General features: G+C 44.4%; 50 protein-coding genes and 1 other RNA gene (2 of these 51 cut by a window edge). 44 read left to right on the top strand and 7 right to left on the bottom strand.

Features of this window, described 5'->3' with window-relative positions; genetic code table 11:
• The 13 genes from DMI82_RS08085 to DMI82_RS08030 all read left to right on the top strand — a co-directional run.
• Nucleotides 1-519, top strand: partial view of a helix-turn-helix domain-containing protein gene (locus DMI82_RS08085; protein ID WP_227573734.1) — the 3' portion only. 417 nt of this gene lie to the left of the window's left edge; the window shows 519 of its 936 coding nt (coding positions 418-936); its start codon lies beyond the left edge, outside the window; it ends in the stop codon at nucleotides 517-519.
• An 87-nt stretch (nucleotides 520-606) separates the two neighbouring features.
• On the top strand, nucleotides 607-1119 hold the full coding sequence (locus DMI82_RS08080; RefSeq protein WP_021651763.1) for a hypothetical protein: 513 nt from the start codon (nucleotides 607-609) through the stop codon (nucleotides 1117-1119).
• Nucleotides 1120-1438: 319 nt separating this feature from the next.
• Nucleotides 1439-2728, top strand: a complete 1290-nt coding sequence (locus tag DMI82_RS08075) for an ABC transporter substrate-binding protein (RefSeq protein ID WP_015524390.1) — start codon at nucleotides 1439-1441, stop codon at nucleotides 2726-2728.
• A gap of 90 nt (nucleotides 2729-2818) precedes the next feature.
• On the top strand, nucleotides 2819-3718 hold the full coding sequence (locus DMI82_RS08070) for a carbohydrate ABC transporter permease (RefSeq protein WP_022426329.1): 900 nt from the start codon (nucleotides 2819-2821) through the stop codon (nucleotides 3716-3718).
• A complete protein-coding gene (locus DMI82_RS08065; RefSeq protein ID WP_021651760.1) occupies nucleotides 3711-4541 on the top strand; it encodes a carbohydrate ABC transporter permease in 831 nt (276 codons plus the stop codon). Before DMI82_RS08070 ends, DMI82_RS08065 begins: the two co-directional genes overlap by 8 nt.
• Before the next feature lie 181 nt (nucleotides 4542-4722).
• The gene (locus DMI82_RS08060; protein WP_110103023.1) at nucleotides 4723-6747 is read left to right on the top strand and encodes a beta-galactosidase; all 2025 of its coding nucleotides are present in this window, start codon (nucleotides 4723-4725) and stop codon (nucleotides 6745-6747) included.
• Between the two features lie 89 nt (nucleotides 6748-6836).
• On the top strand, nucleotides 6837-7952 hold the full coding sequence (locus DMI82_RS08055) for a phosphotransferase enzyme family protein (RefSeq protein ID WP_015524392.1): 1116 nt from the start codon (nucleotides 6837-6839) through the stop codon (nucleotides 7950-7952).
• 33 nt (nucleotides 7953-7985) lie between these two features.
• Nucleotides 7986-10148, top strand: a complete 2163-nt coding sequence (gene gnpA / locus DMI82_RS08050; protein WP_110103022.1) for a 1,3-beta-galactosyl-N-acetylhexosamine phosphorylase — start codon at nucleotides 7986-7988, stop codon at nucleotides 10146-10148.
• Between the two features lie 193 nt (nucleotides 10149-10341).
• Nucleotides 10342-10830 carry a YitT family protein gene (locus DMI82_RS20450; protein ID WP_255620649.1) on the top strand — a complete coding sequence of 163 codons (489 nt, stop codon included), beginning with the start codon at nucleotides 10342-10344 and terminating at the stop codon, nucleotides 10828-10830.
• Nucleotides 10817-11179, top strand: coding sequence for a YitT family protein (locus DMI82_RS20445; RefSeq protein WP_021651754.1), 363 nt, complete (start codon nucleotides 10817-10819; stop codon nucleotides 11177-11179). Before DMI82_RS20450 ends, DMI82_RS20445 begins: the two co-directional genes overlap by 14 nt.
• Before the next feature lie 157 nt (nucleotides 11180-11336).
• Nucleotides 11337-12197 (top strand): alpha/beta hydrolase, encoded by an 861-nt coding sequence (locus tag DMI82_RS08040; RefSeq protein ID WP_110103021.1) that lies wholly within the window; start codon nucleotides 11337-11339, stop codon nucleotides 12195-12197.
• Nucleotides 12198-12280: 83 nt separating this feature from the next.
• Entirely contained in the window at nucleotides 12281-13270 is a 990-nt protein-coding gene (locus DMI82_RS08035) for a Guanosine polyphosphate pyrophosphohydrolases/synthetase (protein WP_015524396.1), read from the top strand.
• 11 nt (nucleotides 13271-13281) lie between these two features.
• Nucleotides 13282-14613: an MATE family efflux transporter gene (locus tag DMI82_RS08030; protein ID WP_110103020.1), complete on the top strand. Its 1332-nt coding sequence runs from the start codon at nucleotides 13282-13284 to the stop codon at nucleotides 14611-14613.
• 125 nt (nucleotides 14614-14738) lie between these two features.
• Here DMI82_RS08030 and DMI82_RS08025 read toward each other — a convergent pair whose 3' ends face one another.
• Nucleotides 14739-15230: a DUF2798 domain-containing protein gene (locus tag DMI82_RS08025; protein ID WP_110103019.1), complete on the bottom strand. Its 492-nt coding sequence runs from the start codon at nucleotides 15228-15230 to the stop codon at nucleotides 14739-14741.
• Between the two features lie 488 nt (nucleotides 15231-15718).
• Between DMI82_RS08025 and eno the strand changes: the two genes are divergently transcribed.
• From eno to rlmD, 19 genes are all read left to right on the top strand, one after another.
• Complete coding sequence (gene eno, locus DMI82_RS08020; protein ID WP_044961624.1) at nucleotides 15719-17014, top strand: phosphopyruvate hydratase; 1296 nt, start codon at nucleotides 15719-15721, stop codon at nucleotides 17012-17014.
• A 139-nt stretch (nucleotides 17015-17153) separates the two neighbouring features.
• Entirely contained in the window at nucleotides 17154-17930 is a 777-nt protein-coding gene (locus DMI82_RS08015) for an ABC transporter permease (RefSeq protein WP_044961662.1), read from the top strand.
• 12 nt (nucleotides 17931-17942) lie between these two features.
• Nucleotides 17943-18680 carry an ABC transporter ATP-binding protein gene (locus DMI82_RS08010; protein WP_021651749.1) on the top strand — a complete coding sequence of 246 codons (738 nt, stop codon included), beginning with the start codon at nucleotides 17943-17945 and terminating at the stop codon, nucleotides 18678-18680.
• A 149-nt stretch (nucleotides 18681-18829) separates the two neighbouring features.
• A complete protein-coding gene (larB, locus tag DMI82_RS08005; RefSeq protein WP_022426321.1) occupies nucleotides 18830-19573 on the top strand; it encodes a nickel pincer cofactor biosynthesis protein LarB in 744 nt (247 codons plus the stop codon).
• Nucleotides 19574-20959, top strand: a complete 1386-nt coding sequence (gene larC, locus DMI82_RS08000) for a nickel pincer cofactor biosynthesis protein LarC (RefSeq protein WP_110103018.1) — start codon at nucleotides 19574-19576, stop codon at nucleotides 20957-20959. It begins immediately after the preceding gene.
• 138 nt (nucleotides 20960-21097) lie between these two features.
• Complete coding sequence (locus DMI82_RS07995) at nucleotides 21098-22126, top strand: LacI family DNA-binding transcriptional regulator (RefSeq protein WP_110103017.1); 1029 nt, start codon at nucleotides 21098-21100, stop codon at nucleotides 22124-22126.
• A 408-nt stretch (nucleotides 22127-22534) separates the two neighbouring features.
• On the top strand, nucleotides 22535-23569 hold the full coding sequence (gene iolC / locus DMI82_RS07990; protein WP_015524405.1) for a 5-dehydro-2-deoxygluconokinase: 1035 nt from the start codon (nucleotides 22535-22537) through the stop codon (nucleotides 23567-23569).
• Nucleotides 23570-23587: 18 nt separating this feature from the next.
• On the top strand, nucleotides 23588-25519 hold the full coding sequence (gene iolD / locus DMI82_RS07985) for a 3D-(3,5/4)-trihydroxycyclohexane-1,2-dione acylhydrolase (decyclizing) (protein WP_110103016.1): 1932 nt from the start codon (nucleotides 23588-23590) through the stop codon (nucleotides 25517-25519).
• 16 nt (nucleotides 25520-25535) lie between these two features.
• Nucleotides 25536-26321, top strand: coding sequence for a 5-deoxy-glucuronate isomerase (locus tag DMI82_RS07980; protein ID WP_110103015.1), 786 nt, complete (start codon nucleotides 25536-25538; stop codon nucleotides 26319-26321).
• A gap of 138 nt (nucleotides 26322-26459) precedes the next feature.
• Nucleotides 26460-27611, top strand: a complete 1152-nt coding sequence (locus DMI82_RS07975; protein WP_015524408.1) for an iron-containing alcohol dehydrogenase — start codon at nucleotides 26460-26462, stop codon at nucleotides 27609-27611.
• Between the two features lie 119 nt (nucleotides 27612-27730).
• A complete protein-coding gene (locus tag DMI82_RS07970) occupies nucleotides 27731-28678 on the top strand; it encodes a substrate-binding domain-containing protein (RefSeq protein ID WP_110103014.1) in 948 nt (315 codons plus the stop codon).
• A gap of 304 nt (nucleotides 28679-28982) precedes the next feature.
• Nucleotides 28983-30350, top strand: a complete 1368-nt coding sequence (locus DMI82_RS07965; RefSeq protein WP_015524410.1) for an MFS transporter — start codon at nucleotides 28983-28985, stop codon at nucleotides 30348-30350.
• 134 nt (nucleotides 30351-30484) lie between these two features.
• Complete coding sequence (locus DMI82_RS07960; RefSeq protein WP_110103013.1) at nucleotides 30485-32224, top strand: cache domain-containing sensor histidine kinase; 1740 nt, start codon at nucleotides 30485-30487, stop codon at nucleotides 32222-32224.
• On the top strand, nucleotides 32224-33810 hold the full coding sequence (locus tag DMI82_RS07955) for a response regulator transcription factor (RefSeq protein ID WP_110103012.1): 1587 nt from the start codon (nucleotides 32224-32226) through the stop codon (nucleotides 33808-33810). Before DMI82_RS07960 ends, DMI82_RS07955 begins: the two co-directional genes overlap by 1 nt.
• A 15-nt stretch (nucleotides 33811-33825) precedes the next feature.
• Nucleotides 33826-34869 carry a LacI family DNA-binding transcriptional regulator gene (locus DMI82_RS07950; protein WP_015524413.1) on the top strand — a complete coding sequence of 348 codons (1044 nt, stop codon included), beginning with the start codon at nucleotides 33826-33828 and terminating at the stop codon, nucleotides 34867-34869.
• A 748-nt stretch (nucleotides 34870-35617) separates the two neighbouring features.
• Nucleotides 35618-36631 (top strand): inositol 2-dehydrogenase, encoded by a 1014-nt coding sequence (gene iolG, locus DMI82_RS07945; protein WP_015524414.1) that lies wholly within the window; start codon nucleotides 35618-35620, stop codon nucleotides 36629-36631.
• Nucleotides 36632-36656: 25 nt separating this feature from the next.
• Nucleotides 36657-37556: a myo-inosose-2 dehydratase gene (gene iolE / locus DMI82_RS07940; RefSeq protein ID WP_110103011.1), complete on the top strand. Its 900-nt coding sequence runs from the start codon at nucleotides 36657-36659 to the stop codon at nucleotides 37554-37556.
• A 157-nt stretch (nucleotides 37557-37713) separates the two neighbouring features.
• The gene (locus DMI82_RS07935; protein ID WP_110103010.1) at nucleotides 37714-38559 is read left to right on the top strand and encodes a class II fructose-bisphosphate aldolase; all 846 of its coding nucleotides are present in this window, start codon (nucleotides 37714-37716) and stop codon (nucleotides 38557-38559) included.
• Nucleotides 38560-38661: 102 nt separating this feature from the next.
• Nucleotides 38662-39834, top strand: a complete 1173-nt coding sequence (rlmD, locus tag DMI82_RS07930; RefSeq protein WP_059085471.1) for a 23S rRNA (uracil(1939)-C(5))-methyltransferase RlmD — start codon at nucleotides 38662-38664, stop codon at nucleotides 39832-39834.
• On the opposite strand, the gene eutJ is transcribed toward rlmD, so the two are convergent.
• Together eutJ and DMI82_RS07920 are read right to left on the bottom strand one after the other, a co-directional pair.
• Nucleotides 39831-40655 (bottom strand): ethanolamine utilization protein EutJ, encoded by an 825-nt coding sequence (eutJ, locus tag DMI82_RS07925; protein ID WP_015524418.1) that lies wholly within the window; start codon nucleotides 40653-40655, stop codon nucleotides 39831-39833. The genes rlmD and eutJ overlap by 4 nt on opposite strands.
• A 59-nt stretch (nucleotides 40656-40714) precedes the next feature.
• On the bottom strand, nucleotides 40715-42847 hold the full coding sequence (locus tag DMI82_RS07920) for a glycogen debranching protein (protein WP_110103009.1): 2133 nt from the start codon (nucleotides 42845-42847) through the stop codon (nucleotides 40715-40717).
• A 214-nt stretch (nucleotides 42848-43061) separates the two neighbouring features.
• Between DMI82_RS07920 and DMI82_RS07915 the strand changes: the two genes are divergently transcribed.
• On the top strand, nucleotides 43062-44243 hold the full coding sequence (locus tag DMI82_RS07915; protein ID WP_110103008.1) for an ATP-binding protein: 1182 nt from the start codon (nucleotides 43062-43064) through the stop codon (nucleotides 44241-44243).
• 20 nt (nucleotides 44244-44263) lie between these two features.
• Here the strand turns inward: DMI82_RS07915 and DMI82_RS07910 are convergent, their stop codons facing one another.
• The gene (locus tag DMI82_RS07910; RefSeq protein ID WP_015524421.1) at nucleotides 44264-44632 is read right to left on the bottom strand and encodes a hypothetical protein; all 369 of its coding nucleotides are present in this window, start codon (nucleotides 44630-44632) and stop codon (nucleotides 44264-44266) included.
• 269 nt (nucleotides 44633-44901) lie between these two features.
• Between DMI82_RS07910 and pap the strand changes: the two genes are divergently transcribed.
• The gene (gene pap / locus DMI82_RS07905) at nucleotides 44902-46374 is read left to right on the top strand and encodes a polyphosphate:AMP phosphotransferase (RefSeq protein WP_110103030.1); all 1473 of its coding nucleotides are present in this window, start codon (nucleotides 44902-44904) and stop codon (nucleotides 46372-46374) included.
• 64 nt (nucleotides 46375-46438) lie between these two features.
• Here the strand turns inward: pap and sigG are convergent, their stop codons facing one another.
• Together sigG and DMI82_RS07895 are read right to left on the bottom strand one after the other, a co-directional pair.
• The gene (gene sigG / locus DMI82_RS07900; RefSeq protein ID WP_015524423.1) at nucleotides 46439-47218 is read right to left on the bottom strand and encodes an RNA polymerase sporulation sigma factor SigG; all 780 of its coding nucleotides are present in this window, start codon (nucleotides 47216-47218) and stop codon (nucleotides 46439-46441) included.
• A 113-nt stretch (nucleotides 47219-47331) separates the two neighbouring features.
• Nucleotides 47332-47586 carry a YlmC/YmxH family sporulation protein gene (locus DMI82_RS07895; RefSeq protein WP_015524424.1) on the bottom strand — a complete coding sequence of 85 codons (255 nt, stop codon included), beginning with the start codon at nucleotides 47584-47586 and terminating at the stop codon, nucleotides 47332-47334.
• Nucleotides 47587-47724: 138 nt separating this feature from the next.
• Here DMI82_RS07895 and nrdR point away from each other — a divergent pair, with 138 nt between their 5' ends.
• Nucleotides 47725-48174 (top strand): transcriptional regulator NrdR, encoded by a 450-nt coding sequence (gene nrdR, locus DMI82_RS07890; RefSeq protein WP_021976805.1) that lies wholly within the window; start codon nucleotides 47725-47727, stop codon nucleotides 48172-48174.
• Nucleotides 48175-48365: 191 nt separating this feature from the next.
• On the opposite strand, the gene gdhA is transcribed toward nrdR, so the two are convergent.
• Nucleotides 48366-49700 carry an NADP-specific glutamate dehydrogenase gene (gene gdhA, locus DMI82_RS07885; RefSeq protein WP_015524425.1) on the bottom strand — a complete coding sequence of 445 codons (1335 nt, stop codon included), beginning with the start codon at nucleotides 49698-49700 and terminating at the stop codon, nucleotides 48366-48368.
• A 220-nt stretch (nucleotides 49701-49920) separates the two neighbouring features.
• Here gdhA and DMI82_RS07880 point away from each other — a divergent pair, with 220 nt between their 5' ends.
• From DMI82_RS07880 to gltX, 9 genes are all read left to right on the top strand, one after another.
• Complete coding sequence (locus DMI82_RS07880) at nucleotides 49921-51138, top strand: aminotransferase class I/II-fold pyridoxal phosphate-dependent enzyme (protein ID WP_015524426.1); 1218 nt, start codon at nucleotides 49921-49923, stop codon at nucleotides 51136-51138.
• Nucleotides 51139-51385: 247 nt separating this feature from the next.
• Nucleotides 51386-52747, top strand: a complete 1362-nt coding sequence (locus DMI82_RS07875; protein WP_015524427.1) for a citrate/2-methylcitrate synthase — start codon at nucleotides 51386-51388, stop codon at nucleotides 52745-52747.
• Nucleotides 52748-52768: 21 nt separating this feature from the next.
• Nucleotides 52769-53275, top strand: coding sequence for a YqeG family HAD IIIA-type phosphatase (locus DMI82_RS07870; RefSeq protein WP_110103007.1), 507 nt, complete (start codon nucleotides 52769-52771; stop codon nucleotides 53273-53275).
• Nucleotides 53272-53781, top strand: coding sequence for a shikimate kinase (locus DMI82_RS07865; protein WP_015524429.1), 510 nt, complete (start codon nucleotides 53272-53274; stop codon nucleotides 53779-53781). Before DMI82_RS07870 ends, DMI82_RS07865 begins: the two co-directional genes overlap by 4 nt.
• An 86-nt stretch (nucleotides 53782-53867) precedes the next feature.
• Nucleotides 53868-54425: an elongation factor P gene (gene efp, locus DMI82_RS07860; protein ID WP_015524430.1), complete on the top strand. Its 558-nt coding sequence runs from the start codon at nucleotides 53868-53870 to the stop codon at nucleotides 54423-54425.
• Between the two features lie 261 nt (nucleotides 54426-54686).
• Nucleotides 54687-55032, top strand: a transfer-messenger RNA (tmRNA) gene (ssrA, locus tag DMI82_RS07855).
• A 116-nt stretch (nucleotides 55033-55148) separates the two neighbouring features.
• Nucleotides 55149-56309, top strand: a complete 1161-nt coding sequence (locus tag DMI82_RS07850) for an FtsW/RodA/SpoVE family cell cycle protein (RefSeq protein ID WP_110103029.1) — start codon at nucleotides 55149-55151, stop codon at nucleotides 56307-56309.
• A 141-nt stretch (nucleotides 56310-56450) separates the two neighbouring features.
• Nucleotides 56451-56684, top strand: coding sequence for an acyl carrier protein (gene acpP, locus DMI82_RS07845; protein WP_015524431.1), 234 nt, complete (start codon nucleotides 56451-56453; stop codon nucleotides 56682-56684).
• Nucleotides 56685-56858: 174 nt separating this feature from the next.
• Nucleotides 56859-57671, top strand: partial view of a glutamate--tRNA ligase gene (gene gltX / locus DMI82_RS07840; protein ID WP_015524432.1) — the 5' portion only. It continues 642 nt past the right edge of the window; only the first 813 of its 1455 coding nucleotides appear in the window; the start codon lies at nucleotides 56859-56861; its stop codon lies off the right edge, out of view.

The following is a 57671-nucleotide window of genomic DNA, read 5'->3' as shown; positions in this document are numbered from 1 at the left end:
AAGATCCTTAAGATTCTGGATATCATGCGGGATGGAGAGGAATTTTATCTGGAAGAAGCTAAGGGAGTTTTGGCATCGCTTCTTGTGGAAATCGCAAGGATAAACCGAGATTTAGGCGAAGAACGTTACAGCGAAGGCAGAGGAAAAGTCATGGATATGATCTCCAGGTTCCAGGATTATATTTCTGATCATTACATGGAGGATCTTCGTATTGACGAACTGGCAGAATACTGTCATATCAGTGAAACTCATTTGCGCCGGATATTTACGACTTACATGAAGATGAGCCCGCTGGAATACATCAATACGATCCGTATCCAGGCGGCCTGTGATTATCTGAAAAAAACAGATCAGCCAATTGCAGATATAGCACATAAGTGTGGTTTTACCACCAATTCCACATTTAACCGGAATTTTCGTCAGGTTACGGGAATGACACCTCTGGAGTGGAGAAAACGTCCGGAGAACTATGAACAGCAGCTTCTTAAGTTTGACATCCATTCAGAGGAAGGCTGGTAAAACAACAAAACCAGATCTATGGATCTATCACGACAGAATAGAAATATCAGACTGTATGCGGATCAGGCAGATGGAAAGAGGTAAGAAATGTACGATTACAGGATTGTGGAGCAGGTCTCCAGAAAAAAGAAACATATGTCAGGAGCTCTCAGAAAAGTAATGGTGATCTTTGCGGCAATTTTTGTACTGATGGGTATCACGATCTCTCAGGCATTCATGCTTCCGGGATTTCTTCTGGCGCTGCTTTACTTTGCTTATGACATATTCAGCCAGAGAGACTATGAATATACCATGGAAAACGGACAACTGACCATAGATGTGATCTATGGTAAAAAATATCGTAAAACAGCTCACGTGCTGAAGCTTGAGGAGATGGAAGTGACAGCACCTCACTATCATGAAAAAGTGGCAAAATATAAAAAGAATACCGGAACGGAGAAACTGAAAAAATACGATTATACCTCTTATGAAGATGATGTGCCTTACTATACCATGATCATTCAGGAAGATGGACGTAAAATAAAACTTCTTCTGGATCTGACAGAGGAAATGCTGCATACGATGAAAACGCAGTTTCCTGAAAGGGTTTATTTTGCATAATATGCAGAAATGTTTGTGAAATATGTATGAAAAACAACATAAAATTTTATGAAATAGAAACAAAAACCTTCTTTTTTGACAAAAAATGTTCGCACAATGTCAAAAAAGAAGGTTTTTTTGGGCATCCTGACGAATGTAAAAAGAAAAAATCCTCAAAGTGCATATTTTTTGTAAAAATATAGCGTGACAATAGTGCACAATCAATAAAATGGTTGAAATTGCACATTATATGAACAATTCTGCAAACTATAGAGGAAATACGGATGCTATAATCTATTCATAAGCAAACGGGAAATGCTTAATAAAGGAGGAAAAGTAAATGAAGAAAAAATTACTCGCAGTATTAATGACAGGTATCATGGCAATGTCTTTTGCTGCAACTACTACAGCAGTATATGCAAAAGGTGATGACGATAACACCCTGACTGTATGGGCATGGGATCAGAACTTCAACATCAAGGCTATGAATATTGCAGGTGAGCAGTATGCAAAGGATCACGAAGGATTCAAGGTTGATGTAGTTGAGACATCTTCTGATGACTGCCAGACCAAACTTACAACAGCAGCAAACGCCGGAGATTACAGCACACTTCCGGACATCGTTCTGATGCAGGACAACAGCTATCAGAAATATCTGAAGAGTTATCCGGATGCTTTTACAGATCTGAAGGATATGGATATCAACTGGGATGATTTCGGAAAACTGAAACAGTCCTACTCCATGGTAGATGACACACATTACGGAGTTCCGTTTGATAACGGTGCAACAATTGCCTGCTATCGTACAGATATCCTGGAAGAAGCAGGATATACCATTGATGATCTTACAGATATCACATGGAGCAAATTCATGGAGATCGGAAAAGACGTTCACGAAAAAACAGGTAAATATCTCCTTACAAGTGAAGCAACAGGTGGCGATACTCTGATGATGATGATCCAGTCCTGTGGAGCAAACTTCGTAAATGATGACGGAGAGGCTTATATCGTTGGCAACGATGTAGCAGAGAAATGCGTAGATCTTTATGTGGATCTTGTAAAGAACAATGTTGTTAAATTAGTAAATAACTGGGATGAGTACATCTCCACAATCACAGGCGGAGAGGCTGCCGGTATCGTTAACGGTAACTGGATCACAGCTACACTGATGGGAACAGAGGATCAGAAGGGTCTGTGGCAGATCACAACAATGCCGAAAGTTGACGGCGTTGATACAGCTACAAACTATGCAAACAATGGCGGATCTTCCTGGTACATTACATCCAACTGCAAGAATGTAGAGCTTGCTGAGGACTTCCTTGCAAGCACATTTGGTTCCAGCACAGACTTCTATGATGCAATCCTTCCGGAAACAGGTGCAATTTCCTGCTACCTGCCGGCTGGTGAGTCTGAGGTTTACAATGAGCCAAGCGAGTTCTTCAATAACCAGCCGATCTTCTCAACAATTGTAGAGTACTCTTCACACATTCCGGAATTTACAAAAACTCCGTACCACTATGAGGCAAGAGAGTGCATCAACACAGCTGTTGTTAATATTGTAAACGGCGCAGATAAAGAATCTGCACTTCAGGAAGCACAGGATACACTGGCATTCAAGATGACAGAGTAAAGCTGAAATATTAATGAAATACAGGGCAGGGGACTGCATGCAGTCCCTTGTCTTATGTAAAGGTTTAGATGTTTGAAAGGAGGAGTTCCTGTGAATTCCAAAAAAAGTGGCATGTCTCTGGTAGCGAAACAAAGAGCGGCCGGCTGGATCTTTCTGGCACCGGCAACCATTATGATCGCTGTCATGAGTTTTTATCCGATGATCCGCGCATTTATCATTTCTTTACAGACAGGTGCCGGAGCAAACATGAGGTTTGCGGATCCGATCTTCAGTAACTATAAACGTATCATGATGGATAAGGTATTCCAGCAGTCCATCGTCAATACTTTCCTGTATCTTATTATTCAGGTACCGATCATGCTGGTCCTTGCGATCCTGCTTGCACAGCTTCTGAATAACAAGGATCTGAAATTTAAAGGCTTTTTCCGTACATGTGTATTTCTTCCATGTGCAACATCTCTTGTATCTTATTCTCTGATCTTCCGTTCTATGTTTGCAACAGACGGTCTGATCAACAGCATCCTGATCAAACTTGGAATTTTAACAACTGGCTATAACTTCCTGGGTAACTCCACAAGTGCAAAGATCGTGATCATCATCGCACTGATCTGGAGATGGACAGGATATAACATGGTGTTCTATCTGGCAGGTCTTCAGAATATTGAATATTCTGTATACGAGGCAGCAAAGATCGATGGTGCCAATGGCTGGAAGACCTTCTGGAAAATTACCGTACCACTTCTGAAACCGACAATTATCATGACATTTATTATGTCGATCAATGGTACACTGCAGTTGTTTGATGAGTCTGTCAACCTGACAAAAGGTGGCCCGGCGAACTCAACCATCACAATGTCCCATTATGTTTATAATACATGCTTCATCAACGTGCCAAACTTCGGATATGCGGCAGCAATGTCATTTATCATATTTATCATGGTAGCGATCCTGGCCTTTATCAATTTGAAAGTAGGTGATACACGTGACTGAGAAAAAGAATAAATCCGCAATTCAGAGAAGATTGATCCCTACATATATTTTTCTGATCATCGTATCATTTATCTCTGTATTTCCACTGTATTGGATGATCTCTGCGGCAACCAATACATCCACAGATGTATCCAGAGGCCGTATCCTTCCGGGTACATATTTTATGCAGAACTTTAAAAACCTGACTGCACAGCAGCCGCTGTGGAGAGCTCTTGGAAACTCTCTGTTTTATGCAGTTCTTACTACAGTGATCTGCCTTCTGATCTGTTCTATCGCAGGTTATGGCTTTGAGGTATATCATGACAGATGGAAAGACAGACTGTTTTCCACCCTGCTTCTTGCAATGATGGTTCCGCAGGTTGCAACGATGGTTCCTTTATTTAAGATGTTTTCAAAAGCCGGACTCTTAAATACAGCGGTAGGTTTTATCCTTCCGATCATTTCCACACCATTTATGATCATGATGTTCCGTCAGAATGCCAGAGCATTTCCTATCGATATCATTGAGGCAGCACGGATTGACGGATTAAGCGAGGTAAGGATCTTTTTCCAGATGTTTATCCCGACTATGAAATCTACTTATGCGGCGGCAGCAGTTATCACATTTATGAATGCATGGAATTCCTATCTGTGGCCGAAGGTAATCATGACAGATAATAAGGCGATGACCATGCCGATGTTGATCGCCAATCTGATCACAGGATATGTAACGGATTACGGCATGCTGATGTGCGGCGTATTATTCTGTTCCATTCCGACCATGATCGTATTCTTCGTATTACAGAAACAGTTCGCAGAGGGTATTACCGGAGCTGTAAAATAATTTTAAAACAAAAAGGATGCTGCCGAAATCTGTAGGTATATTGTATAATATGCTTTAACTGGATCACGCAGCATTCTTTTTATACCAGATCAACTGTGGATCAGTTGTCTGGTATAAATTTTCTCAGAGAAGAGGATGCTTTTGTCCGCTTGATGTGAATCAAATCATAAGGAGATAAAAAATGGCAGAGCAGATTAGATACAGCCATTATCTGCACGGCGGCGATTACAACCCTGAGCAGTGGCTGGACAGACCGGATATTCTGAAAAAAGATATCGAATATTTCAAAAAAGCCCATATCAATACCGTTTCCATGGGAATGTTTTCCTGGGCAGTGCTGGAGCCAGAAGAGGGAAGATATAACTTTGACTGGCTGGAAGAAGTGATCGATAATCTGTATAAAGAAGGAATTTATACGATACTTTCCACACCATCCGGAGCAAGACCGAAATGGATGGCAGATAAATATGAAGAAGTTCTTCGCATGGATCCGGATCGCACAAGAAGATTTTTCGGTGGAAGACATAATCACTGTTATACTTCTCCAGTATACAGGGAAAAAGTCTACAATATTAATAAGAAGCTTTCTGAACGTTTCGGAAAACATCCCGCAGTGCTTTTGTGGCATATTTCCAATGAATATGGCGGAGAATGCCACTGTCCTCTGTGCCGGGAAAAATTCCGGGAATGGCTGAAAGAAAAATACGGGACCATTGAAAATTTAAATTCCAGCTGGTGCACAACGTTTTGGAGCCATACCTATAACAGCTTTGATCAGATCGAAAGTCCTTCGCCAAAGGGGGAAAATGCTCTTCATGCACTTACCTTGGACTGGAAACGTTTTGTTACAGACAGGACTGTGGATTTTATGAAGCATGAGATTTCTGCGATCCGTGCAGGTGGTTCCGAGCTTCCGGCAACTGCCAATCTGATGTATGACTACAACGGACTGGACTATAAAAAATTTAAGGATGTTATGGATATTGCATCCTGGGATAATTATCCAAGCTGGCATAAAAAAGACAATTATACCACAGCGTTGGACGGAGCCATGCAGCATGATCTTATGCGAAGCATCAAGAAAGCACCGTTTCTTCTGATGGAATCCTGTCCCTCTGCGACCAACTGGAAGCCTATCAACAAGCTGAAAAAACCAGGAATACATCTGGCTGCCTCTCTGCAGGCAGTTGCTCATGGTTCAGACAGTGTTCTGTATTTCCAGCTTCGTCAGAGCCAGGGAGCCTCTGAGAAATTCCATGGTGCGGTGATCGATCACTACGGTGGGGATGATACTCGTATTTTCCGCGAAGTGACAGAGGTAGGAGAAGCGTTGGAGCAGATCCGGGAAACTGCTGGAAGCGTGACGAAGTCTCCAGTGGCTGTTCTCTATGACCGGGAAAATGACTGGGCGCTGAAGGATGCGCAGGGACCTCGAAACGAGGATATGCATTATCAGGAAAATGTACTGAAACAGTATCGTGCTCTCCGAAGAAAAGGCTATAATACAGATATCATCAATATGGAACATGAGCTGTCCCGGTACCGTTTGGTAACGGCACCGATGGCCTACATGTTTTATCATGGATATGCCGAAAAGCTTCGCGCTTTTGCAAAAAACGGTGGTACTTTGGTAATTTCCTACTGGTCCGGACTTGTAGATGAAACAGATAAATGCTATCTGGAGGGAACCCCTCACGGGCTGATGGAAGCAGCCGGTATCCGTACGGAAGAGATCGATGCACTTTATGACTGGGAAGAAAACGTAGGTATCCCGGAAACAGGAAATCATCTCAGAATTACAGAAAGCTATACCTGCAAAAATCTCTGTGAGCTTGCAAAGGTTTCCGATGCGGAAGTACTGCTGCGTTATGGAAGGGATTTCTATCAGGGGTATCCGGTACTGACTCACAAGAAATACGGAAAGGGCCATGTTTATTATGTGGCGGCAGATATGGAAGCAGCCTTTTATGAGGATTTTCTGGGAAGGGCAGCAGAGGAAGCAGGCGTGAAGATGCCGCTTACATTTATACCGGAAGGTATTTCTGTGACAACCAGAGAAAATAAGGATACGGAATATCTATTTATCCAGAACTTCGGAGAAAAGACAGAAACGGTTTCTGTCCCGGGGGATTACGAAGTTCTCTACGGATCAACGGATGAAAATATGGCTCCGCTTGCCACCAGGATCTTAAAGCGGAAAAAATAATCAAAGTAAAAAAATCACAGCAAAAGTATAAAGTATATTTGTTTTCGGACGGTATGCTTTTTACTGCTGTCTGGGAAAGAGAAGGTAAAATGGCAGGTACACCAAAAGAAGAGATAAAAAGAATAGCGGATCAGTTTGCATTTACCGGAGAACTGGTTTCCTGCGGCCCCTGCGGAAGCGGGCATATCAACGAAACCTATATGCTTAGATATCGGATCGGAGAGATGGGGTCCATTAAGGTGATCCTTCAGAAGATCAATCGGGAGATCTTTCAGAAACCGGAAGAACTGATGGAGAATATTGCCGGAGTCACCGGGCATCTGAAAAAGAAAGTTCTTCAGAAGGGAGGAGATCCGGAACGGGAGGTTCTGAACCTGATTCCGACAAAGGACGGGAAGGCATTCCTGACAGATGAAAACGGAGAATGCTGGAGAGCTTATATTTTTATTACCGATGCAGTAAGTTATGATCTGGCGGAAAAACCGGAGGATTTTTATGAAAGTGCAGTTGCATTTGGAAAATTCCAGGAAATGCTGGCAGATTACCCGGCAGAGACTCTGCATGAAACGATAAAGGATTTCCATGATACAAAGAAACGTTTTCAGACTTTGAAAAATGCCATAGAGAAGGACAGCCGCCATCGTGCCGCATCCGTAAAAGAAGAGATCGCATTTGCGTTTCAGCATGAGTATCTGGCAAATGTATTCGGTGAGCTTCTGGCAAAAGGTGAGGTGCCCCTTCGGGTAACGCACAACGATACGAAGCTGAATAACGTTATGATCGACTTGGAAACAGGAAGGGGAATCTGTGTAGTGGACCTGGACACGGTTATGCCGGGACTTGCCATGAATGATTTTGGAGATTCCATTCGTTTCGGGGCCAGCACTGCATTGGAGGATGAGAAAGATTTAAGCAAAGTTTCCTGTGATATGGAGCTCTATGAAATCTATGTAAAAGGCTTTCTGGAAAGCTGTGGAGATAAGCTTAGTGCAAAAGAGATCGAGATGCTTCCCATGGGAGCTAAGGTGATGACTTATGAATGTGGCATTCGCTTTCTTACCGATTATCTGGAAGGAGATCATTATTTTAAGATCGACCGGGAAGAACACAATCTGGACCGCTGCCGCACACAGTTTAAGCTGGTGGCTGATATGGAACAGAAATGGGATACTATGCAGACGATCGTGAAAAAATATCAGAAATAAAAAAACAGGAATTTTTACAATGGAGGTAAAGTGATGAGCGAAACAAAAGGAAGAGTGACCATTCCGACAGATCTGGATGTGATCCCGGAGACACTGAAAATGCTGGATGAGTGGGGTGCAGATGCCATCCGTGACTGTGACGGAACGGAATTTCCGGCAGAGCTGAAGAAAACCGGCGCAAAGATTTATGCAACTTATTATACCACCAGAAAGGATAATGCCTGGGCAAAGGCCCATCCGGAAGAAATCCAGCAGATGTATATCATGACATCTTTTCACACGGCAGTGTCGGATACTCTGGAGATCCATCTGATGGATCATTTGTATCCGGATATGCTGGCGGTGAATACAAGAGATGATATCAGAAGATGGTGGGAAGTCATTGACCGGACTACAGGGGAAGCTGTCAGTACAGAGGAATGGTCATACGATGAAGAAAACGGAAATGTTGTGATCAGGCCGGCGAAAGAGTTTCATGAGTATACGGTAAGCTTTCTTGCATATATCATGTGGGATCCGGTACATATGTACAATGCAGTTGTCAATGACTGGAAAGATGTAGAACCTCAGATCACTTTTGATGTGCGTCAGCCGGCAACACGTGCACATTCCATGAATCGCCTCCGCAGATTTCTGGATTCCCATGATTATGTGAATGTAGTACGATTTACTACATTTTTTCACCAGTTCACACTGATCTTTGATGAGATGGCACGGGAAAAATATGTAGACTGGTTTGGATATTCCGCTTCGGTGAGCCCCTATATCCTGAAACAGTTTGAGCAGGAAGTGGGATATAAGTTCCGTCCGGAGTTTATCATTGATCAGGGATATATGAACAACACCTACCGTATCCCATCAAAAGAATTTAAAGATTTCCAAGCTTTCCAGAGACGGGAAGTGGCGAAGCTTGCAAAGGAAATGGTAGACATTGTCCATGAATACGGAAAAGAGGCCATGATGTTCATGGGTGATCACTGGATCGGTATGGAGCCCTTTATGGATGAGTTTGCTTCCATCGGGCTGGATGCGGTAGTGGGAAGCGTCGGAAACGGAGCGACCCTACGTTTGTTCAGTGATATTAAACATGTAAAATATACAGAGGGAAGATTTCTGCCGTACTTTTTCCCGGACACCTTCCATGAGGGCGGGGATCCTGTAAAAGAGGCAAAAGTAAACTGGGTGACTGCAAGAAGAGCTATCCTTCGAAGTCCGATCCAGAGAATTGGATACGGCGGTTATCTGAAACTGGCTCTGGAATTTCCGGATTTTGTACAGTATATCAAGGAAGTCTGCCAGGAATTCCGTGTGCTCTACGACAATATCCAGGGAACCACACCATACTGTGTAAAACGTGTGGCTGTTTTAAATTGCTGGGGAAAAATGCGCTCCTGGGGCAACCATATGGTACATCATGCCATCTATTACAAGCAGAATTATTCCTATTTCGGAATTATCGAGGCATTAAGCGGTGCGCCTTTTGATGTGTCCTTTATCAGCTTTGATGATATCCGTCAGGATAAAGATCTGCTGAATGATTTTGATGTGATCATCAATGTAGGTGATGCGGATACTGCACAGTCCGGTGGTGAGAACTGGGCAGATCCGAAGATTCTTACAGCTGTGCGGAAATTTGTCTATAATGGCGGCGGATTTATTGGCGTCGGTGAACCGGCAGCTCATCAGTGGCAGGGAAAATTCTTCCAGCTGGATGACATCCTTGGTGTAGAGGAAGAAAGAGGATTTAATCTTAATACCGATAAATACAACTGGGAAGAGCATAAAGATCATTTTATCCTGAAGGATACAGACGGAACCGTAGATTTCGGTGAGGGGAAAAAGAATATCTTCGCACTTCCGGATACGAAGATCCTTATCCAGAAGGACCAGGAAGTCCAGATGGCAGTAAAAACCTTCGGAAAAGGCAGAGGTGTTTACATCAGCGGACTTCCGTACAGCTTCTGCAACAGCCGTATCCTTTATCGTGCTGTGCTCTGGTCAGCAGCGGCAGAAAATGAGCTTTTCTGCTGGTTTTCTTCCAATTATAATGTGGAAGTACATGCTTATGTGAAAAATAAAAAGTATTGTGTGGTAAACAACACCTATGAGCCACAGGACACTACGGTTTACACAGGGGATGGAAAGAGCTTTGACCTTCATCTGGAAGCTAATGAGATCCGCTGGTATCAGATCTGAGAAAGCAGGATACAGGTTTACTGATAAAGAAAAGCTGTGAAATTGTCTGAGGGCGTTGACAGAGAAAAAAACTTATAATATAATAAATCCATTCCAAAAGTAGGAAAACAAAGCTGTTGTAATAGAGAAAATCTATTATAACAGCTTTTTGTTATTGTTGACAAACAATTTTGCTTACAAAGAGGAGGCCTTTATGAACAAAAAGATTAAGACAGTGTTTTCATATCTGATGATCATTGTGGGAGCAATCCTGGCCAGTTTTTCTGTTGCCTGTATTTTGCTTCCCAATGATGCCATCGATTACGGAACTGCCGGAATCGCCATTATTATAAGCAAGCTGACAGGGTATAATCTGTCGTTATGTGTGCTGCTTGTGTTTCTGCCGTTTCTCATAGCTGGGGTCATTCTTATCGGTAAGTATTTCTTTGTAAAAACGTTCGTGGGTTTTGTTGTCTACACAATAGGTCTTTCCTACTTTGAAAAAATCCCTTTTGAGCTGAATACAGAGCATTTTATTGCAGTAGCCTTTGGAGGTGCGATCCTTGGTGTGGGACTGTCTCTGATCCTTCGAAACGGTGGCTGTATTGACGGTTCTGAGATCTTTGCCAATATCATTGTAAAAAAAGATCTACAATCATTCCGGAAAGGACTACAGTATTTCCTACATATTGATCGCATTTAATGCCTGTGTATATGGAGCTGTGTTTGTACTTCTTGACAGAGATTCCGCACTTTTAAGTCTTCTGGTATACATTGTGGCGACTTCCATCATTGATCATTTCACAGATCATTTTGAGGCACTGAAACAGGTGACGATCATCACAAAGGATCCTGATGCGATCATCTGTGATATTAAGGAGGAACTGAATAAAACCTGTACCATCATCAACTCTTCCGGCGTGATCGCAGGAGAGAACAAGACTTTGATCTGCTATGTAAATTATTTTGAACTGCAGGAAGTAAAAGAGATCATTTCAAGGAATAAAGGATCTTTCAGTACCGTTTCCACCATTGACGAGATCCTGCGGTAAGGCATGTCTGTAAATGAGAATGCAGATATTTCTTTTGCAGAAAAAGAGTGCTTTTTCTCCGAAAAATAAAAGCAGAAAAAGCAGTATTGTGATAAAATAGAAGAAAAATATTTCAAAGACAAACTAAAATGATCAGAAGAAAAGAGGTAGATAGATTATGATAAAAGCAGAAAAAAAGACACTGAAGCTTTCAGTAGAGAAGCCTCAGTATATTACAGTAAATGATGTTACTTACGCACAGGTGGATTCCTGGTTTGGACATTGCAGGCGGGATCTGAAACTGGATATAATCTATCCAGAAACAAAAGATGGAAAAATCTATCCCTGCATCCTCTGGATCTGCGGAGGCGCATGGCTGATGATGGATAAATCCGCACATAATCTTTATCTGAGCAGACTGGCATCCAGTGGTTTTGTAGTGGCAAGTGTGGAGTATCGTACTTCCAATCAGGGCCCGTATCCCATGCCGCTGCAGGATGTAAAGGCAGCTATCCGTTATCTGAAAGCCCATGCAGACCGGTTCCGCATCAACAAAGAGCAGATAGGAGTTATGGGAGAGTCTGCCGGAGGATATCTTACCTGTATGGCTGCGCTGGACAATGATCCGGCTCTGGATGTGGGAGAGTATCTGGAAGAATCCAGTAAGGTACAGGCTGCCTGCCCATGGTATCCGCCTACGGATCTTTCCGCATTTCCGTGTGAATCTGCAGAAAAATGTGCTTCTTCCGCAGAATCCCTTCTGCTTGGATTTAATTCCATGTTAAATAAAGAAAAGGCATACCAGAGCAGTCCGGTTTCCAAAGTTACGAAGGATGCACCGCCATTTCTGATCATCCATGGCAACTGCGATCAGGTCGTTCCTTATGTTCAGTCGGAAACTTTATACGGACTTCTGGAGAAAAAAGACTGTGATGTTACTTTGCTGACACTGGATGGTGCAGACCATGCAGATATCCAGTTTTTCCAGGATGAGGTATGGAACCGGATCGCAGATTTTTTCCATGAAAAACTGAAATAAATAAAAGACAGGAGCACAGATCATCCAGCAGTTGTTGTAAATATGTGATCTTGAAAAGACTAAAATAGAAAAGAGAAACACAAATGATAACATTAAACGATTATCTGTATTCCGGAGATACTCTTCTCCGGATACTGAAGAAATACATTCGGGATCTTAGGATAGAGGCGAAGGAAAAACACAATGAGATCGATCTGGTACACTGTAATTTTTTGATCCAGATCCAGGAGCTTCTGGAGCATAATGATTTCCTCACTGCCCAGTCTCAGAAGATTCGGGAATTTTATAAATATATGGCAGGGGAATATCCGTTTCTGGCGTTTACCTTCAAGGGAAGAATCAAATCCCTGATCCGTGCGGAGGAAAAATTTAACGGATATGTAGTAGAATTTATTTATGACTACTATAAAGAATATGGGGAATATCCTTCTGTATCCCAGATCAAGGAACGGTTAAGCTGTTTCCGCGATTTTATTGCCTACAGGATCGTTATCGCCATGCCCAGATGTCATCTGAAAAATGGTGAGAATGTCAGAGAAGAAGAGCTTCGTTATCTTTATGAGATCGCCAATATACTTCCGGGATTTCTGGAAGAAAGAGGATTTACCGCAGAGCCGGCCAGAGGAGTGCAGGAAAGTACATCGCCACTGCTCAGCAGAGAAGCAAAGCCTTACTATAGGGATTACATCTGTAATAACAGTGAGGATGATTATCAGTCTCTGCATATCACGTTTTATGATAACAGTTCCCGAAGCTATATGGAAGTACAGCTGCGGACCAAAGAAATGGATGATGTTGCGGAGATTGGTTCCGCCAACCATTTAAGCTATGAGAAAAAACAGGAAAGTGAACGCAGGAGAAGGGACGCGGTTCCCCAGGGGGAATGTATCTATTTTGACGAGGCCTATGAGCGGGGTATGCGGCTTCTTGGACTGGATCTTGCTGCGCTGGACGTTAATATGTTTGGTGCGGTAAACAACAGCCTGATCAATGATGGCTGCGGACTGTTCCGCGGAAGGATGATCCTTCCTTATGAGCATCTTTCCCGTTTTCAGAATGATATCGTTGACTGAGGGAGGATGACATGAAAGACTTGACAAAAGGGAAGCCTTCCACATTGATCCTGTCCTTTGCGCTTCCTGTATTTCTGGGAAATCTCTTGCAGCTGACGTACAGCCTGGCAGATACCCGGATCGTGGGAAGCTTTCTTAAAGAAGATGCGCTGGCGGCAGTAGGGGCCACCAGTCCTTTAAGCGGTCTGATCATCGGTTTTCTGATGGGCCTTGCAAATGGATTTGCCATTGTCACCGCACAGAAATTCGGTGCCGGAAACCGGGAAGAAGTACGAAAATCTTTTGCGCTGTCTCTTGTAATGGGCAGCGTGATTTCTCTGATCCTGACTGTTTTGGGACTTTTGTTTCTGCATCCGATCCTGAGGTTCCTGAATGTTCCGGATCATTTGACGGGAACTGCCAGGCAGTATATCTTTATTATTATCGCAGGTATGCTGGCAACGTTTCTTTATGATACCTGCGCGGCATCTCTGCGCGCACTTGGGGATACGGTGACGCCTCTTGTGATCCTGGCAGTGTCTGTAACTTTAAATATCGCAGGAGATCTGTTTTTTATTCTGGTAGTAAAAGCAGGAGTTCAGGGAGCTGCCGTTGCCACGGTACTTTCACAGACGCTGGCATTTCTTATATGCTGGTTTTACATGATCCGCAGGTATGAGATCCTACGGCTGAAAAAAGAGGATTTTTTCGGTCTCGAAAGAAATATGATGAAAAATATGCTGAGTGCCGGACTTTCTATGGGACTTGTAAGCTCTCTTGTAAATCTTGGTACACTGGCACTTCAGACCTCCATCAATCGGCTGGGAAGAGATATCATTGTGGCACATACAGCAGCTCGTAAGATCACAGAGATGTTTATGATCATGTTTGGCGTGTTCGGCCAGACCATGGCGATCTTCTGTGGCCAGAACGCAGGTGCAGGGAGAATGGACCGGGTACGCTATGGAATTGGTCTTGCAGTTCTGTATACCTGTATCTGGTCCGTGATGACTGTGATCTTCAGTTTTACCATTGGAAAACAGCTGATCTATCTGGTCACAGGAAGCCATAATGAAACGGTGATCCGCAATGCCGCCAATTATCTTAAATTTGATACGATCTTTTATTTCGTAACGGCTGTGATCAGTGTCCTCAGAAATGCTATGCAGGGCCTTGGAGAAACGGTGATCCCTCTGGTTTCCAGTGCGCTGGAGATGATCGGAAAAGTAGTGATCGCGGTGACTCTGGTGCCACTTCTCGGATATACCGGCGTGATCGTAGCAGAACCGATAGTCTGGGTCATTATGGTGATCCCGCTGATCGTGAAGATACTTAAGATGCCGGAATTAAAGAAAACAGTCTGAGAGATTCGAAGATCCGATGAGAAAGATTCGCGTGAAAAATAAAAAGCACATTGTATGGAATGAGCCGCCACCGGAAAGTATGACTTTTGGGGTGGTTCAACCATAGCAATGTGCTTTCTTTAATTTTACATAGTTTCTGTCGCTTCTTTTACGTTTTCCTTTTCAGGAAAGATATGTCTGAAAATAAAACGTACGATCGGACCTGCATAGATTAGCTGCCAGAAGAATGCCATCGGGAAGTTGAATGCGGTTGTCTGAAGCCATACAGCTACAAACTGATTTCCTGCATCCTTAAAGAGAATGGTTGCCGCGAGGCTCATTAACGGGCACATGAAAGCAACGGAAGGAACGGAGATCGCAAGGATCCTGCTGAACGGATGGCAGCTTTTGAAATCTACCATGCGCATTGCACAACCAAAAGCAAGCTTGGATACAAGGAAGAAGTCAAGGATAAATGCGATCGGTCCCATGATCACCAGTTCATGAAAAGCGTCAAGGAACACACGGTTTGTCATACTCCCTGTGTTCAGGGAAATGTTGTAGCAAATCATGGCGTAAACCATGAAAAATACCATGATAAGGGTAAAGATAACTTCCTGAAATTTGTTTTTTGGCATAAAAAATCCTCCTTTAAAATGATTAAGTGATAATGTAAAACCTCAGAGCATGTGTTGTTCGTTAATCATTCAGGAGAATGTGCGTTTCCAATATATGACAGGATTTTGTCATAAACCATATTCGGTTTTTTGACCAAATCAAACTGCGAAGCAGTTATTTGGCTGTAAGCAGGCAGCAGAGCGGTTTACGAATATCCGCTTGATACCGGCGGTTATGATATCATAAGTAGTAAAGCCTTGTCAATAAGTAAAATTCGCAACATCCTGCGGAATGTTCTGAAAAAACATGGAAATATCAGAAGAGTAATTGAGAAAAAAATGGCAATAACTCCTCTTGACCGTTAAAGTTAGATATAGTAAACTTGTAAACAGTTAGCGGATTCTAACTAATGCGTAAAATTTGTGGCGGGCCGTATCCCCTGACAAAATGCGGCCTGAACAGGAGTTACGGACAGGGCGAAAAGACCAGACAGGAGGATAAATATCAAATGGATTATTTAGAGATTGAGAAGGTCATTGGAAGAGAGATCATTGATTCAAGAGGAAATCCGACCGTAGAGGCAGAGGTTTATCTGGCAGATGGAACGGTCGGAAGAGGAGCAGCACCAAGCGGAGCGTCCACAGGAGAATTCGAAGCACTTGAGCTGAGAGATCAGGATAAAAGCCGTTTTGGAGGAAAAGGTGTTTCGAAGGCCATTGAAAATATCAATACAGTAATTAATGATGCGCTGGCAGGAATGGATGCATCTGATATTTATGCAGTGGATGCTGCCATGCTCAAAGCAGATGGAACAAAGGACAAATCAAAACTGGGCGCAAATGCCATTCTTGCGGTTTCTATTGCGTGCGCACGTGCGGCTGCGATTTCTCTTGACATCCCCCTTTACAGATTTCTTGGTGGGGTGAACGGAAACAGACTTCCGGTTCCGATGATGAATATCCTAAACGGTGGTGCACATGCTGCGAATACCGTTGATGTTCAGGAATTCATGATCATGCCGGCAGGAGCACCAAGCTTTAAAGAGGGACTTCGCTGGTGTACGGAGGTATTCCACGCTCTTGCTGCACTTCTGAAAGAAAAAGGCCTTGCAACAAGCGTTGGAGATGAAGGTGGTTTTGCACCAGACCTTGGAAGCGATGAGGAAGCCATTGAGTACATCCTTGAAGCAGTGAAAAAAGCAGGATATGAGCCTGGAAAGGATTTTGTACTTGCCATGGATGCTGCATCCAGTGAGTGGAAAGGAAACAAAAAGGGGGAGTATGTTCTTCCGAAATGCGGAAAGAAATTTACATCTGCGGAGCTTGTTGATCACTGGAAAAATCTGATCGAAAAATATCCGATCTACTCTATTGAGGATGGCCTTGATGAGGAAGACTGGGAAGGCTGGCAGATCATGACAAAAGAACTTGGAGGAAAAGTACAGCTTGTAGGTGATGACCTGTTTGTTACAAATACAGAGCGTCTTGAGAAAGGTATCAGCCTTGGCTGCGGAAATTCTATTCTGATCAAACTGAATCAGATCGGTTCTGTATCTGAGACTCTGGAAGCCATCAAAATGGCACATAAAGCTGGCTATACAGCGATTTCTTCCCATCGTTCCGGAGAGACAGAGGATACAACCATTGCAGATCTTGCAGTGGCACTGAATACCTGCCAGATCAAGACAGGAGCTCCTTCCAGAAGCGAACGTGTGGCAAAATATAATCAGCTTCTCCGTATTGAGGAAGAGCTTGGTGATGCAGCAGTATATCCGGGATTCCGGGCATTCAATATCAAGAGATAAGATCATAACTAACACATTTCTCAAAAAGGTACGCTTTGGCGTGCCTTTTTTTGGCGAAAATAAGGTTGCCAGATTTCTCAAAATAGTATATTATGATTTACAGCCGTGTGAAAAAATAAAATTGAATATTGGAGATGCTATGAAAGAATACGTAAATACTTTTATGCGTTACAGGTTTCTTCTGGGAGAGCTTGTAAAAAAAGGAATCAAACTGAAGTACAGACGTTCCTATCTTGGTATCATCTGGTCTCTTCTTGAGCCGTTGCTTACCATGATCGTACTGACGATCGTATTCGGTACCCTGTTTGGAAACAAGGATCGGACATTTCCTGTATATATCCTGACAGGACGTCTTTTGTACACATTCTATTCCAGTGCCACAAAAGCGGCATTGAAATCAGTAAGAGCGAATTCGGCAATGATCAAGAAAGTTTATGTGCCAAAATATCTCTATCCGCTGTCAAGTGTACTTTTTAACTATGTGATCTTCCTGATCTCACTGATCGTGCTGGTTCCGGTAGGAGCAGTACTTGGTGTGGAGCCGACACTTTATATGCTCCAGATCCCGATCGCGCTGATCCTGGTATTTCTGTTGTCTTATGGTTGTGGAATGATCCTTGCTACGATTGGCGTTTTTTTCAGAGATATGGAATATCTGTGGTCAGTAGCGCTGATGCTGATCATGTATACCTGTGCGATCTTTTATTATCCGTCCAGACTGCTGAAAAGTGGTTTTTCATGGATCCTGAAATATAATCCGCTGTACTGTACCATCGATGTTTTTCGTTCAGGAATGTTCGGGGAGCCGATGAACCTGCATTATGCGGCATACGCACTGGTATTCAGCCTTGTGACGATTGCCATCGGAATGTTCTGTTTCAAGAAGAAACAGGATGAGTTTATCCTTTATATTTAACAGGAGAAAAATATGGAAAAACCTGCAGTAGTTGTAGATAACGTAAGTATGAAGTTTAATCTCAGTAAAGAAAAGGTAGACAGCCTGAAGGATTACGTGATTAAATTCTTAAAAAAAGAAATTAAATATAATGAATTCTGGGCTCTTCAGAATGTTGATTTTGAGGTGAAAAAAGGTGACCGTGTAGGAATCCTGGGACTTAATGGAGCGGGAAAAAGTACTCTGCTCAAAGTAATTGCCGGTGTATTCAAGCCTACCGAAGGCAAGGTGGTCCGAAACGGACGTCTGGTCCCTCTTCTGGAACTGGGAGCCGGTTTTGATTCGCAGTATACAGGACGTGAGAATATTTTTCTGTATGGTGCGATGCTCGGATATTCCAAGAAGTTTCTGGAATCGAAATTTGATGAGATCGTTGAGTTTTCTGAACTGAAGGAATTTATCGATGTCCCTATTAAGAATTATTCTTCCGGTATGAAGGCAAGACTTGGATTTTCCATTGCCACACTGGTATCACCGGATATCCTGATCCTGGATGAAGTCCTTTCTGTAGGAGATGCCAAATTCCGGAAAAAGAGTGAAAAGAAAGTCTTAAGTATGTTTGATAAGGGCGTTACGGTACTGTTTGTATCCCATTCTCTGGAACAGGTACAGCGCTTGTGCAATAAAGCAATGATACTTGAAAAAGGAAAACTGATCGCATATGGAGATATTGATGAGATCTCGGCCAAATATACGGAGATGATCAGATAAAGAACAGAAGGCGGCCTAGGCAGTCGCATAAATAAAAAGAACCGGACAGTGAACGGTTTGAATAGCAGATAGCCAGACGATTTGCGGAAATGATGCAAATGTCTGGCTATTGTGTTATTATATTACGAAGAAAACAGGGAGGCAAAAAGATGACTTTACAGCAGATCCTTGAAAAGGTAAAAAAAGGCCAGCTCTCTGTGGAGCATGCAGAGGACCTTCTGAAAAAAGAGGGATATGAAGAAATGGATTATGCGAAGCTGGATACTACCCGAAAAGCGAGGACCGGTTTTGCGGAGGTAGTTTACTGTGCGAGAAAAGCAGACGAACATCTTTTGAATATCTATCAGAAACTTTATGAGGAAGATGGAGAAGTCTTTGGAACAAGGGCGTCAGAACATCAGTATGAACTGGTAAAAAAGGTTCTTCCTGATGTGGTTTATGATCCGGTTTCCGGAATTTTGAAGATTGAAAAAGAGAAGGAGCATATCGGAAAGGTGGCAGTGTGTACAGCCGGAACAGCAGATATTTCTGTTGCGGAGGAAGCTGCCCAGACAGCAGAGTATTTCGGCACACATGTGGAGAGGATCTATGATGTGGGAGTCAGTGGTATGCACAGACTCTTTTCCAGGCTGGATACCATCCAGGAGGCTAACTGTGTGGTTGCGGTAGCAGGAATGGAGGGTGCGCTGGCAAGTGTTATGGGTGGTCTTGTGAAACGTCCGGTGATCGCGGTACCTACTTCTGTGGGATATGGCGCCAGCTTTCATGGATTGTCAGCGCTTCTGACAATGATCAATTCCTGTGCCAACGGAATTGCAGTAGTAAATATTGACAACGGATTTGGGGCAGGATATCTGGCAACCCAGATCAATCGGCTTGCGGAGGGAAAATAAATGAGAAACAAATTATATCTGGAGTGTACCTCCGGGATCAGCGGGGATATGACAGTTGCGGCTCTTCTGGATCTGGGTGCAGATCAGAAAAAACTGGTGAGAACTCTTAAAAGTCTGCCGGTAAAAGGTTTCGACATAAAGATCAGCCGTGTGATGAAATCAGGGATCGATGCCTGTGATTTTGATGTACTACTGGATCATGAGAATCATGATCATGATATGAAATATCTGTATGGGCATGATGGAGATTCTCACAGCCAGGATCATGAGGAACATCATTATAAACATAGTCAAGAAGCCCTGGAATCCCATGAGCATCCCAATTCTCATGAACATCATGTACAGGAAACCCATGGAAACAGTCATACATATACAGAAACGATGCATTCCCACCACGGACACCATCACCATGAACACCGTGGCCTTAACGAGATCATGGAGATTATCGACCATGCAGATATGACAGATCGTGCAAAATCCTATGGAAAAAGGATTTTTAAGATTCTTGCCGAGGCAGAAGCAAAAGCCCATAATGTACCGGTGGATCAGGTCCATTTCCATGAAGTGGGTGCAGTGGATTCCATTGTGGATATTCTTTCTGTTGCAATCTGTATGGATGATCTGGATGTGGAGGAAGTGATCGTTCCAAGACTTTGTGAGGGTAGCGGAACGATTCGCTGTCAGCACGGAATCCTTCCGGTGCCGGTACCGGCGGTAAGTAATATTGTAAGTGCTCATCAGCTGAAGCTGCATATCACATCGGTGCAGGGTGAACTGATAACGCCTACAGGAGCAGCCATTGTGGCGGCATTCCTTACATCAGAAAAACTGCCTGAAGATTTTACGGTGGAGAAGATCGGTATCGGAGCAGGCAAGCGCCAGTATGAGTGCCCGGGAATTCTCCGTGCCATGCTGATCCGGGAATCCGGGGAGGAGGCTTCAGGCAATGATGCTTGTACGGAAATAGACACCATTATAAAGCTGGAATCCAACATTGATGACTGTACAGGAGAAACGCTTGGCTATGTTATGGAGCTTCTGTATGAGGCAGGAGCCAGAGAGGCCAATTACATGCCTGTATTTATGAAGAAAAACCGTCCGGCATGGCTGCTTACCGTTCTATGTAAAAAAGAACAGGTTTCAGCGATGGAGCAGATCATTTTCAGAGAAACGACAACCATTGGGATCCGTCGCCAGGAGATGGAGAGAACCATTCTGAAAAGAGAGAAAAGAACGGTTACAACCCCGCTGGGAAATGTAGAAGTGAAGGTCTGCACTTTTGACGGACAGGAATATTATTATCCGGAATACGAAAGCGTAAAAAAACTTTGTGAAAAAACAGGGATTTCTTATAAAGAAGTATATCATATGGCTGTGCGGGGATAAGATCGGGTTGGTTGCCTTGTATAATGCACTTACATATTGACACCTTTTCGAAAAAACTATATAAATGTATATAGAAAGATTATTGCCGGACGGAACAGTTGGCAACGACACAGTAAGGCAGAGGCAGGAGAAGGATTTATGGCGGTAACAATACAGCAGATTGCAGAACAGGCAGGGGTTTCCAGGGGAACCGTGGACAGAGCATTGAACCACAGAGGACGGATCAATCCGGAGGTGGCAGAGAGAATCTGCCGTCTGGCGGACGAGATGGGATATGTACAGAAAGAACGGAAACATTCCAGAACAGCTAAAGATGAAAGACTGAAGATCGGAGTGGTGACACAGCTTGCCAGATCTTCTTTTATGCAGGAAGTAAATCGTGGTATTGAGAAGGCAGCCGTGGAACTGAAAGAAAAAGGGATCCAGCTGATCCTGAAAGAGGGTCTTTCCGTTGATGAAGAGGAACAGCTGCAGGCCATTGAGGAACTGGAACAGGAAGGAATCCGGGGACTTGCGATCATGCCGGTAGACAGTGAGACTGTCCGGGAGAAACTGAATGCTTTGATCGAAGAGAAGAATATCCCAGTAGTAACCTTTAACTCTGATATTGTAGGAACGAGAAGAACCTGTTTTGTGGGAATGGATAACCGCAAGAGCGGACGTACCGCAGCCGGACTTCTTGGAATGCTGACAAGAGGAAATGGAAAGATCCTGATCATCACCGGATATTTCAGCAATCATGTTGACAATCAGCGAGTGGATGGCTTTGTGGAGGAAGCCAAGCGGGCTTTTCCACATCTGGAGATCGCCGGTGTTCACGGAAGCTTTGATGATGCAGCTGAGGTGGAGCACATTATAGAAAATGCCATGATGAGTACTTCAGGGATCAGCGGGATCCTGGTGGTATCCGGAGGCCAGGCAGGAGTGGGTAAGGCATTTGAAAAGCTGAGACTTGACCGCAGGCCCTACGTTGTGATCTACGATCAGACTCCGAAGAATGAACGGGCACTGAAGAATGATCATGTGGATTTTCTGATCGACCAGAATGGATATGTCCAGGGGTATGAACCGCCAAGGATCCTGGCGGATATCCTGACAAAAGGACAGGAGCCGGAGAGAGAATATCTCTTTACAGATATCAAGATCAAAACAAAATATAACCTTTGAACATGTATTGTGCAAAGTATCATATAAAATAGTCTGCAGGATGAAAACTGCAGGCTTTTTTATATTACAGGAAATCTGTAAGATACTACGATATGGAATATAGATTCCAAGAAAACGACTGTCTGGATACATTTGATTGCGTGCCAATAGCGTGCCAAAAAAATAAACACGCAAATGCACATGTAGATAATAGCTACTTTGAACAAAACAAAACTACAAAAATTGTATAGAATAACTGAAAAAAAGAAAAATGAAAAGAAGTACTTGCCCAAATTGTAAAACGGTGCTATATTAACATCATAAGAAACACGCAAGAAAGCACGCTAAATAAAAGAAAAAGCACGCAAATCAAAAAAGCACATAAAAAAGAAGTAAAAAATAAACCATCAAACAAACGGAGGTAAGATCATGAAGTATATCGAATTTGATGAATCCAGACCAATGGACCTGGTGCTCCTTGGAAGAGTTGCCATTGATTTTAATCCTGCTTACAACGATCAGGTAAAGGAGGAGTTCAAACCCCTGAAGAAGGTACATATGTTTGAGAAATTTGTAGGAGGATCTCCTGCAAACATCGCTGTAGGTGTTACCAAGCATGGCCTGAAAGCAGGATTTATCGGAAAGGTTTCGGATGATCAGTTCGGTGAGTATGTTGTAGATTATTTTGATGAGAGAGGAATCGATACCTCACAGATCACAAAATGTACAAACGGAGAGAAGCTGGGACTTACCTTTACCGAGATGCTTTCTCCAAAGGAAAGCAGTATCCTCATGTATCGTAACCGTATCGCAGATCTGCAGCTTCATGTAGACGACATCCACGAGGATTATATCAAAAATGCAAAAGCGATCCTCATTTCCGGAACTGCTCTTGCAGAGAGCCCTTCCAGAGAAGCAGCGATCAAAGCAGTTATGCTTGCTAAGAAAGTAAACACAAAGATCATTTTTGATATTGATTACAGAGAGTACAACTGGAAGAATGCAGATGAGATTTCCATCTACTATTCCATCGTAGCTAAGGAAGCTGACATCATCATGGGCTCCAGAGAAGAGTTTGACCTTACAGAGAAACTGATCAAAGAAGGCATGACTGATGAGGAGAGTGCAGCTTACTGGCAGGCAAAAAATGCAAAGATCGTTGTCATCAAACACGGTATGAAGGGTTCCACAGCCTACACAGTTGATGGACAGAAGTTCAGCATCAAGCCATTCCCGGTTGAGGCAAGAAAAGGCTTCGGCGGCGGCGACGGATACGGCTCCGGATTCCTGTATGGACTGTATCAGGGTTGGGAGATCATTGACTGCTTGGAGTTTGGTTCTGCTGAGGCATCCATGATGGTTAAGAGCAACAACTGCTCCGATTCCCTTCCGGGACCGGATGAAGTTCACGCATTCATTAAAGATGAAAAAGAAAAATTCGGCGAAATGATCGCAAGAGTATAAAGAAAAGGAGTGGAAAAAATGGCAAAGACAGTAAGAATGACAACTGCACAGGCAATTGTAAAATTTCTGGATAATCAGTATGTTTCCATGGACGGAGTGGAGACAAAATTCGTAGAAGGATTTTTCACGATCTTCGGACACGGTATTGCTGTAGGACTTGGTGAGGCACTGGATACAAATCCGGGACAGCTGAAGGTTCTTCAGGGAAGAAATGAGCAGGGTATGTGTCACGTTGCTACCGCTTTTGCAAAACAGAGCAACCGCAAAAAAATCATTGCATGCGCTTCCTCCATCGGACCTGGAGCTGCAAACATGGTAACAGCATGTGCAACAGCAACTGTAAATAATATTCCGCTTCTTGTATTCCCGGCAGATACTTTTGCATCTCGCCAGCCTGACCCGGTTCTCCAGCAGCTGGAGCAGAGCAGCAGCCTTGCCGTCAGTACGAACGATGCATTCAAGCCAGTCTGCAAATACTGGGATAGGATCACAAGACCGGAGATGGTCATGACCGCTCTGATCAATGCAATGAGAGTTCTTACAGATCCGGCTGAAACAGGTGCATGCTGCATCGCACTTTGCCAGGATGTTGAGGGTGAGTCCTTTGACTTCCCGGAGTACTTCTTCAAGAAGAGAGTGCACAGGATCACAAGACCGGTTGCAGTAGAGGAAGAGCTTGAGGATGTGGCAGAGGTCATCGCAGGAGCGAAGAAACCGCTTATCGTTGTTGGTGGTGGTGTCCGTTACTCAGAAGCCGGAGAAGCTGTTGAGAAATTCTGCGAGGAATTCAAGATCCCATTCGGCGAGACACAGGCCGGAAAGAGCGCCTGCCAGTCCGGCAATCCGTACTGTCTTGGCGGTATCGGTGTAACAGGAACCTACGCTTCCAACATCATCGGTAAAGACGCAGACGTGGTAATTTCTATCGGTTCCAGAATGTCTGACTTTACAACAAGCTCCAAGCATCTGTTCCAGAATGAGGATGTTCAGTTTGTAAGTATCAACAACTGCAGATTCCACGCATACAAGATGGATGCAGTAAAAGCAGTGGGTGATGCAAAAGCTACCGTAGAAGCACTAGCAGAAAAGCTTCGTGCAAGAGGATATAAATCTGCATACACAGATGAGATCGAGAAAGCAAAAGCTGCATGGGATAAAGAGATGGAGCGCCTTGGAAGCATTGAGTACACAGGAGATGATTTTGAGCCGCTGATCAAGGCAAGAGATCCTCGTACGATTCCGGAATATGTAAAGCTTACAAACGGAAAGATCACACAGACAGCAGCGCTTGCAGCCATCAACAGAACTATCGACAAAGATGCAACCATCATCACAGCAGGCGGTTCTCTTCCAAGCTGTATGCAGCGTATGTGGAGAACAGACAAACGTGGCGGATATCATGCAGAGTACGGATATTCCTGTATGGGATATGAGGTTGCCGCTACCCTTGGCGTGAAATTTGCAGAGCCGGATAACGAAGTATACTGCGTAGTTGGCGATTCCAGCTTCCAGATGCTCCACAGTGAGATCATGACTATCATGCAGGAGAGACAGAAAGTCAATATCATGGTATTCGATAACTGCGGATTTGGCTGCATCAACAACCTTGAGATGAACCACGGAATCGGAAGCCTTGCAACAGAGTTCCGTTATACAGACGGCAAGAAACCGACCGGAGATCTGATCCCTGTAGATTATGCAAAGATCGGCGAAGGCTATGGCCTGAAGACCTATACCTGCCGCACGATCCAGGAGCTGATAGATGCTCTGGAAGATGCCAAAAAGCAAGAGATCGCATGCCTCTTTGATCTGAAGGTTATCCCGAAGACTATGACAGACGGATATGAGTCCTGGTGGGATGTAGGAATCGCAACAACATCTGAGAAAGAAAGCGTAAGAAAGGCCTGCGAGGGAGTTATGAAAGGCCGTGAAGAGGCAAGACTGTACTAATCTGGGAGGTAAGAAAATGAGTAAAGTATTTGGTTATCCGGAATATGACGAAAAAGGCGAAAAGATTCTTACAACATACGATAATGAGTACAAGGCCATGATGATGGACATCCGTGTTTACCGTATGAAATCAGGAGAGACAAGAACATTTTTAAGAGAGGGTGAGGAGACAGCAGTTCTCCTCCTCTCCGGAAACATTACCTATAAATGGAACGGAAACGAAGCTGCAGCAACCAGAAAAGACGTGTTCACAGAGGGACCATGGTGTGTTCATGGATGCACAGGAACTGAGATTACAGTTGTAGCAAATGCAGAGTCACAGATCCTTGTTCAGTGCACAAAGAACGAGAGAGATTTCGGTGCAAAACTCTACAAACCGGAAGATGCTCCGTGGGGATATTCCTGCGTAGGCAAGTTCGGAAATGTTGCGAAGAGAAGAGTAAACACCATCTTCGATCATGACATTTCACCGGAGTCCAATATGGTTCTTGGTGAGGTTCTCAATGACAGAGGAAACTGGTCCGGATACCTGCCGCACAGACATCCGCAGCCTGAGACATACTTTTTCAAATTTGATCATCCGGAAGGGTTTGGAGCAAGCTTTGTCGGTGATCAGGTATTTAAGAGTACAGACGAGAGCTTTTCCGCAATTCCAGGAGGAGAGCTTCATCCGCAGGCAGTTGCACCTGGATATCAGATGTATACATGCTGGATGATCCGCCACATTGACGGAAATCCGTGGCTGCAGACAGACCGCTGCGAGGATGAGAGATATACCTGGCTTCATGACGCCGAGTTTTAAGGATTCGGAGATACTGATACTGGATCGTAAATAACAGGCAGCAGGAAGAGGAAAATGCTGTTGTTTGTGAGGAGCGGACAGCAGTAGACCTGCTGCTATTATGAAAAAAATTGTACTGACTGAAGGGAGATTTTGACAATGGCAAGAGAATTTATTGTACCTGGAGAAATTATTTCTGGTTCCGGAGCACTGGACATGGCAGAAGGAGCACTGAAACTCCTTGGTAAAAAAGCTCTGATCGTAACCGATAAAGTAATGATCGACCTGGGAAACTGTGCAAAAGTTGAGAAGGCGCTGACAAATCAGGGCATTGAATACAGCATTTATTCTGACATCTGTGGTGAGCCAACAGATACCATGATCGAAAAAGGCTTACAGATTTATAAAGATGAGAACTGTGACTTCCTGGTAGCTCTGGGAGGCGGAAGTCCCATTGACTCTATGAAAGCCATCGGCTCACTGGTAGTAAACGGTGGAAGCATTTCCGACTACATGGGAAAAGTGATCGATGTAAAGATGCCGCCAATGGCGGCGATCCCTACCACAGCAGGAACGGGATCTGAGGCAACACAGTTCACGATTATCACGGATACCAAAAAAGACATCAAGATGCTTCTTAAAGGCAAAGTTCTCATGCCGGATCTTGCCATTATCGACCCGCAGTTTACTATGACTGCACCTCCAAAGATCACAGCAGCAACAGGTCTTGATGCACTTTGCCACTGTGTGGAAGCTTATACATCCAGAAAAGCACAGACACTTTCCGATACTTTTGCAGTATCTGCAGTAAAGAGGATCTTTAAATATCTTCCGGTTGCATATAAAGACGGAAAGAATGAAGAAGCTCGTGTACAGATGTCTGTCGCTGCTCTTGAGGCAGGAATCGCATTTAACAATGCATCTGTTACCATTATCCATGGAATGAGCCGTCCGATCGGAGCACTGTTCCATGTAGCACACGGACTTTCCAATGCCATGCTTCTGAAGGAGTGCCTTACCTTTGCGCTTCCCGGAGCATACGACAGATTCGGAGCGTTGGGACGTGATATTGGTGTGGCGGATGCAACTGATTCTGATCAGGAAGCAGCTGAGAAATTCCTGAAAGCAGTAGAGTCACTTGTAAATGAACTGGATACTCCGACTCTGGAGCAGTTCGGTATCAATAAAGAAGAGTTCTTCAACGTCATCGACAAAATGGCACATGATGCCATGGACAGTGGAAGTCCTCAGAATACCATGCGTGATGTAACAGAAGAGGAAGTAAAAGAAATCTACAGAAAACTCTGGTAAAATGTAAATGTAAACCCTGCATTGCCAGATAGGAAAAGACTCCGGACCGGAGAAAAAGGCTCCGGAGTCTTTTTTCCCGTGGCAAATATAGCTGCAAAAGAAAAGGAGGCATATTCTTCATGAGAAAAAAGTATATCTGTATTCTGGTGGCAGTCATAGGAGTTTGCAGCCTTTCCGGATGCGGGTCTTCTGCAAAGAAAACAGAAGAAGAGCAGGTAACGATCGGTGTTGTTACAAAATCTAAAAGCAGTGAATATTGGTTGTCTGTCTGCGACGGAATGAAAGATGCGGCAGAAAAATATCATGCAGATGTGGTGATTCTGTCCCCGGATTCCGAAACAGAAGAAGAGGTTCAGAAAAATATGATCCGGGATCTTCTGAAAACCGATATCCAGGCGATGGCAGTTTCTCCTATAGATTCCTATGAATGCGAAGATTATTTAAATTTCGCAAGAGAAAAGGGGATTTCTGTATATGCCTGTGATACTCCCATAGAGGATTCAGAAATTCCTTATATTGGAATTGACAATGAAAAACTAGGCTATGAGCTGGGCGAGCAGCTTGCAAAGGCTCTGGATCATAAAGGAAAGATTGGCGTGATCGCCGGTGATTTTAAGCAGGCTGGACACCGGATGCGTGTTGCCGGATTTGAAAAATATATGGAAAAAGAGCCTGGGATCACCATTGAAATGGTTCGGAACGGATACAGCAATATGCGGGTTTCCCAGAAGGATGTGGATGAGATCCTGGTGAAGTATCCGGATCTTAACGGAATCATGGCCACAAGTGCAGTGACGGCCCTGGGGCTTTCAGAGGCAACTGAAGGACGGGAGATTTCTATTGTTTCCGTAGATGCTCAGGAAGATGCCTTGAAAGCGGTTCAGGATGGGCGTATTGTGGCGCTTGGCGCGCAGTCCGGTTATCAGATCGGTTATGAAACTATCCGGTATATTGTGAAGGATCTGGAGGGAGAGGGAACAGGAGAAGATGAGATTCTGGATTCCCAGGTGCTTACCGAAGAAAATATTGATACATATATGAAGGATGACGGACATGCTCATCCCTGATACAAGCAGGTTTCCATCCGCTGCTTATTATTTTTTACAATCCGGCAGAGGCATTGACTGATTCGGTAAAAAGTCAGGCTGGTATCCAAAAATAAAACACAAAACATAAAAATAGGACAAAAGAAGGATGTAGAGATATCAGAACCAGAAAAACTTTGGTACAGATTTAACAGTCAGGTAAAAATAATACCGAAAAAACTAAAATTTCTCATACTATGATAATCCCGTATTTTCGATAAAATAGAATCATCAAAAGGAAAGCGAAAATAAAAAACGAAAAGAAATGAAAGGGCGGGATAATAAGATGGAGAAGAAAAAACTTTCGGTATCAACAGGGCTGTGTTATGCTGGAGGAGATGTAGGATGTAATATCGTGTTCGGAATGATCGGAACACTGCTGACGCTGTTTTACACAGATTATGTAGGGATAAGCGCAGCAACAGTAGGACTGGTAATGTTACTTTCCAGATGCTTTGATGGATTTTCCGATCTGGTCATGGGTGTCATTGTAGAGAGGACCAATTCCAAATGGGGAAAATCAAGACCCTGGCTTCTGTGGATGAGCATTCCGTTTGCGCTGTCAGCAGTACTGCTTTTCACAGTGCCGCGTACAACAGGGATGCTTCAGTTTCTGTATCTCTTTGTAACCTATAACTTCTGTACGACCATATGCTATACAGCGATCAATCTTCCATATGGAAGCCTTTCTTCAATGATGATACGCGAATCATCAGAGAGAGATAAACTCAGTGTATTGAGAATGGGACTGTCACCTATCGGAAAGATCGTTGCAGCAACCTGTACACTGCCGCTTGTAAAGCTTCTTGGAAATGATCAGGCTGCATGGATCAAGGTTATGAGTGTATGGGCAGTGCTTGCACTTGCACTTCTGCTTCTCTGCTTCTTCAGATGTGAGGAAAAGGTTCAGATCGAAGCAAGAAAGAAAGATGAGAAGCTTCCGATTCCGACAATGCTGAAGGCACTTTTTGCAAATCAGTATTTCTGGGCAGTAATGCTTCTGTGGACAGTACAGAGTGTATCCTTTACGATCACAGGAACCATTCTTCCGTACTACTGTAAATATATTTTCAACAATGATACATGGATGTACAGCGCACTGTTCCTTACAGAAACCCTGGTTCTGGTAGTGGGAATCTTCATCTGCTCACCGTTGATCAAGAAATTTGGAAAAAGAAATATCGCATTTGTCGGCGGATTTGTTGCACTTGGCGGCCAGATTCTGTTTTTCCTGAATCCATACAGCTTCGGCTTCATGGTTATGAGCTGTGTCACACGTGCCATCGGACTTGCTCCACTGAACGCAGTTGTATTCAGTATGGTTGGTGATGTAGTAGAGTTCGGACAGTGGAAAAACCATATCCGTCAGGAAAGTCTGATCTTTGCAGGCGGTTCCATCGGAACAAAAGTTGGCGCAGGTCTTGCCTCCGCAGTGATCACAGGTCTTTTAAGCAGTTCTGGATATGTAAGCTCATCTGCAGGAATAACTGCACAGCCGGAAACAGCACTGGAGATGATCGTTTCTCTTTATAAATTTGGACCGATCCTCATTGCAGCAGTGATCATTGTAACGCTTTTCGGATATAAGCTTGACAAAATGTATCCGGCGATCATGCAGGAGCTTACCGAGCGCGAGGCACACGGACAGTTATAAACATTTTATTGTAAAACATATATTCAACCGCAAACAGGAAATCAGGCAGGGGTAGGATACTCCTGCTGTTTCCTGCGTTTATGGGCATATAGCATAGAGAGGCGTATATCCGCTTTACGGAAGGGAGGAGTTCTATGTTAAAAAGTATCCGGGCAAAGATATTACTGGCGATCCTGACAGTAACCATGTTTACTGCCTGTTCTCTTACGGTGGTATTTTATTTTCGGGCAGCAGGGATGATCGAAGAAAATTATTCAGGTATCCTGTATGGACGGATGCAGCAGACTATAAAAGATCTGGACGAATCCCTGAAAGAGATTTATTATGTGAATACGAGAACTGCCTGGGATACAGATATACGGAATAATGCGAAGGAATACAGCTATACAGGAAATGAAAACAGCCTGGAAAATATGGCTGGGCTTCTCCGGGAACACAGTCGGGAATATAAAGATATCAACTCCCTTTACTTTGTTTTTCCAGACAAAAAAATGGCTGTGACTTCTGAGGAATTTCCGGTAAACAAGCAGGGGATTTCAGGAGAACATATCGAGGAATTGGAAAAAATACAGGAACTGGATTCCTTTCCGGTTCTTGTGGAATCTCCGATCCATGAAGGAGGCAGCTTTCTTTCTGTGATCCAGAAGGTAGAGGATGATAACGGAGAGATTCTGGGGTATGTTGTCGCAGACATCAGGGAACGGGCAATTTATTACGAATATCTGGAAGCTGTCAATGATGAAAAGATCACCAGAATAGTTCTGGTAGACAGAAATGATGAAATCGTGACATCCGGAGACTACAGTGACATTGGAAAAACATTTCCGGAGATTACAGACCAGAATGCTCCCAAAATGGAAGGCTATGCAGAAAAAAACGGTGTGATCTCTTTTTTCAGCAGAGGTAGCTTTTCAGACTGCGGCTTATATCTGGAGGTACCGAAAAAAGAAGTTTTAAGCGGACTTTCCCGGATGCGGCTCTTTCTGATCGGAATATTTGGTGCAGTTTTTGTGGCAGCTGTGCTGCTGGCACTGTGGCTCTCCAGAGTAGTCTGCGGACCGCTCAGATCCATGACTGGCACGGTTGAGAAGGTTGGTGAGGGAGATCTGAGCCTCCGTACAGAAGTGACTACTGCTGATGAGATCGGAACCCTCGGAAAAGAATTCAACCACATGCTGGATTATATCGAAGCTCTGATCGCCCAGGTGATCGAAGAGGAACAGCAGAAAAAAGATGCAGAGCTGGAAGCACTGCAGTATCAGATCACACCGCATTTTATGTATAATACATTGAACTCCATCAAATTTGCGGCATTTCTGAAAGGGGAAAAAGAGCTGGCGGGGCTTATTGGAGATTTCGTGGAGCTTCTGCAGGCCAGTATCAACAAAAAGGGAAGCTTCCTTTCTGTTGCCGATGAGATCCATATACTGAAAAATTATATCCATCTGCAGGATTTTCGCTATCAGGGAAGCTTTCGGGTGAAATATGAGATCTCTGAGGAAGCATACCGGTGCTATATTCCAAGACTGATCCTTCAGCCGCTTGTGGAGAATGCTCTTCTTCACGGGATCGACATCAAACGGCAAACAGGAAAAATCTGGATCAGCGGAAACGTAAGTGAAGGAAAGCTGATCCTCATAGTAAAGGATAACGGCAGAGGAATGACAAAAGAGCAGATCCGAGATCTTTTTAACAGTCATGCAAAAAAAACAAACGGACTTTCCGCAGTGGGGATTCCAAATGTAAAAGAACGCCTGGAGCTTTATTACGGGACACAGGGAGGAATGGAATACGTAAGCAGTGGAAACGGTACAGAGGTCACGGTATTTCTGCCTGCGATCTATGATATGCCTGAAGAAGGGAGAAAAAATTAATGTACAGAACACTGGTGGCAGATGATGATTTTCTTGTAAGGAGCTATCTCAAAACCCTGGATTCCTGGGAAAAAGCAGGATATGAGATCGTGGATGATGCAGAAGACGGGGAGGAAGCTTATGGATTCCTTCAGAAAGAAAAAATCGATGTTCTTGTGACGGATCTTACCATGCCTGTGATGGATGGAATTGAGCTGATCAGAAAAATCCGTGAGGAAAACAGGGATATCTATATTATCGTGCTCAGCTGTCATGATGATTTTGAATATGTAAAAGAGGCCATGCGTCTTGGGGCGGATGAATATGTATTAAAGAACAGTCTGGACGAGGATAGTCTTTATGATACTCTGGAAAAATCAGCCCGGCTGATCGAGAAGCGCAGAGAAAAAAGTCAGGAACAGGCACGGACGAGAAAGCTGATCCATCTGGGAAGTCACGCTCTGAAGTATTATTTTTTTAACGGACTGATCTCGGGAATGCTGAAAAATCAGGTACGTGAGGAAAAGCGTGTGGAAGCCGGAATCGCCGGGAAATATTTTAACAGTGCTGTGATCTGTATGTTTATGGAGAACTGGGCAGAGAGGGAAAGACAATGGACGCCGCTGGAAGTGGAACAGTATTCCCATCATTTCCGTCACAGACTGCTGGAACGTACGGAGGAGCTTCTTGGGACAGAAAGTGAATTTACGGAAGTGGTCTATCTTGGCGCAGGGATTTTTTGCTGTTTTCTTGATCTTTCCGGAGACTGCAGGACATCGGCTATGCAGCAGAGACTGACTGAGGCAGCAGCGATCTGCTATCGGCACTGTCAGGAGGATCTTTGTGATTTTGGTATCAGTGTCAGCAGTGTCTGCATGGGAGAGGATGGGATCCGCCAGGCTTATCAGCAGGCCAGAGAAATGATGAAGCTGCATTTTTATGAGAAAAAAGAGATCCTTTATTTTGAAGGACGGAAGAAAGCGGACAGTGTTTTACCGGAAAGTGCTGAGAAGCTGGAAGGGCAGATTTCCAGGTTGAAGGCAGGGAAAGACCGAAAGAAAGCGGAGGAGCTTTGGACACAGGTTCTCGCTGACTGTCAGGATCGCTATACCGACGGAAGAATTTTGGTACAGTGGCTTAAGAAATTGAATCAGACAGCCGGAATTGAGAAAGAGTCCATCTGGTATGGAGATATCGAAAGCTTTGAGAAATTCAGGGAAAAGGGCAGTGCCTGTATTTCACAGCTTTTTGTAGGGGAAGAGGATGCTGTTCCGGAGGGAATCTCTGCTGCTGTGAAAAAAGCTCTGGAGTTTATCCGGGAACATTATGAAGCGCCGATCAGCCTTCAGGATGCAGCAGATGCGGCGGAGGTGAATCCTGCTTATCTCAGTTATCTTTTCAAACAGGAGATGAAGATCGGTTTTTCCAATTATGTGCAGGAGCTTCGGATCGACTATGCAAAGAAGCTTCTTTCAGAGACGAACTGTAAAGTTAAGGATGTGGCGTTGCGTTCCGGTTTTGGAGATTATCATTATTTTTCCAAGATATTTAAGAAGTTTACGGGCTTAAGTCCTGCGGAATACAGAAAAGAATCCGGATTATCATAGAAAGAGGTGCTTAGTATGGGAGTTACTATAAGGCAGATCGCGGAAGCTGCCGGTGTTTCCAGAGGTACTGTTGACAGAGCGTTAAATAACAGGGGCAGGATCCGTCCGGAGGTTGCTGAGAGGATCCGTGCCATCGCTGATGAGATGGGGTATAAGCCGAATCAACTGGGCCGTGCTCTATCCATGAGCAGAAATAATATTAAGATCGGCGTGATCCTGCAGGGTGCGGAAACACCTTTTATGAAAGAAGTTCTGAAGGGAATCCAGGAGGCGTGCGCTGAGGTGGATAATCTTGGTGGTACAGTCCTGGTCCATAAGATCGAGCATCAGAATGCGGAGGATGTTATTCTCGCCATGGAGAAGATGCGGATGGAAGAGGTTAGTGGTATTGCCATGGTTCCTTTGGATGAGGAACGTGTGAAAAGGGAAATTGATCGGTTTGTGGAGGAATTTCGGATCCCGGTGGTGACGTTTACTTCGGATGTGGAGGATACGAAACGGCTTTGCTTTGTAGGGCAGAACGGTGTGCAGTGTGGCCGTGCGGCTGCGGGGCTTATGGGGGAGCTGACCGGTGGAAAAGGAAAGGTTGCTGTGATTTCCGGCTATAGTACCAATACTTCTCTGAGTAGCAGGGTGGTTGGATTCCGTGAGGAAATTGCGCGGAAGTATCCTGGGATTGAGATCATTGGGCCGGAGTATTGCTTTGAGGAGAATGGCAGGGCCAGGGAAATTACGGAAGGGATATTTAAGGATGTTCCGGATCTTGACGGGATATATCTTACTTCTCATGGGGAGGAGGGGGTGTGTGAGGCAATTGCCGGAGCGGGGAAAGCTGGTCAGGTGAAGATGGTTGCCAATGATTTTATGGGGCGGAATTATGAGCTGATGAGGGAAGGATTTATTCATTTCCTGATCGGGCAGGATGCCAGGATACAGGGGTATGAGCCGGTGATGATTTTGTTCCGGCTGCTGTTTAATGGGGAAGCGCCGGAGAGGGCGAAGATTTTTACGGAAATATATATAAGGAATGAGTATACGATTCCGGAGGGGAGACACTGAAGTGGGGTGTCTCCTTTTTTTTGTGCGGAGGGACGCCGCGGAAGGGGATGCTGTCTGGTCTGCGGCTTCGTCGGGGGCTGGCTTCTAGGACGCCGGAAATCTGCTAAAAGCGTTTTTCAAAAGTCCGAACTCGCGGCCTGTTGCCGCTCAGACAGCGGACTTTTGAAAAACAACGCAGATTCCCGCCGTCCAAGAATCAGCTCCCCTCCTGCAGAAGCAGAGCCAGACAGCATCCCCTTCCGCGGCTGGTGCTTCCAGCGAGAAAAAATGTCGTTTGACGATAGGTTGTGGGTCGTCAGCGCTGCGCTGGACGACTGCAAGGGCTGAGTTTGCGTCTGTTTGCCGGGAGAGTTGTGGGCATCGGCGCTGCGCTGGATGCTGGAAGGGGTGTGGCATCGGCGCTGTGCTGGATGTTTGAGGGGATGTGAGCTGTGATGCTGTGCTGGATGCTTGAAGGGATGTGAGTTGTGATGCTGTGCTGGATGTTTGGAGGGGGTGGTGTGTGGGATGATTAGGGTGATTGTATGGGAATGTGTTGGAGATATTTTCGGTGAAGTTGACCTAAAAATATTACATATTGTGGCTAAAAATAGTTCTCGTCATTTTTAATAGAAAAAAGATGGTAATATTGTACAATATTAGGGGTTGCGATTTGTGTGTTGCGATGATATTATATTAAGCATAAAGAGCGTGTTCGGACACGCAAGGAGATTACATTGGGAAAATAAATCAAAAGGAGATCAAAACTATGATTAAAGTTGGTATTATCGGAGCAGGTAGAATTGGTAGAGTTCATATTACCAGTATCACAACAAGGGTGCCGGATGCGGTGATCAAGACGGTTGCAGATCCTTTCTTAAATGATGAGACTGCTGCATGGGCTAAGAGCATGGGTGTTGAGCACACGACTAAGGATTATAAGGAAATCATCAATGATCCTGAGATTTCCGCAGTTCTGATCTGTTCTTCTACAGATACTCATTCTCCGATTTCTGTAGAGGCTATCAAGGCTGGCAAGCATGTTTTCTGTGAGAAACCGATCGATCATGACATTGCCAAGATCAAAGAGGTTATCGATGCTCTTGAGGGCACAAATCTGAAATATCAGGTTGGTTTTAACAGAAGATTCGACCATAACTTTGAGTCTCTTCAGCAGGCTGTTGCAGCTGGTAAGGTTGGTAAACCGGAGATCATCAAGATCACTTCCCGCGATCCTGAGCCGCCTAGCATTGATTATGTTAAGGTTTCCGGTGGCATGTTCCTGGATATGACAATTCATGATTTCGATATGGTTCGTTATCTTGCAGGCTGCGATGCTACAGAGGTTTATGTTCAGAGCGCAAATCTGGTTGATCCGGCTATTGGTGAGGCTGGGGATGTTGATACAGCTGTTATCACTCTTCAGATGGAGAATGGTGCTATTGCTGTTATCGATAACTGCAGAAGAGCTTCCTATGGCTATGATCAGAGAGCTGAGGTTTTCGGTTCTGATGGTATGGCTGCTATTTCCAATGACAGCCAGTCTTCCACAGTGATCAGCAATGCTGAGGGTGTTACAGGCGAGAAGCCGATGTTCTTCTTCCTTGAGAGATACATGGACGCTTATGGTAAAGAGGTTGCAGCATTTATTGATGCGATCGTTAATGACAAAGAAACACCTCTTAATGTTTATGATGGTCTGAAGCCGGTATTAATGGGTCTTGCAGCTAAGAAATCCAGCGAGGAGCACAGACCGGTTAAGATTTCTGAGATTATGGAATAATTCAAATAAAAAGGAGAATTGACCAATGTTTGATAAGAATAAAGTAAAGCTTGGTATTGCACCAATTGCATGGACAAATGATGATATGCCGGATCTTGGCAAAGAGAATACTTTTGAGCAGTGCGTCAGTGAGATGGCTCTTGCCGGTTTCACAGGCTCCGAGGTGGGTAACAAGTATCCGAAGGATCCTGAGGTTCTTAAGAAGGCTCTTGAGCTTCGTGGTGTTGAGATCTGTAACCAGTGGTTCTCAAGCTTCCTGATCACCAAACCGTTTGAGGAGGTTGAGAAGGAGTTCCGTGCACAGCTTGCTTTCCTGAAAGCTATGGGTGCGAAAGTGATCGGCGCATCTGAGCAGAGCCACAGTGTTCAGGGCCAGATGGATACTCCGATTTTCGGACATAAATATGAGATGAATGACGAAGAGTGGGATACCTTCTGCACAGGTATGAACAAGCTTGGTAAGATCGCAAAAGAGGAGTATGATATTGCTCTTACTTTCCATCATCATATGGGTACTGTTGTACAGAGCCTTGCTGAGGTTGACCGTATGATGGAGAATACAGATCCTGAATATGTAAGTCTTCTTTTTGATACCGGTCACTTTACATACTGTGGAGAGGATCCTCTTGAGGTTGTAAAGAAATATGTTCACAGGATCAGACATGTTCATCTGAAGGATATCCGTCCGGAAGTTGTTGAGCAGGTTAAGAAAGAAAACATGAGCTTCCTTGCAGGCGTAAGAGCCGGTGCCTTCACGATTCCGGGAGATGGATGCATCAACTATGATCCAATCTTCAAGGTTCTCGAGGATGCAGGCTACGAAGGATATATGGTTGTTGAGGCTGAGCAGGATCCGGCTAAGGCTAATCCGCTTGAGTATGCGATCCGTGCAAGAAAATTCATTGCTGAGAAGACAGGCTTATAATTACGACAGGGAAATAGGTGCATGCTGATGTACAGTTAAGCGGAATAAAGATGTCCGCTTTGCATAGAAAAAGCGGTATCAGCCAGTAGTGCTTTGACACCGCTTTTTTCTGTAAGATGCAAACAGTGTACGATAAACAGGACAGGAGGGCCAAATCATGGCACTTGTGAAAATGAAAGATCTGCTGAGACGTGCCGAAGAGAAAAATATTGGCTGCGGTGCTTTCAGTGTTGGTAATATGGAAATGGTAAGAGGTGCGATCCGCGCAGCAGAAGAACTGGATACTCCGATCATCCTTCAGATCGCGGAGGTGCGTTTGAAAAATTCTCCGCTTCACCTGATGGGACCGATGATGGTACAGGCTGCAAAGGAGGCTAAGGTGGATGTGGCTGTCCATCTGGATCATGGTCTTACTTTTGAGTCGGTTGACAAGGCTCTGGAGCTTGGCTTTACATCGGTTATGCTGGATGCTTCTACGCTTCCTTTTGAAGAAAACATCGCCAGAGTAAAGGCCGTTGTGGAGAAAGCACGTAAATACGGCGCTACAGTTGAGGCTGAGCTGGGACTTGTGGGCGGAAGTGAGGATGGAAGTTGTGACCACGGTATCCGCTGCACAGATCCGGATGATGCGGTCGTTTACGCAAGAGAGACAGGTATTGATGCGCTTGCAGTTGCCATCGGGAATGCCCATGGTAATTATCCGGTAGCGCCGACGCTTGCTTTTGATGTATTGGAGAAGATCCATGAGAAAGTGGATATTCCGCTGGTTCTTCATGGCGGCAGTGGCATCACCGATAAAGATTTCCAGAAGGCGATCTCTCTTGGCATCCGTAAGGTGAATATTGCCACAGCAAGCTTTAACAGCCTGACAGCTCATGTGGAGAAATATATGGAATCAACAGACAAGCATAATTTCTTTGACCTCAATGAGGCTATGGCCCAGGGTACTTACGAGAATGTGAAGAAACATATTCTTGTATTTAATGAGCCATATCAGGAGTAGGCCAAGGATTTTCTTGTAAAAAAAGAAAAGGTCTGATAAGATGTTCTCAGTGAAAATAACTGGGAACATCTTTTTTGTGCCCATAAAAGAGGAGAGATAAAAATGGAACAGAAAGAGACTGTCTGTTCAGTTGCGAAGAAATGCGGCGGTTGCCGTTATCAGGGTGTATCCTACCAGGAGCAGCTTCGCAGGAAACAGAGAATTACAGAAGGCCTTCTGAAAAAATTCGGAAAAGTAGAGCCGATCATTGGAATGGAAGATCCCTATTATTACAGAAACAAAGTTCATGCAGCTTTTGGCCGTGACCGGAAGGGAAACGTAATTTCCGGGATTTATGAGGAGAAGAGTCATAGGATCGTTTCCGTAGATGACTGTATGATCGAAGATAAAAAAAGTCAGGAAATCATCCGTACCATACGTGGTATGCTGAAATCCTTTAAGATCAAGACCTATGATGAGGATACAGGATATGGACTTCTCCGCCATGTGCTTGTGCGGAGAGGCTTTTCCACAGGAGAGATCATGGTGGTATTAGTTACGGTTTCTCCAATATTTCCATCTAAGAATAACTTTGTAAAAGCTCTCCGTAAAGAGCATCCGGAGATCACTACGGTGGTTCTCAATGTCAATGACAGACAGACAAGCATGGTACTTGGAGACCGCAATATCGTACTTTACGGACCGGGATTCATCAAAGATCGACTTATGGGACTGACCTTCCGTATTTCTCCATCTTCTTTTTATCAGGTAAATCCTGTGCAGACAGAAGTACTTTACGGAAAGGCTATGGAGTTTGCGGCAATGACAGGAAAAGAGAGGGTGATCGATGCTTACTGTGGCACAGGTACTATCGGGATCATCGCTTCCGGGAATGCCAGGGATGTCATTGGTGTAGAACTGAACCGTGATGCTATCCGTGATGCCAGAATGAATGCCAGGGAAAACAAGATCCGTAATGTTCGTTTTGTTCCGGGAGATGCAGGATGGTTTATGGAAGGAATGGCAGCAGAGGGAGAGAAGGTGGAGGTTGTTCTCATGGATCCGCCACGTTCCGGAAGTGACCGTAAATTCCTTCACTCCCTTTTGACTCTTTCACCGGAAAAAATTGTTTATGTATCCTGCAACCCGGAAACCCTGGCAAGAGATCTTGCCTGCCTTACTAAGAGAGATTACCTGGTAAAGAAGATGCAGCCGGTTGATATGTTCCCGCTCACCGATTCAGTGGAGGTTGTTTGCCTTCTGGAGAATCGTAGGACCAGACCGGGAAGAGCTTAGATTTTTGGCAGCTCACAGTGATATGCGATGCCAAGGGGCGTAACAAGAAGCGGATGGACCGGACGGTATACCGGAAGCTTCAGCCTCTTTTCAAAAACGGTAGTAAATTCCTTAAACATGGAAGAACCGCCAACTACATAAACAGCCGGAACCTGATAGCCCTTTAGAAATTTCTCGGTGATCACAGCCATTTTTTCTACAGTGGCCTTGATCACAGGGAAAATTTCGTCTTCTTTTTCCGGAGTAGTTTTCAATACTTCGGCTTCCTCATAAGGGATCTTATAGTGACCGGCGACTGTCATGGTCATATGGCTGCCGCCAGTAGCCTCATCATCGGTGTAGATAACTTTTCCGTCTTTCAGGATGCTGATACCGGTTGTGCCGCCACCCACATCCACAACAGCACCGTCTGTGATCTTAAGGACAGCAGCTGCGGCAGTAGGCTCGTCCACGATATTTGTAACCTCGAAACCGGCACCCTCCAGAACATAGCCGATGCTTTTGACACTGCCTTCAGAAACTCCCGGAGGGATGGCAGCAGCACCGTAAGTAAGTTCTGTGCCAAGCCTTTCCTCCAGCTCATTTTTAAGCTTTGTCACAAGCTGGACAGATTCATAGTAATTGACGATCACTCCATCCTGAATCGCATGGGATGGTGCGGAAATTCCGGCTATGGGACGGTTATTCCGGTCGACAACGGCAAGAACGGTATTGGCAGTACCAAGGTCTATGCCTGTCTTCAGACGACCGCGGAATTTTTTACATTCACCTGTTTCTACAAGTTCTGCAAAATTGGACAAAGTTCTGTTTTTTAATTCCATTCAAAATACTCCATTTCTTTCAGACAGGGACAAAAAGAATTTTGCCCCTGATATAAATTCTAATAATTGCGGCCGGTAAAGATGGCAACGGATCTGGGCCGCATGCAGAAATCGTGTTCAATGCGTGGCTCCTGGCCTTTTTCGTAGAAATAACGGCCATTTCCGTCACCGAACGTGTTGACACAGAGATACCATGCACCGGGACGGGCAAGCTCCGGAAGTGTGACCGTTACGTCCTCCCAGTATGCGTTGATCACAATGTAGATCAGGTCATCAGTGCCTTTGCTCTTATCATAGCCTGCAAAGCTTACAGCGAAGGTGTGGGCATCTCTTGGAATGGTCACATCCCTTGCGTCAATGTTATGAGTGTGGATATTTTTCATACCGCATACTGCGTTGGGAAGCTTCCGGGAGATAACAGGGTGGTCTTTACGGAACCGGATCATAAATTTGAAAAATTCAAAAAGATCGTGATTTTTCTCCAGAAGCTTCCAGTTGATCCATGAGGTTTCGTTATCCTGACAGTAGGTATTGTTATTTCCGTGTTTTGTGTTTCCGAATTCATCACCTGCAAGGAACATCGGGGTTCCGCGGCTGGACATCAGTACAGCACAGGCATTTCGTATCATGCGGAAGCGGAGGGAGAGCACTTCGGGGTTGGTGGAATCGCCCTCTTCTCCACAGTTCCAGCTGCGGTTATCGTTGGAACCGTCGGTGTTATTCCAGCCGTTTGCTTCGTTGTGTTTTTCATTGTAGGAATAAAGATCATACATGGTGAAGCCATCGTGGCAGGTAAGGAAATTGACACAGGAATTGTATCCTGCATAATTGTCATTATGATCAGAATAAAAGCCTCCGTACAGATCACCGGAACCGGAAATACTCCATGCAGCGTCCCAGGCATTCCAGAAATCTCCCTTCAGGAAGGAACGGAGGCAGTCACGGTAACGGCCATTCCATTCAGCCCATCTGCGGCTGGCAGGGAAAGAACCAACCTGATACAGCCCGCCGGCATCCCAGGCTTCTGCGATCAGTTTGACATTTCTAAGGACCGGATCGTAAGCGAGAAGCTCCAGAAGGGGCGGATTGTTAAGTGGAGAACCGTCCTCATGGCGTCCGAGAATGCTGGCAAGATCGAAGCGGAAGCCGTCCACACGGTAGTTGATGGTCCAGTAACGTAAGCATTCAAGGATCATCTGACGTACAATGGGATGGTTACAGTTCAGAGTATTTCCACATCCGCTGAAATTGTAGTAATTTCCCTCTGGAGTCAGCATATAATAAACCTTATTGTCAAAGCCCTTAAAGCAGAAGGTTTTTCCCAGCTCGTTTCCTTCGGCGGTATGATTGAATACAACATCAAGAATTACTTCGATGCCATTTTCGTGGAGCTCACGGATCAGCTCTTTCAGCTCAGTTCCCTCACAGTTATGCTCCGGCTTGGAAGCGTAGCTGGTGTTTGGAGAAAAGAAGTTGACAGAATTGTATCCCCAGTATTCCAGAAGCCGTTTGCCATTTACAGTACGGGCATTCATATTCTCGTCGAACTCGAAGATCGGCATCAGCTCTACGGCGTTGATCCCCAGTTCCTTGAGATAAGGGATCTTTTCACGAAGACCGGCAAAGGTTCCCGGGTGCATAACACCGGAAGAAGAATCCTGTGTAAAGCCGCGGACGTGAAGCTCATAGATGATCAGGTCACTGATCTTACGGGTGGACTGCGGCATGTCTTCCCAGTCAAAGGAATCACGTACCACACGGGCATGATAGCTTCCGATCTTTTGCTGGCCCCATTCACGCTGACCGGCAACGGCTTTGGCATAAGGATCAAGAAGAACCTTTGTCTTATCGAAGATGTGACCCTTTTCCGGTTCGTAAGGACCGTCAATGCGGTAGCCGTACTCCAGATCTTCGATGTCCAGTCCCATGACGATCATGGAGTAGACATCACCGATACGACAGGCATTGGGAAAAGGAAGGACTGCGAAGGGTTCCTCTTCTCCGTAGTGGAAAAGAAGAAGCTCGCAGGATGTACCGTGGCGGGTATGTGCGGTAAAGTTGACTCCGTTGGAAAGAGGAGTAGCGCCATTTAATTCAAAAAACCCGGGACGTACAGGAAATCCCGCAATAATATCTGTGGGCCGGGATGTCAGTGTATTCTCAGAGAGCATAGTCTGATTCTGTGTTTTCATTTCCGGTATCCTCCTTGGTGAAAATTTTTTTACAAACAAAAATATTATAACTGATTTTCAGAAAAAAGTACAGGCTGGGTTGTTGAGAACAAAGTGAACAGCAGCATTCCAATAACGCGGGAACCTTCGGGAAAATCTTCTTGAGGTTTTTGACGGGAAGGCTTACAATATGAACCAGAAACTTTGAAAATGTAAGGAAAGGAATAATAGCAGTATGAATGAAGAAACACTGGAGATTTCTTTTGACCAGATAGAGAAAGAACGGGGGAAATATCTTCTGATAGATACCCGTGATAAAGTAACTGTAGAATATGGAATGATCCCGGGAGCAATCTCTGTTCCGGAACAGGAACTGGAAGAGCGGGCAGAAGAACTGAAGGGGGATAAGATACCGGTCCTTTACTGTACAAGAGGGCTTTTCAGCCAGGAGGGTGCAGAGATGCTCCGGGAAAAAGGAATTCCCGCACTGAGCCTGAAAGGTGGATATACAGGATGGCTTTTTCAGCAGATGCAGAAAGAATCCGGTAAAGAGAACAGTGAAGAAGAGGAAAATGATGCAATGGAACAGCGGCGGAAGGATATCGAGCTGAGTATCCGCAAAAAGTTCCATAAGCAGCTGTTTTCCAGATTTGCCAGGGGAATCAACGATTATGAGCTGGTGAAGCCGGGAGATAAGATAGCAGTCTGTATTTCCGGTGGTAAGGACTCTATGTTGATGGCCAAACTGTTCCAGGAACTGAAGCGTCATAACAAGTTTCCCTTTGAACTGGTGTTTCTTGTGATGGATCCGGGATATAATGAGGCAAACCGTGCGGTGATCGAGCACAATGCCAGGCTTCTCGGGATTCCGATCACAGTGTTTGAGACTGAGATCTTCGATGCGGTTTATAATATAGAAAAATCCCCATGCTATCTCTGTGCCCGTATGAGAAGGGGCTATCTTTACAGCAAGGCAAAGGAGCTTGGCTGCAACAAGATCGCTCTTGGACATCACTATGATGATGTGATCGAGACGATCCTGATGGGAATGCTTTACGGAGCGCAGGTACAGACTATGATGCCGAAGCTCCATAGTACAAATTTTGAGGGAATGCAGCTGATCCGTCCTATGTATCTGATCCGGGAGGCAGATATCAAACACTGGAGAGATTATAATGACCTTCATTTTATCCAGTGTGCATGTAAATTTACCGATACCTGTACTACCTGCCGTACAGATGGTACCAGTGTTTCCAAGAGAATGGAGATCAAGAATCTGATCGCAGAACTTAAGAAGGTAAATCCACATGTAGAAAGTAATATTTTCCGAAGTGTGGAAAATGTTAATCTTCATACAGTTATCGCATACAAAAAAGATGGAGTGAAACATTCTTTTCTGGAAGGGTATGAGGACTGACAGATATAAATAAAAGCTGCTCAGGCGTTAGCCCGGGCAGCTTTTACTTTTTCCCGCTGTTTGGTAAGATCATAATATTCATCAGAGATGATCCCGCGACTGGAAAGTGCTTCGTAGGTTTTCTGCTGTGCGGGGGTCATCTTCATTCCGATTGTGGAATTGACATCGGTCAGTACGCAGCTTGTTTTTTCTACCAGCCAGAAAAGTGCGGAATCATCATCGGGGATCATTTTCCAGATTTCGTTTTCTGTATATGGAAGAAGGGACATGAGAGTTTTTAAGTGTCCATCCTGGATCAGACGGTAATCCCCGTCCGGCATGATGATGCCATCGCCATAGAGTTCTTTTTTCTGTTCCATTTTCTGCAGAAGTTTTTCTGTGAGTTTCATGATCGGCTCCTTGATCTTTATTATTTCAACAGTTTTCAGGCACTGCTTTTTTATGAAGTTAAAAAAATAACAATCAGCGTCTATTGTATGAAGCGGCGACAAAAATGTCAAGAGGTTAAAAAGATTTTCGATGCTTATGAATGATTTTTGTTGTGCAATTTGTTTGCTTTTGTGAGGCTAAAGGTTAAAATTATGTAAAAATTATCGTAAAATAAGATCTTCTGTGGTATAATATGAATATTCAAAAAATTCAAGGAAGGACGATGCAGATGTTGAAAAACTGGAACCCGGAACAGATTCCGGAAAAAGAGGATATCAAAGTGCGTTTAAGTGCTGCAAGAACCAGATTATATGAATTGCAGATGGCTCTGAAAGAGCATAAGATTCCGGTGATCGTGCTGTTTGAAGGCTGGGGAGCTTCCGGAAAAGGAAGTACCATAAGTAAGGTGATCAAGAATATCGATCCTCGTTTCTTCAAAGTTGCGACTATGTCAGCACCTACAGAGGAAGAACTTCGGAAACCATTTCTTTACCGATATTTCAGGGAAATCCCGGAAGCGGGCAAGTTTACATTCCTGGATTCAGGATGGATGGATCAGACCTGTCGTGAACGTATGGATAAAAAGCTGAAGGGTGACAATTATTCAAAACGGATTGACAGTATCCGGAGATTTGAACGTCAGCTGACGGATAATGGATATGTACTCCTGAAATTTTTTATACAGATCGACCGGAAAGAACAGGAAAAACGTATGGGCATCCTTCTGGAAAGCAAGGATACCAGATGGAGAGTCAATGAATATGATCTCTGGCAGAATGATCATTATAAGAAGTGCAGAAAGATTTTCGACCAGTATATGCAGGATACCAATACATCTGCGGCTCCATGGTATATTGTCGATGCCGGTGACCGGAAGTGGGCAGAACTGCAGGTACTGGAAACCATGATCAGCAATATAGAGGTTGCCATGGAAAACAGCAAACATGCAGTGCCGATCCTGCAGAATGTTTTTCCTCTGGTGGAGATGCCCAGATTAAGCGAGATTCCTCTGGATGGAAAAGAAGTGGGGGATGAAGAGTACAAGGCTGAGCTTAAGGAACTGCAGGCAAAGCTTGGAAGCCTGCATAACCGTCTTTACCGAAAAAGAGTGCCTGTGATCATCACCTATGAAGGCTGGGATGCTGCCGGAAAGGGAGGAAATATCAAGAGGATCACGGAGGCTCTTGATCCCCGTGGATTTGAGGTATATCCTATCGCAAGTCCGGAGCCTCATGAAAAAGCCCGTCATTATCTGTGGCGTTTCTGGACAAGGCTTCCCAAGGATGGTCACATTGCCATCTTTGACCGGACGTGGTACGGAAGAGTGATGGTAGAACGTCTGGAGGGCTTCTGCAGCGAGAATGACTGGAGACGTGCCTACAATGAGATCAATGAATTTGAGAAGGAGCTTTCTGACTGGGGCGCTGTGATCGTGAAATTCTGGGTCCACATTGATAAGGACACCCAGCTTGCCAGGTTCAACGACCGCCAGAGCAATCCGGAAAAACAGTGGAAGATCACGGATGAGGACTGGAGAAACCGTGAAAAATGGGATCAGTATGAAACAGCAGTAGATGAGATGCTTCAGAAAACCAGTACTGCTTATGCACCATGGCACATTCTGGAATCCGTAGATAAGAAATATGCAAGGCTGAAGGCGCTTCGGATCGTGATCGAAGAAATTGAGAAAGCGCTGAAATAAGAGATAAAAGCTGCGGCAGGATAACAGATATTCTGCTGCAGCTTTTTGTCTGAAGAGAGATGAATCAATTCCGGAGATAGTTTCGCATACTGCGAAGAGCATGTTTTTCCAGTCGGCTGACCTGAGCCTGGGAGATACCAATCTCATCAGCTACCTCCATTTGGGTTTTTCCCTCGTAGAAGCGGAGATCGATAATGTGACGTTCACGCTCTCCAAGCCGGTTCATGGCATCTCGAAGAGAAATATCCTCCACCCAGTTTTCTTCCAGGTTCTTTTTATCACTGATCTGATCCATAACATATAGGGTATCTCCGCCTTCGGAATACACGGGCTCAAAAAGGCTTACCGGGCTCTGGATCGCATCCATGGCATAGACGATCATTTCCTTGTCGATACCGATCTCATCAGCGATTTCTGCAATGGTAGGCTCTTTGAGATGCTGCCGCATATAGTTTTCCCGGGTATAGATGGTTTTGTAAGCGATATCCCGCAGAGAACGGCTGACCCGTATGCTGTTGTTATCACGGAGATATCTTCGGATCTCTCCGATGATCATGGGAACTGCATAGGTGGAAAATTTTACCTGAAGAGTGGTGTCGAAATTATCGATCGCTTTGATCAGGCCGATGCAGCCGATCTGAAAAAGGTCATCCGGATTTTCACTGCTGTTCTGAAAACGCCGGATCACGCTTAAAACAAGCCGCAGATTGCCTTTGATGTACAATTCCCTGGCTTCTTCATCGCCAGCTTTGATTCTTTTAAAGAGCTCCGCCTTTTCTTCCTGATCGAGAACGGGAAGGGTTGAGGTATTTACTCCGCAGATTTCAACTTTATTCAGTGCCATCTTAGAATCCTCCTTGTCTTGTCAGTACATTAAGATGATTCTCAGAGGGCGGTTGAAATATACTTTTTCAGGGAAAATATAAAAAATAAAGGGCCTTGACAATAAGGAGGTATTTATTCTCCGGACAGCAGTTTTTCATTACGGAAATCAACAAGGATGATATCTTCGCCGATCTGGCGGATGCAGTCCCATGGAATGGAATATTCATTTTCTTTGGAAAAACACCAGCAAAATTTTCCCGGTTCCGGCATGATCAGGGCTTTCAGACGTGCGGTTTCACAGCAGAATTCCACATCAAGAGGGCAGCCAAGACTGCGGCAGGTATGGATATTGATCACTTCTTTTTGTTTCAGCTCACAGATGCGCATAAATTCATCACCTGGTATGATTTTATGGAAAATCTGTAAAATTTATGCAAGTCCGATTATTGACACATTATGTGCATTTATTTTATAATAAAAACGAATTTAGTAATGATTTACTGATCCGGAAAGGGGGAGAGTTCCGTGAGATGTCCGTTCTGTAACCAGGATAATACAAGAGTTGTAGATTCCAGACCTGTAGAGGATACCAATTCCATCCGCCGCCGCCGTCTCTGTGATGCCTGCGGAAAGCGTTTTACAACTTATGAGAAGGTGGAAACGATTCCGCTGACTGTGATCAAGAAGGATCAGAACCGGGAAAGCTATAAACGTTCCAAGATCCAGGATGGTGTTCTTCGTGCCTGCTATAAGCGCCCCATTCCCATTGAGAGAGTGGAAGAGATGATCGATTCCATAGAAGGAGATATTTTCCGGTCAGAAGACCGTGAGATCAGCAGTACCAAGATCGGAGAGATCGTTATGGAGCATCTGAAGGATCTGGATGCGGTGGCGTATGTACGCTTTGCGTCTGTATACAGAGAGTTTAAAGATGTCAGTACCTTTATGGATGAGCTGAAGAAGCTGATCAATTAAGAGATTAAATGAATAGACCGCAAATGCAGGAGATTTCAGGCCGATTGTCAAAAGACAACCGGCCTTTTTTGAAACATGAATGTTCGATTTTTCAGAGATCGTAAAAGTGGATACAAAAAAACAGGAACCGCCTGGGAAAAATCCTCTGCGGTCCCTGCTATAAATATACATTAATGATTCAGGAAACTTAATTAAACAATACCCTGAGCTTTCATAGCGTCAACAACTTTTTCGAAGCCGGCGATGTTTGCACCTACAACATAGTTGTCTTCCATACCGTAACGTTTAGCAGCGTCATCAGCTTTGTGGAAGATATCGATCATGATGTTGTGGAGTTTCTCATCAACCTCTTCTCTTGTCCAGGAAAGTCTCATGGAGTTCTGGCTCATCTCAAGTGCAGATGTGGCAACACCGCCAGCGTTTGCGGCTTTACCAGGCATGAAGAGAACACCGTTCTCCTGAAGGTATGTTGTTGCATCAAGAGTAGTAGGCATGTTTGCACCTTCAACGACGTATTTGCAGCCATTTGCAACCAGTGTTTTAGCTCCGTCAAGACCAAGCTCGTTCTGAGTAGCGCATGGAAGGTAGATATCACATTTGATATTCCAGATGCCAAGTCCCTCAGTGTAGGTAGCACCCTCAACACGGTCTGCATATTCTTTGATACGTCCACGTTTTACTTCTTTGATATCCTTTACGACGTCAAGGTTGATTCCGTTCGGATCGTAGACATATCCGTTGGAGTCGTTCATTGCAACAACCTTGGCACCAAGCTGAGTAGCTTTCTCAACAGCGTAAATAGCTACATTACCGGAACCTGTTACAACGATTGTTTTTCCTTCTACAGAATCATTGTGAGCTTTGGCGATCTCGTTGAGCATGTATACAACACCGTAACCGGTAGCCTCTGTACGGATCAGGGAACCTCCGAAGGAAAGACCCTTTCCTGTAAGGACACCCTCATAAAGGCCACGGATTCTCTTATACTGTCCGAAGAGATAACCGATCTCACGTCCGCCGACACCGATGTCACCAGCCGGAACATCTGTATCTGCGCCGATATATTTGCAAAGCTCTGTCATAAAGCTCTGGCAGAATGCCATAACCTCTCTGTCAGATTTACCCTTAGGATCGAAGTTGGAGCCACCTTTTCCACCGCCGATCGGAAGGCCTGTAAGAGAGTTTTTAAAGGTCTGCTCAAAACCAAGGAATTTCAGGATACCCTGATTTACAGAAGGATGGAATCTTAAGCCGCCTTTGTATGGTCCGATGGCGCTGTTGAACTGAACACGATATCCCTTGTTAACCTGTACAGTTCCGTTATCATCGATCCACGGTACTTTGAAGGAGATGATCCTCTCTGGCTCTACAAGACGCTCAAGGATGGAAAGTTTACGATACTCTTCCTCATTTTTGTCAATTACGACTTTAAGGGAATCGAGAACTTCCTTAACTGCCTGATGGAATTCTGGCTCGCCAGGATTCTGTGCTACAACTCTTTCATAAACTTCTTCTGTGTAAGACATTGTTGTTTCCTCCTCATCACATATTAAATTGCGTTGAAAACTAAATTCGAGTGCTATTATACATTAACATGCTAAAAAAGGGAAGTGCTAAATTTGATTTTTTTAAATTTTTATTTCTTGCGTTGAAAGCCTAAATGTGAGATGATATAGAATAAATATTTTTTGACTATGAAATTAAAATGGTTAAATAATAGTGAAAATTAGAAGAGGAGTGGTTTTTATGAGAACATTCGGGAAATCATCAAAGCTTGACAACGTGCTGTACGATGTGCGCGGACCGGTTGTGGATGAGGCTGCCAGAATGGAAGAAGATGGAATGGAGATTCTGAAGCTGAATATTGGTAATCCGTATCCATTTGGGTTTTCAGCACCTCAGGAAGTGATCCTGGATATGCTGAGTAATGTTCGTACTTCCCAGGGATATTCCGATTCCAAGGGCATTTTTTCTGCAAGAAAAGCGATCATGCAGTATGCACAGCTTCGCGGGATCCCGGGAGTTACCATTAATGATATTTATACGGGAAATGGTGTCAGTGAACTGATCAACCTCTGTATGCAGGCGCTGCTTGATAACGGGGATGAGATCCTGATCCCGGCTCCGGATTATCCGCTGTGGACAGCTACTGCAACACTGGCAGGCGGAAATGTAGTTCATTATATCTGTGACGAACAGTCTGACTGGTATCCGGATATTGAGGATATCAAGAGCAAGATCACACCAAGGACCAAGGCGATCGTTATCATCAATCCCAATAACCCTACAGGTGCAGTATATCCGAAGGAGATCCTGGAACAGATTGCAGACATTGCAAGAGAAAATGAGCTGATCATCTTTTCTGATGAGATCTATGACCGTCTTGTTATGGATGGATATAAACATACATCGATTGCATCCCTTGCACCCGATGTGTTCTGTGTAACATTTTCAGGATTGTCCAAGTCTCATATGATCGCAGGTTTCCGCATCGGATGGATGATTTTAAGTGGTGCAAAAAGTAAGGCGAAGGGTTATATAGAGGGAATCAATATGCTCTCTTCCATGCGTCTCTGTTCAAATGTTCCGGCACAGTCCATTGTACAGACTGCACTTGGCGGATATCAGAGTGTCAATGAATATACGCAGCCGGGCGGACGTGTTTATGAGCAGAGAGACTTTATTTACAAGGCACTGAATGATATTCCGGGAATTTCCGTTGTAAAACCACATGCGGCATTTTATATATTCCCGAAGATCGATACTGAGAAATTCAATATTTTCAATGATGAACAGTTTGCTTTGGATTTTCTTCATGAGAAACAGGTGCTTGTTGTTCCGGGCAAGGGATTCAACTGGAACCAGCCGGATCACTTCCGTATTGTTTATCTGCCGGATATCCGCCAGCTTGACAAGGCAATGAAGAAGATGAAAGAGTTCTTTGCTACATATAAGCAGGGCTGATCGCAGATAGACAAGAAGAGATTTGCGATCCGCATTCGCTGCCTGCTCATAACCGATAAACTGTAAAGCAGGTATTCGGTTATATTTTCGGCATAGACCGGAACCGAAAAAAATGTTATAATATATCTGAAATATCCCGGCCAGCTACGCCGGGATATACAAATAAGACCAGAATTGCTTGAGAGGGGAATGAGGAGGGACCGTTATCGAACAGCAATAAAACAGAAATCGAAAGGGGAAATAACTGATGAGCAAATTCAACATGAAAGTGACACCTGAGATTGAGAAACTTACTCAGATCTGTCGTGAGAATGACAAACTGGATCTGTCTTTATATGGTAAATACGATGTCAAGCGAGGCTTGCGTGACCTGAATGGAAAGGGTGTCCTTGCAGGACTGACCCAGATCTCCAATGTCCAGGCAACGAAGATCGTGGACGGAAAAGAGGTTCCCTGCGCAGGTAAGCTTTCTTATCGCGGGTATGACATTAAGGATCTGACAAATGGTTTTATCAATGACCGGCGCTTCGGCTTTGAGGAAGTAACCTATCTGCTTCTTTTCGGAAAGCTTCCGGATCAGGAAGAACTGAATGGATTTTCCGGGATTCTTGCGAACCAGCGTATGCTTCCGCGGAATTTTGTAAGGGATGTCATTATGAAGGCACCATCCAGAGATATTATGAACGCTCTGTCAAGAAGCGTGCTGACACTTTATTCCTACGACAAAGACCCGGATAATATTGAACTGGAGAATGTGCTCCGTCAGTGTATCAACCTGATCAGTGTTTTCCCGCTGTTATCTGTTTATGCATATCAGGCCTATAACCACTATGAGAGAGGCGAGAGTCTTTATATCCATCAGCCTAAAAAGGAGCTTTCCACAGCTGAGAATATCCTGCGTCTGTTAAGACCGGATAAGAAGTATACGGCACTGGAGGCAGAGATCCTTGATATTGCTCTGATCCTTCATATGGAGCATGGCGGTGGTAATAACTCTACTTTTACTACACATGTGGTTTCCTCTTCCGGGACAGATACGTATTCTGCGATCGCGGCAGCACTAGGTTCTCTGAAAGGCCCGAAACACGGCGGTGCCAACATCAAAGTCGTAAAAATGTTTAACGATATGCGTAAACATGTACATGACTACAGTGATGAAGAGGAGATCAGTGCATACCTTAAGAAGCTTCTTCATAAAGAGGCCTTTGATAAACGTGGACTGATCTATGGTATGGGACATGCGATCTATTCTGTTTCAGATCCACGTGCAGAAGTCTTTAAAGGCTATGTGGAACAGCTTGCAAGAGAAAAGGGCAGAATGAAGGATTATCAGCTGTATGCTGCAGTAGAGCGTCTTGCACCAAAGGTTATCGCAGAGGAGCGTAAGATCTATAAGGGTGTCAGTGCCAATGTGGATTTTTACAGCGGATTTGTTTACAGCATGCTGGATCTGCCGCTGGAGCTTTACACACCGATGTTTGCTATTGCACGTATCGTAGGCTGGAGCGCACATCGTATGGAAGAGCTTATCAATGTGGATAAGATCATCCGTCCCGCATATAAGAATGTCCTTCCGGAAGCAGAGTATATTCCTCTTTGCGAGCGATAGGAAAGGACTGAGGTGGAATAGATGTTCAGATGCTTTTTTCCGGATGAATATCTGGATTCTGCGTATGGGATCGATTATGAGAAGCTTTACAGAGAAGGATACAGAGGGCTGCTCTTTGATATCGATAATACCATTGTTCCCCACGGGGCACCGGCAGATGACCGGGCAAAGAAACTGTTTGAAAAGCTGAGGGCTCTCGGGTTTCGATACTGTTTTGTATCCAATAACCAGAAACCTCGTGTGGAGCCCTTTGCCAAAGCAGTAGAGGGGGATTTTATAGAAAATGCCCATAAACCGGCTGTGAAAAATTATAAAAAAGCCTGCCAGGTGATCGGAATCGATCTTGACAGGACGATCTTTATAGGAGATCAGTTGTTTACGGATATTTATGGAGCAAAGAGAGCAGGGATCCGGACGATCCTTGTGAAACCGATTCATCCAAAAGAGGAGATCCAGATCGTACTGAAGCGATATCTGGAAAAAATAGTATTACATTTTTACCAAAAAGAGGAGGGAAAGAATTCATGAACCATATTGTAATCATCGGCTTTATGGGTTCAGGAAAGACACGAGTTGGAAAGAGACTGGCGAAGGACCTGGGGCTTCCGTTTATTGACGTGGACAGACTGATCGTGAAAAAAATGAACATGTCAGTAAAGGAGGTATTTGAACGCTTTGGAGAAGCATTTTACCGTGCGCTGGAGACTATGGCAGTCAAGGAACTGTCCACAGACAGCGAACGGAAGGTAATCTCTGTAAGTGCGGGATTGCCTCTTCAGGAGCAGAACCAGAAATATCTCCAGAGTATGGGAACGATCATCTATCTGAAGGGATCTGCTGCAACGTTGATCAAACGTCTGGAAGGAAGTAACAATCCCACATTGGAAGGAACTGAGAATAAAGAAGAGAAGATCAAGAAACTTCTGAAACAGAGAGATCCGGTTTATGAGAAGTTTGCGGACATTAAAGTTGTCACAGGAGTGAAGCCTTTTGATGAGCTGATCGCAGAAATTGAAGAAAAATTGAAGGCTTAAACAAAAAAACAGTTGAAAAATGGCAAAAGGTATTATAGAATAATCCATAGCGAAAAAGAACCGCATATATTAAGGAGGAAATATTTATGATTTCAGCAGGTGATTTCAAAAATGGTATCACACTTGAAATTGATGGAAACGTATGTCAGATCGTTGAATTCCAGCATGTAAAACCAGGAAAAGGCGCAGCCTTTGTAAGAACAAAATACAAGAACATTATCACAGGCTCTGTAGTAGAGAAATCCTTCCGTCCTACAGAGAAATTCCCGGCAGCACGTATTGAGCGTGTAGATATGCAGTATCTGTATCAGGATGGTGGTTTATACTACTTCATGAATACAGAGACATATGATCAGGTTGGTCTTACAGAGGAGCAGGTTGGCGATTCTCTGAAATTTGTTAAGGATAATGAGATGGTTAAGGTTTGCTCTCATAACGGAGAGGTATTCGCAATCGAGCCACCTCTTTTTGTAGAGCTTGAGGTTATTGAGACAGAGCCAGGATTCGCAGGAAATACAGCACAGGGTGCTACCAAACCGGCAACTGTTGAGACAGGTGCACAGGTTCAGGTTCCTCTGTTCGTAAACCAGGGCGACAAACTGAAGATCGATACAAGAACAGGTGAGTATCTCTCACGTGTATAATGCAGCAAAAAACCCGCGTAAGCGGGTTTTTTTGTGCCATAAAATTAAAAGATCATTTTGACAGTATTTAAAATACCAAAGTTTGAATGCATATTCCAGACTGTACAGGTAAGAAAAAACGGTACAGTCTGGACTTTTTTTGAAATATCCTTGACACGAAAAATCATTCTGGTATAATTAAACCCAGTCAAAAAACTGACTAAGAAGTTCGTCTGTCCACCAGAGATGACCGGAAATGATCCTGTCACAGAAGTCTTTTAAGGGCTTGTACTGGTTTCGACGGGGGCTTTGAAGTTAGGGAAGCCATCCGCAGACTCCTGGACTGCGTACCAACCGGGAACTAAATATAAACGCAGACGAAAAGTTAGCGTTAGCAGCCTAAGCTGCTCGTCAGCCCCGTTGCACTCACACATCGGGAATCTGGCGTCGACCATGTGAGAAACCTTGCCGGGTAAGCTTTGCCCCGGTAGATGTATCATGAAGCTACTGAAGCAGTAAGCCTGTCGGTGGGCGTACTGCTGAGGGAATGTTAAATCAGCGACTGTGATGGGAGATGCCTTAAGGGATAGGCTTTCGGACAGGGGTTCGATTCCCCTCAGGTCCATTTATGGAACGTCCCGGAAAGACAGCATTTATGCGGCTTTCCGGGAATTTTTTTTACTTTCTTTATTACTCGTGGATATCAGGGAATTCTTCGCAGATACAGAAAGCGATGGTGATAGAATGAAAAAAACTCTGCTTAACAGAAAAAAGCAGAATAAGAAATCTGATTATTATGATTATAATCTGGTAGCTGTTATTGTACTGCTGGTGTGCTTTGGACTGGTCATGCTTTACAGTACCAGTTCATATATGGCAGAAGTGAATTATGGCAACGATATGTTTTATTTTAAGAAACAGGTACTGATCAGTGCAGCATGTCTGATCGGAGCGTTATTTATTTCAAAAATACTGGATTATCATATCCTTCTTCCTTTTACAACTGCGTTGTATGTGGCTTCGCTGATCCTTATGGGACTTGTGCGGACTCCGCTGGGACATTCCTCTCATGGTGCTACCAGATGGCTGTATATCGGACCGATCAACTTTCAGCCTGCCGAGCTGGCAAAGATCGCGGTTATTATCATGATGGCTTACATGATCGGAAAAATGGGACGAAAGGTGAAAACTTTAAAGAGCTGTATGATCCTGGGACTTCCGGGGGCAGGACTTGCGCTTGCGGCTTATATACTTACAGATAACCTGAGTACAGCCATGATCATTTTGGGAATAACAGTTGGAATGGTGTTTGTGGCACATCCGGATATGCGTCCGTTTATTGCTGTGGCAGCGGCAGGAGTGATCCTTATTGTGATCGGAGTACTTTTTCTGGTTGCGACGACCAAGAATAGTGACAGCTTCCGTGTTATGCGAGTACTTGTATGGCTTCAGCCTGAGAAATATTCCGATGAAGGCGGTTATCAGACGCTGCAGGCATTGTATGCCATTGGCTCCGGAGGGCTTTTTGGCCGCGGGCTTGGAAATAGTATCCAGAAGCTTGGAAGTGTTCCGGAAGCACAAAATGATATGATCTTTTCAATTATCTGTGAGGAGCTTGGAATTTTCGGAGGGATTTTTGTACTGATCCTGTTCGGATATCTTTTGTACAGGTTGTTTTTTATTGCGCAGAATGCACCGGATCTGTTTGGCTCACTGATCGTTACCGGGATTTTTATACATATTGCGCTGCAGGTGATCCTTAACATTGCCGTTGTACTGAATCTGATGCCCAATACAGGTGTCACCTTGCCCTTTATCAGTTACGGAGGAACGTCCATTGTGTTCCTGATGCTGGAGATGGCAATAGCTCTCAGCGTGGCCCGTCAGATAAAATTTCAAGAGTAAAATAGTTTTAAAATCAAAATATTTTTGCTCTGGAGCCATTTTTTGGGAAAATCCTCTTGACAACTGTTTTTGCAGACTATATACTTTGCTCAAAAAGAGGAAACAGATTCGATCTGTAACGATTAAAGGAGAGAATAAGACATGTTAGAAAAAATGAAAGAAATGCTTGCAGAGCAGTTAAATTGTGAGGCATCTACAATCACACCGGAGACATCTTTCAAGGATGATCTTGGTGCAGATTCTCTTGACCTGTTTGAACTGGTCATGGCTCTTGAGGATGAGTACAATGTTGAGATCCCGGCAGAGGAGCTTACAGATCTGAACACAGTTGGAGATGTGATCGATTATCTTAAGAACAAAGGCGTAGAAGCATAAGCAGAAATCTAGGATCCTCTGGGACGACAGTGTCTCAGAGGATTTTTTTTGTATATGCGAAGATACATGAGAGGGATGGCAGGGTATTCCGCCGGAAAACCTATGGACATTTTGAAGGATTTGGGTATATAATAGCACCTATAAAGAGAAACAACAAAAATGAGGAGAAAAGAAATGACAAAGATCAGAACAAGATTTGCACCGAGCCCTACAGGAAGAATGCATGTGGGTAATTTAAGAACAGCTCTTTATGCTTATTTGATCACAAAACATGAAGGCGGAGATTTTATCCTCCGTATTGAAGATACAGACCAGGAACGTTATGTGGAGGGAGCTGTAGATATCATCTACCGTACTCTTGAGAAAACAGGACTTCTCCATGATGAGGGACCGGACAAGGATGGCGGATTTGGCCCGTATGTACAGAGCGAGCGTCAGGCAACAGGCATGTATCTGAAATATGCCAAACAGCTTATTGAGCAGGGAGATGCATATTACTGCTTCTGCGGCAAGGAAGAACTGGAAAGCATGAAACGTACTGTTGCAGGTAAGGAGATCTCTATTTATGACAAGAGATGTCTCCATCTTTCCAAGGAAGAGGTTCAGCGCCGTCTGGATGCAGGTGAGCCGCATGTTATCCGCTTTAATATGCCAACAGAGGGAACCACTACATTCCATGATGTTATTTACGGAGATATCACCGTTAACAATGAGGAGATGGAGGATTTGATCCTGATCAAATCTGACGGTTATCCGACCTACAACTTCGCAAATGTAATTGATGATCACCTTATGGGAATCACACATGTTGTAAGAGGTAACGAATACCTTTCCTCTTCACCGAAGTATAATCGTATTTATGAGGCATTCGGATGGGAAATCCCGACCTATGTTCACTGTCCGCTGATCACAGACGAGACACATCAGAAGCTTTCCAAGAGATGTGGACATTCTTCCTATGAAGATCTGATCGATCAGGGATTTGTG

The sequence above is a fragment of the Blautia sp. BCRC 81119 genome (assembly GCF_003184505.1).
Classification (GTDB): Bacteria; Bacillota; Clostridia; order Lachnospirales; family Lachnospiraceae; genus Blautia_A; species Blautia_A fusiformis.
This window is presented reverse-complemented; position numbering and strand designations above follow the sequence as displayed.

Coding starts and splice junctions, on each gene's coding strand:
- DMI82_RS08080 (WP_021651763.1), top strand. CDS start 607: ATGTACGATTACAGGATTGTGGAGCAGGTCTCCAGAAAAAAGAAACAT.
- DMI82_RS08075 (WP_015524390.1), top strand. CDS start 1,439: ATGAAGAAAAAATTACTCGCAGTATTAATGACAGGTATCATGGCAATG.
- DMI82_RS08060 (WP_110103023.1), top strand. CDS start 4,723: ATGGCAGAGCAGATTAGATACAGCCATTATCTGCACGGCGGCGATTAC.
- DMI82_RS08055 (WP_015524392.1), top strand. CDS start 6,837: ATGGCAGGTACACCAAAAGAAGAGATAAAAAGAATAGCGGATCAGTTT.
- gnpA (WP_110103022.1), top strand. CDS start 7,986: ATGAGCGAAACAAAAGGAAGAGTGACCATTCCGACAGATCTGGATGTG.
- DMI82_RS20450 (WP_255620649.1), top strand. CDS start 10,342: ATGAACAAAAAGATTAAGACAGTGTTTTCATATCTGATGATCATTGTG.
- DMI82_RS08040 (WP_110103021.1), top strand. CDS start 11,337: ATGATAAAAGCAGAAAAAAAGACACTGAAGCTTTCAGTAGAGAAGCCT.
- DMI82_RS08035 (WP_015524396.1), top strand. CDS start 12,281: ATGATAACATTAAACGATTATCTGTATTCCGGAGATACTCTTCTCCGG.
- DMI82_RS08030 (WP_110103020.1), top strand. CDS start 13,282: ATGAAAGACTTGACAAAAGGGAAGCCTTCCACATTGATCCTGTCCTTT.
- DMI82_RS08025 (WP_110103019.1), bottom strand. CDS start 15,230: ATGCCAAAAAACAAATTTCAGGAAGTTATCTTTACCCTTATCATGGTA.
- eno (WP_044961624.1), top strand. CDS start 15,719: ATGGATTATTTAGAGATTGAGAAGGTCATTGGAAGAGAGATCATTGAT.
- DMI82_RS08015 (WP_044961662.1), top strand. CDS start 17,154: ATGAAAGAATACGTAAATACTTTTATGCGTTACAGGTTTCTTCTGGGA.
- DMI82_RS08010 (WP_021651749.1), top strand. CDS start 17,943: ATGGAAAAACCTGCAGTAGTTGTAGATAACGTAAGTATGAAGTTTAAT.
- larB (WP_022426321.1), top strand. CDS start 18,830: ATGACTTTACAGCAGATCCTTGAAAAGGTAAAAAAAGGCCAGCTCTCT.
- larC (WP_110103018.1), top strand. CDS start 19,574: ATGAGAAACAAATTATATCTGGAGTGTACCTCCGGGATCAGCGGGGAT.
- DMI82_RS07995 (WP_110103017.1), top strand. CDS start 21,098: ATGGCGGTAACAATACAGCAGATTGCAGAACAGGCAGGGGTTTCCAGG.
- iolC (WP_015524405.1), top strand. CDS start 22,535: ATGAAGTATATCGAATTTGATGAATCCAGACCAATGGACCTGGTGCTC.
- iolD (WP_110103016.1), top strand. CDS start 23,588: ATGGCAAAGACAGTAAGAATGACAACTGCACAGGCAATTGTAAAATTT.
- DMI82_RS07980 (WP_110103015.1), top strand. CDS start 25,536: ATGAGTAAAGTATTTGGTTATCCGGAATATGACGAAAAAGGCGAAAAG.
- DMI82_RS07975 (WP_015524408.1), top strand. CDS start 26,460: ATGGCAAGAGAATTTATTGTACCTGGAGAAATTATTTCTGGTTCCGGA.
- DMI82_RS07970 (WP_110103014.1), top strand. CDS start 27,731: ATGAGAAAAAAGTATATCTGTATTCTGGTGGCAGTCATAGGAGTTTGC.
- DMI82_RS07965 (WP_015524410.1), top strand. CDS start 28,983: ATGGAGAAGAAAAAACTTTCGGTATCAACAGGGCTGTGTTATGCTGGA.
- DMI82_RS07960 (WP_110103013.1), top strand. CDS start 30,485: ATGTTAAAAAGTATCCGGGCAAAGATATTACTGGCGATCCTGACAGTA.
- DMI82_RS07955 (WP_110103012.1), top strand. CDS start 32,224: ATGTACAGAACACTGGTGGCAGATGATGATTTTCTTGTAAGGAGCTAT.
- DMI82_RS07950 (WP_015524413.1), top strand. CDS start 33,826: ATGGGAGTTACTATAAGGCAGATCGCGGAAGCTGCCGGTGTTTCCAGA.
- iolG (WP_015524414.1), top strand. CDS start 35,618: ATGATTAAAGTTGGTATTATCGGAGCAGGTAGAATTGGTAGAGTTCAT.
- iolE (WP_110103011.1), top strand. CDS start 36,657: ATGTTTGATAAGAATAAAGTAAAGCTTGGTATTGCACCAATTGCATGG.
- DMI82_RS07935 (WP_110103010.1), top strand. CDS start 37,714: ATGGCACTTGTGAAAATGAAAGATCTGCTGAGACGTGCCGAAGAGAAA.
- rlmD (WP_059085471.1), top strand. CDS start 38,662: ATGGAACAGAAAGAGACTGTCTGTTCAGTTGCGAAGAAATGCGGCGGT.
- eutJ (WP_015524418.1), bottom strand. CDS start 40,655: ATGGAATTAAAAAACAGAACTTTGTCCAATTTTGCAGAACTTGTAGAA.
- DMI82_RS07920 (WP_110103009.1), bottom strand. CDS start 42,847: ATGAAAACACAGAATCAGACTATGCTCTCTGAGAATACACTGACATCC.
- DMI82_RS07915 (WP_110103008.1), top strand. CDS start 43,062: ATGAATGAAGAAACACTGGAGATTTCTTTTGACCAGATAGAGAAAGAA.
- DMI82_RS07910 (WP_015524421.1), bottom strand. CDS start 44,632: ATGAAACTCACAGAAAAACTTCTGCAGAAAATGGAACAGAAAAAAGAA.
- pap (WP_110103030.1), top strand. CDS start 44,902: ATGTTGAAAAACTGGAACCCGGAACAGATTCCGGAAAAAGAGGATATC.
- sigG (WP_015524423.1), bottom strand. CDS start 47,218: ATGGCACTGAATAAAGTTGAAATCTGCGGAGTAAATACCTCAACCCTT.
- DMI82_RS07895 (WP_015524424.1), bottom strand. CDS start 47,586: ATGCGCATCTGTGAGCTGAAACAAAAAGAAGTGATCAATATCCATACC.
- gdhA (WP_015524425.1), bottom strand. CDS start 49,700: ATGTCTTACACAGAAGAAGTTTATGAAAGAGTTGTAGCACAGAATCCT.
- DMI82_RS07880 (WP_015524426.1), top strand. CDS start 49,921: ATGAGAACATTCGGGAAATCATCAAAGCTTGACAACGTGCTGTACGAT.
- DMI82_RS07875 (WP_015524427.1), top strand. CDS start 51,386: ATGAGCAAATTCAACATGAAAGTGACACCTGAGATTGAGAAACTTACT.
- DMI82_RS07870 (WP_110103007.1), top strand. CDS start 52,769: ATGTTCAGATGCTTTTTTCCGGATGAATATCTGGATTCTGCGTATGGG.
- DMI82_RS07865 (WP_015524429.1), top strand. CDS start 53,272: ATGAACCATATTGTAATCATCGGCTTTATGGGTTCAGGAAAGACACGA.
- efp (WP_015524430.1), top strand. CDS start 53,868: ATGATTTCAGCAGGTGATTTCAAAAATGGTATCACACTTGAAATTGAT.
- DMI82_RS07850 (WP_110103029.1), top strand. CDS start 55,149: ATGAAAAAAACTCTGCTTAACAGAAAAAAGCAGAATAAGAAATCTGAT.
- acpP (WP_015524431.1), top strand. CDS start 56,451: ATGTTAGAAAAAATGAAAGAAATGCTTGCAGAGCAGTTAAATTGTGAG.